The sequence below is a fragment of the Halomonas sp. MES3-P3E genome, from assembly GCF_002836035.1.
GTDB lineage: Bacteria > Pseudomonadota > Gammaproteobacteria > Pseudomonadales > Halomonadaceae > Vreelandella > Vreelandella arctica.
On record NZ_PJBT01000001.1, the window covers coordinates 56233 to 113043 of the forward strand.

A 56811-nucleotide genomic window follows, 5' to 3' on the forward strand; every position below is an offset into this window, starting at 1 on the left:
CTCGCGCAGCCAAAAATAAAACGCCAGGTAGCTGTGCGGCGGCGCCAGCTCCATATCGTGGTAGGACTGGGTTAGATCGTCGATAAAGTCCCTTTCCGGCTGGATACCCACGAAGGTCTCACCCAGACGAACGCCCGCGATCATCAATCGCCCCTGGCGGCACTTGGGGTCTTCGTGAGGCGCGCCCCAGCGCGTCCATACGGTTTCCTGCAGCTCGCCGGGCAGGGTTTGAAACCAGGTCAGGTAGTCATCAACGCTGATGCTCTGCCAGCAGGCACGCTGGTCGAGGCTGGCGTGATCGTTAGTCACCGAGCCCTGAAGCAGGCGGATCAATTCATCGCCATTTTCCGGCAGCTCGCTGAGCGGGTAACCCGCCCCTTTCAGGGCGCTTAGAATCTGCAGCGTCGACGCGGGGGTATCCAGCCCGACTCCATTGCCGATCCGGCCATCGCGATTGGGGTAGTTGGCCATGATCAGCGCGACACGCTTCTGCCCGTTGGGGGTCAGCCGCAGCGAACAAATGCGCCGCGCCAGCTCAGCCACAAAGGCGGCCCGCTCCGGGTGGATCACGTGGTGGGTCACTGCCAGCTGGCAGCGCGGGTTGTAGTGGGCTTCAGCTTTAAAGCCCACCGCCCGGGTGATGATGCGCCCGTCCATCTCGGGGAGCACCACCTGCATCGCCACATCGCGGCTATGCAACCCGGCGGCCATGCCCTGCCAGTCTTCTGAGGTGCTGCTGGCAAGTATCGCCTGGAGTACCACGGGTCGGCCTACAAAAAGGTTGTCAGGTAATTCTTCCCCCAGGGCATCTAATCCGTCAGCGTTGCGGTTGACCGCAAAGCTGGTGGTATTGATCACCAGCATGGCGCCGGTCTGCTCAATCAGATGATTGATAAAATCAATGCACGGCCCTTCTTTTAGGGACGCCACGGCCACCGCCAACGGCTCAAGCCCCTGGTCTTTGAGCGCCGCGATCATACCGTCGGGTACGTCGGTATTCGCCCCCTGCAAATGGCTGCGATAAAACAGCAGCAGGCACACCGGCCGCCCGGGCACCTGGCGATCGCGCCACTCGCTGAGACCTGACGCCTGCTGCTCCTGCGGCGCGTAAATCACCGCTGGCGGAATGACCTTGGGCTCCTGCCAGTCGCCCAGGTGTCTATCTACACACTGGCTGTCCATATACTCATTGGCGACAAAACGCAGCAGCTGCTCGGCGTTATCGGTGCCGCCCTCTCGCAGGTAGCGCCACACGCGGTAAGCGTCATCGAAGGCGATGGTGGAATCTTCCAGCAGGGCATCATCCGGGGCATCGCAGCCCGGCACCATTATCAACTGGCGCTCGGGTTTGGCCGCCGCCCAGGCCAGCAGGCGTTCGTGACCGTACTGCCAGTAGGCCTTGCCGCCCAGCAGCGAGACGATGACCAGTTGAGCCTTTTCCAGCACCCGATCTTCGTAGAGATCATAGGCGGCCGGTTTTACCAGGTTCATCCAGTTGGCCAGCCGCACCGAAGGGTACGCCTCGCCCAGACGATCGACCGCCTGGGCCAGCGCCGAGAGATTGCTATCGGCGGCGGAGAGTATTACGACCTCGGCGGGGCTCTGTTGCAGGTCGATGATGCCTTCATCATCGACAAAGCCTCCGGGCTTGACGGCAAATAAGTGCATTAGCTAGCCGTGTGCGCCTGTTCAGGGTTCATTTCAGCAGCGGCAAGTTCGTCTTGCAGCAATTGGCTATCCAGCGATTTGCCAATGATCACCAGTTGGGTCTGGCGCGTCTCGTCCTGGCTCCACAGTCGGTCGAAGTAGCCTTCCAGGCGCTCGCCCACCGCCTGGATGACCCGGCGCATGGGCTTGCCGGGAATCGCTGCAAAGCCTTTGGCGCGGTAGATCTCGTGGCTTTTTAGCAGCTGTTGCAGTTTGTCGGCCAGAACATCGCCATCGACTTCGCCCAGGGTAATCACGCAGGAGTCAAAATTATCGTGGGCGTGATCGTGGTGAGCGCCGACGGCATGGTGCTTGTCGTGGTGATTGGTGATGCTATCGATATTTTTTTCGCTGGCCGCACCAATGCCCATCAGCGCTTCCAGCTGGGTGGTGTCGGTGGTCTGGGTCTGATCGATAAATAGCGTTTTCACCGAGGCACTCACCCGCGCCTGAATCACTGCTTCCACCTTTGTGCGCTCTTCCGGGCTGAGCAGGTCGGCCTTGCTGACCAGCACCAGATCCGCTGCGCTGAGCTGGTCATCGAGTAGCTCGCGCAGGCTGGGGTCGTGATCCAGGCTTTCATCAGCGAGGCGCTGGGCTGCCACCTTATCCACGTCGCTGGCATAGCGCCCGGCGGCCACGGCGGGGCCGTCGATCACGGTAATAATCGCATCCACGGTGCAGTGCTGGCGGACGTCGGGCCAGTTGAACGCCTGCACCAGCGGCTTGGGCAGCGCCAGGCCGCTGGTTTCGATCAGGATGTGGTCGATATCGTCGCGGCGGGCCACCAGCTTTTTCATCACCGGCAGAAACTCTTCTTCCACAGTGCAGCAGATACAGCCGTTGGCCAGTTCATAGATGCTGCCGTCTTCCCCGTCTAGCTGCCCGCCTTCGCTACCCTCTTCACACCCCAGCGCACAGCTGCGCAGCAGGCTGGAATCGATATCCTGTTCGCCGAACTCATTAACAATCACGGCGATCCGCTTTCCGGTGACTTGGCGCAGAATGTTGGCCAGCAGTGTGGTTTTGCCGCTGCCGAGAAAACCGGTCACGACCGTGGCAGGAATCTTATTCAGCTGTACGTTATTGGGCTGCATGGGTAAATGCCTCGCTGTGTTGCGGTTCGCAGTACGCCGGGCTGGCAGAAAAGAGCCTTGCCACAGCGTCAGGATTATTAGGGAAAAACAGATGTAAATAGGTCGCCGTCAGACGCTTTTGACGGTAGATCGCCTCCCCCGGTGCAGGATGCCGCTGGCGTCGCCCGTGGCCAATCGGCTCGGGGGTGCCTTCCGCCATGGAGCGGTGGTGCGCGTGACCGCGAACCGGGCCTTCCGGCAGCTCGGCGGTTTGCATCCCCTGGCAGCCACGGCGCCCGCGCATGGCGCCCTGCCCAGGCAGCAGGCCCAGCATGGTATGGGTAATATCGTCGTAGTCGGTCAGGCTTTCCAGGCAGTACAGCAGGCCGCCACACTCGGCCAGAATGGGCTTGTCGGCGCTATAAAAAGCCTCAATGGCCGAGCGCATGGCGCCGTTATCAGCAAGGGTTTGAGCGTGAAGCTCCGGGTAGCCACCGGGCAGCCAGAGGGCGTCGCATTCCGGCAGGTGGCTATCCGTCAGCGGTGAAAAGAAGTGCAGCGTGGCGCCCATCTGCTCCAGCAGATCAAGGTTGGCCTGATAGACGAAGCTGAAGGCAGCATCGCGGGCCACGCCAATGGTGTGGCCTTTGAGCAACGGCTTAACGGCCGCAAGCTGTTCCTGGGGGGGGGTAAAGATCACGGGTGAAAGTTCGGCGAGCGCGTCCAGCAGCCCGGCGGCTTCCAGCGCTTTGGCACCCGCCTCGAAGCGGGCTTCCAGATCCTCACGAATTTCCGCCGCCTGGACGAGGCCCAGGTGGCGCTCGGGGAGCGACAGCGCGGGGTCGCGGGGCATGGCGGCCAGCAAAGGAATCGTCGCTGGCAGCGCGCCTTCGATCAGTTCGCGGTGGCGCTGCGAGCCGCAGGCATTGGCAATTAGCCCGGCGATATGGATGTCGTCGCGAAAGCCGACTAACCCCGAGACCAGCGCGGCGGCGGTTTGCGCCATGCCTTTTACATCCATGACGATCGCCATGGGAATATCGAACAGGGCCGCCAGATCGGCGCTGGAGGGCTCACCGTCGAACAACCCCATGGCGCCTTCGACTAAAATTAAATCCGCTTCACAGGCGGCGTCATAAAACCGCTGGCTGCAGTAGGCTTCGCCTGCCATCCAGAGATCCAGCTGATCCACCGGCTGGCCGGAGGCCTGGGCCAATATCTGCGGATCCAGGTAGTCCGGGCCGGTCTTGAACACTCGCACCACCTTGCCCTGGTTGCGCAATAGGCGCGCCAGGCCCGCCGTGACGGTGGTTTTGCCCTGGCCTGAGGCCGGAGCTGCGATAAATAGCGCGGGGCAGCGAGCGGTTGGTGTCGTCATCAGTATTCGATCCCCGCCTGGGCTTTAACGCCGCCGCGAAAGGCGTGGCGTTCGTCCTGAACGACGCTGATGGTATCGGCGATTTCCTGCAGCGGCGTGGCCATGGTGCGTCCGGTAATGATGACGTTCTGGTGCGCCGGGCGGCGCTTAAGCGCTTCCACCACCGGTTCGGGGTCGAGATAGCCGTACTTGAACATATAACTCATCTCGTCCAGCACGATCATATGATAGGCGGGATTCTCCAGCAGCCCTTTGGCGACTGCCCAGGCGGCCTCGGCAGCCTCGATATCCCGCTCGCGGTTCTGGGTTTCCCAGGTAAAGCCGTGGCCCATGATGTGCCAGTCAAGCTTGGGATGATCACGAAAGAACAGATACTCGCCGGTTTCGCGGCGGCCTTTGATGAACTGAATCACCGCGCACTGCTGGTCGTGCCCCAGTGAGCGCGCCATGGTGCCGAAGGCGGAGCTGCTTTTGCCCTTGCCGTTGCCTTTGAGCAGAATCAGCACGCCGCGCTCTTCCGTCGCCTTGCTGATTCGTTCATCGACCACGTCTTTTTTACGCTGCATGCGATCTAAATGGCTTGCGTCGCTCATGAGAAGCTTCCAGGTTGATGTGCAGAGACTGTAGGCGCCAAAGATGGTTTGCCAAACGAGGCAGGCCAGTAACGCGCGCCCAACTGCTTGGCGATGCGTGCGCCCTGCCCGCGTTTGACTTTGGACTGTTCGGTATCGATCAGCAGGCAGTCCTCCAGCGGGGCGAGATCGTCAACGGTTTCCCGTGTGCGGCCATCGGTGATCAGATAGGTGCGCACCTTCAGACCGGGCTCCCGGCGCTGCCACTGGCGGATCAGCCGCTTGGCTTCAATAATCGCTTCCCGCAGCGGGGTACCGCCACCGCCTTTGGCACTATCCAGAGTGCTCCGCGCGTTTTTCGGCGCCCGGCGGCGGGAAAGTATCGGCACGACACCGCCGTTGCCAAACCCCAGCACCGCCACCTGCTCCCGCGCGGCGTAGGCTTGGCTAACCAGCGATTCGACCAGCCCCTTTGCCTGGCCCAGCAGGCGCTGACCCAGGGTGGAACCGGAGGTGTCCAGCAGCACCAGGTGCGCTGTCGCCTGCCCAGAGCGGGTCTTGCGCATCTTTAGCTGCTGCCAAGGCCACTGACCGCGATTGGCGATAACGGTCGCAAACCCATCCAGCCGGGAAGTCGTCACTTGGGATCGCCCCTGGCCCAACGCACCACCTTTTCCAGCGCTAGCGTTGGTATCGGTGCGGTTGGCCAGCTTAAAAAGATCTTCGCTATCGGGCAATTTCACCGCTGGTTGGATAATCGCTTCCTGGGCTATGGGAGGCATTGCGCCCCACTGGCCCTGTTCAGCGCTCTGTTGGGATGAACCAGCGGTCGATGCGTTATTGCCCGACGACGAACCGCTCTCGTCTTTCGAAGGTGTTCCATTAGGTGGAGATGATGGCGGGCTCTGCTCAGGCGGTTGGGTACGCCGATGAGCCAACACCCAGGGTTCAACGGTGTCGATATCCTGCTGCTCCACGCTAGCCACACCACGCCAGGCCGCATGGGCCTGGGCGGCGCGGTGCCAGGTAACGTCTGCCCGCAGACCTTCAACGCCCGCGGCTTCACAGCAGTTGGCAATCGTTCGATACACCCAGGTGTCGGTGGTGATCTCTTTGAGCAAGCGCTGCGCTTTAGCAATGCGCCCGACCAGAGCGGCCTGGGCATCCTCAACGCGTTCGAGCGTGCCAGTGGGGTCGCGGTCAAAGGCTTCCCGTTGCTGCACAATGGCAATGCGCTCGTCGATGCTTATGGTTCCAGCCTGTTCAAGGCAGAGGCCAAAGCGGTCAAGCAACTGAGGGCGCAGCTCGCCTTCGTCCGGGTTCATGGTGCCGATCAGGCTAAAGCGCGCCGGGTGGGAGTGGCTAATGCCATCGCGCTCAACAATATTGGTACCGCTGGCGGCCACGTCTAGCAGCAAATCAACCAGGGTATCCGGTAGCAGATTGACTTCATCCACATAGAGCACCCCGCCGTCGGCTTTAGCCAGCAGCCCAGCATGAAAGGTAGCTTCGCCATTGGCCAGTACCTTTTGCAGATCCAGACTGCCAACCAGCCTGTCTTCGCTGGCACCCAGCGGCAGAGTGACAAAAGGAGCACTCTGCCCTTCGCTATCTCTAGGCAAAATGGCGGCTAGAGCACGGGTTAAGGTCGACTTGGCGCTGCCTCTTGGCCCGCTGATCAGCACCCCGCCGATACGCGGGTTAATGGCGTTAAGGAGCAGCGCGGTTTTCAGCGCCTCCTGGCCAACCACTGCCGCAAAGGGAAACTCACTCACCGGCACCTCCCGTGCTGGCCAAGCCCGCTAACCGATCACTAATAGCCAACTGATCTGGGGAGCGTGGTACTTGAATATGATTCATGGTAACTAGCTGAGTGATAATAAAACCATTCATAAAGAAGCGGGAATTTAAAAGGCGTTCAGTATAGAGGAAGGCATGGCGGCGAGGCCAATCTGTTGTAATTAGTTAACTTTGCGAAGGCGTATATCAGCTGACGCTAAGAATGCCGCTGGATTTTTACGCCACATCAAAATATAATGTTATAACATTGCGATTATAGTGGGATCTCATAAGATCCTTAGGCTTTCTGTTGTTCGCTATCTACCTGCAACCTAGAATGGCCGACGTCGGTGTTCCCCCCGGAACTTAATAGAGAATCCGCCGCGGCTTGCCGCGAAACGGAACTGCCCCCGCAACTGTAGGCGGCGAGCGATGCTCTTTGATGCCACTGGACACATTGTCTGGGAAGGCGAGCTAGCTATGACCCGTCAGTCAGGAGAACTGCCGATATATTACTTACCTCGAGCGAAGTGGCTCGGTCAGTATTTTCTGCCCGAATGCTAAGCTCATCATGCACGGGAGTGTACATGATGTTGAGATTGACCACGGCCATCGCCGCGAGTGCTATTGGCCTTGCCCAGGCGGCTTACGCCTCCACTGACTACCCTATTACGCTAACCAATTGCGGCATAGACATCAGTGTGGTGTCAGCACCCGAGCGAACGGTGACGGTAGGCCAGTCAGCCACGGAGATTCTCTATTCGCTGGGGCTCGCGGATCGAATAAATGGCACCTCGGTGTGGTTTAATCCGGTTCTTCCCCAGTTTTCTGATGCCAATGAAGCGATCGAGCGGATCGCCAACGACGACCCAAGCTTCGAGGCAGTGGTCAATAAACGGCCTGATCTGGTGGCGGTGCAGTATGAGTGGCACGTGGGCCCCAACGGCAGTGTCGCCACCCGTGAACAGTTTCATGAGCTGGGCATCAATACTTACATCATGCCCGCCGATTGCGACACCAAAGATAACTCGACCGGTGGCGATGGCACCCGCACCGCCGCCTTCTCGACTGACTCCATCTATAAAGGGATCACCGAGTTAGCCGATATCTACGATGTTCAAGACGCTGGCGAGGCGCTGATAACCGACCTTGCCGCCCGCGAACAGCGCGCCATCGACCTGGCGAGCAGCCTTGATTTACCGGAAGACTTATCGGCAGCATTCTGGTTTTCATCGACAGACCTGGGGGTTAGCCCTTTCGTGGCAGGGCAACTGGGGGCTCCGGGGTATATGATGGAAAAACTCGACATTCGTAATGTCATCGAGTCTGACGAAGAGTGGCCCACGGTGGGCTGGGAGAGCATCGCCAGAGCCGACCCCGATGTACTTGTTATCGCCAACATGGATCGCCGCCGTTTTCCTGCCGACAACATTGAAGCAAAACGCGAGTTTTTACGCAGTGACCCGGTCACCCGGGAGATGAACGCTGTTAAAAATAACCGTATCGTCGAGATGGACGCCCACGCCATGAGCGCCACCATGCGCACTATTTACGGCCTTGAAACACTTGCCGAGTCACTATCCAATATGTCGTTTAACGAATGAGCATAGCGCTAACGAGAGCTTCCTCCGCAGGCTTCGGGCTGCGCTGGCTATGGATAACGCCGCTCGTGCTGGTAACGGCACTGATCGCGGGCACCGCCATCGGTGAGACGCCGATTCCCGTGGATACCATTGTCAAAGTGCTCGCCAATCAGCTAATAGGAACAAGTTACCCGGTAGACCGCATCGACGCGGGCATTATTTGGAACTATCGCCTCAGCCGCGCCGTGGTCGCCGCCTGTTGCGGCACCAGTCTGGCCCTGGCCGGGGTGGTGCTACAAGCACTGTTGCGTAACCCCCTGGCCGATCCTTACTTGATGGGCATTTCCGCCGGGGCTTCTACCGGGGCGGTGGCAGTGGCGGTCGCCGGACTGGGCGCTGGAGCGCTTTCGCTCTCCCTAGGCGCCTTTATCGGCGCCCTGCTCTCCTTTGGTATTGTGGTGATGCTCGCCCATGCGGCCAACAGCGGCGTCGGTGGCGGGCGCGGCGTTCAAGCCGCCGGGGCAATTATTTTGGCGGGCATTGCAGGCTCGCAACTGTTCAATGCGCTGACCGCTTTTATCATTACCAAGTCAGCAAGCGCCGAGCAGGCCCGGGGCATCATGTTCTGGCTGATGGGCAATCTTTCCGGAGTGCGCTGGGCCGATGTGACCTTGGCCGTGCCTGCTGCGCTGTTTGGGCTACTGGTTTGCCTGTGGCACCGACGCTCCCTGGATGCGTTTACCTTCGGTGCCGACAGCGCCGCCTCCATGGGCATCGCGGTGCGTCCAGTGCGTGGAATGCTGATTATCGCCATGGCACTGGTCACGGCAGTGATGGTGTCTATCGTGGGGGCCATCGGATTTGTTGGCTTGGTGATCCCCCATGCCATGCGCTTTATCGTCGGTAGCCGTCATACCCGGCTGGTACCGGCCACCGCCTTGGCGGGAGCGGTATTTTTAATCGGCTCGGATATTCTTTCCCGGGTGCTGGTGCCCGGCCAGGTACTCCCTATCGGGGTGATTACGTCGCTGATCGGCGCGCCTGCCTTTGCGCTAATTCTCGTGCGCGGCAAGAGGTCTTAATGCAGTTATCAGCTGAGCAACTCGCCTGGGCGGTGCATGGCACGCCCCTGCTTATTGACGTTAACCTTACCGTCGAACCCGGCCAAACCTTTGGCTTGGTAGGGCCGAACGGCTCGGGCAAAACCTCGCTACTTCGCCTGTTGGCAGGCTTGAACAAACCTAAAGCAGGACGTGTGCGAATGGGTAGCCAGTCCCTACACACGCTAAAGCAGCGAGCGATTGCTCAATCTATTGCGCTAGTCGAGCAACAGGCCGACACAACCGATAGAATTAGCGTGCGTGACGTAGTGGCGCTTGGCCGGACGCCCTTTCTTACCGCGTTGCGCCCTTGGTCAACTGAAGATGATGCCATCGTGGCTCAGGCACTGGTGGATGTGGATATGGCGCATATGGCAGATCGCCTTTGGCATACCCTGTCAGGCGGTGAGCGCCAGCGCGTGCATATTGCCCGGGCGCTGGCACAGCAGCCTAAAATCCTGCTGCTAGATGAACCCACCAATCATCTGGATATTCGCCACCAGCTTTCGATTCTAGAATTGGTCAGGCAACTACCGATCACGGTGGTTATCTCGCTGCATGATCTTAACCAAGCCATGGAGTGTGACCGCATCGGCGTGATGGATAGCGGCCGCTTGATCGATAGCGGCCTACCCCAAGACGTGCTCACTCCCAACATGCTACAGCAAACCTTTGGGGTGCATGCTCGCATGATTGACGACCCTGCCGATGGCAAGCAGATCATGCTTTTTCGGAGTGCGATTTAAGCTAGCGTCGCTACCAAGCGCTACGACGTGCATTCATCGGAAAAGGTGCCAAACCACACTGTGATCCGTCCCCATACTCCACAGAAGTACGACGACGACAAGCAGCGCCTCCAGCACCAAAACACCGATACCCAGCGTCGTGGTCGACAGAATAAACCCCTGCTTATGACTGATTCCCAGAAAGCTGGGCGTTCCCTTATAGAGCAGATAGGTGCTATAGAGTAGGCCGATCACCATACCCAGCACACAAAACCAGAAAGCCGGATAGAGCGCAAAAACGCCACACAGGAACATCGGTGTCGCAATATACCCCGCGAAAATAAGACAATCGCGGCGACTGGGCCGATTATCTATATTACGAGCCATCCAGTAAATCATACTGCCCACAACACCCACTGCCACTAGCATCAGCGAATAAAAAGCCACGCCCAAAGCAATACCGTTAGCAAGGGAGACTTTATAGGTTTCCGAGCCACCATAAGTCCAGCCTACCTGGGTGGTACCTATCAGGGCACAGACAACTGGAACGGCAGCGAGCAACAGGACATGGTGAGCATAGAGATGACTAACAGACTCATGCTCCTCATTGATCTTGTACCACTCCTGTTCAGGATGATGGAGGAGTCCCCAAACATGATTGACCATAACGACCTCTCATTTTTTTGTAGTTGAACTATTAGGGCCAGACAATGATCGATCGGATCAATAACGCTCCGAATCAAATTTTAGTGTAGAACACAAAATCATTTTCGGAGATGAGGAATGTTCTTTGCTAAGGTGGAGTAGCTCATTCTATTCATTGGTGGAGTTCATATGCGTATTCTGTTCACTGGCGGCAGTGGCAAAGCTGGTCGTCATGCGACCGCTTATCTTCGCGATCAAGGCCATCGCGTAACCAATTTGGACTGGGTGGCGTCTGATGTGCCCGGCATTGCTACCCTGAAAACAGATCTGACCGATGCTGGGCAAGTGTTTAATGCTTGCCAAGCCAACGCGGGATTCGATGAGCTGGAACCCGGCACCGGCGTGCCGCGCTATGATGCGATTGTCCACTTCGCGGCCATACCAGCTATTCTGCATAGGCCGGATAACGAGACCTACCGCATCAATACGCTAAGTACCTACAACATTCTTGATGCTGCCACCAAGCTAGGTATTCCCAAGGTCATCTTCGCTTCTAGCGAGACCACTTACGGTGTCTGTTTCGCTGATGGCGAGCAAAAACCCGACTACTTGCCCGTCGATGAAGAGCACCCCACCGTGCCTCAAGATAGCTACGCCATGAGCAAGGTAGTTAACGAAGTTACGGCACGCTCCTTCCAGGCGCGCTCGGGCATCGATATCTACGGCCTGCGCATCAACAACGTTATCGAGCCCCACGAATACCGTCAGGATTTCCCAGCCTACATGGATGATCCTGCCCTGCGCCGCCGCAATATATTCGCCTACATCGACGCCCGCGACCTGGGCCAGATGGTCGATTGCTGCCTGAAAACGGATGGCCTGGGCTATCAGGTGTTTAACGTGGCGAATAACGAGCTATCAGTGGGCCTGACCAACGCCCAGGTGATAGAGCGCTTCTACTCCGGCGTACCCATCAAGCGCGAAATGGGCGAATTCGAAACCTTCTACTGCATCGAAAAAGCCCGTCGTCTGGTCGGCTTTGAACCACGCCACTCCTGGCGGGAAGAGCTGGCCCAGTAGGCATTAGCCCTTTATCGGCACAAACACCGGTGCCCCATCCACCTCTACCACCGCTAGCCGCTGGCGGTAGAGGCTTTCTAAAGCACTGGGCATCAGCATGCTATCCCGCGGGCCCCAGCACGCCTCTCCATTGGGGTAGAGCAGTAAAATATGGTCGCACCAGCGGGCAGCCAGGTTTAGGTCGTGTAAGCACATGATGACCGCCTGCCCCTGGGCAGCCTGCTCTGCCATCAGCGCCATGACGGCGCTCTGGTGGTGAAGATCAAGATGGTTGGTGGGCTCGTCGGCCAGCCACAGGTTGGGCGCCTGGGTCAGCACGGTGGCAATCGCTACCCGCTGGCGTTCGCCGCCGGAAAGCGTGCTGACTAAACGGTCATGCAGATGCGCCACATCTAATCGCTCAAGCGCAGCTTCGGCACGGGCGTAGTCATCGGCGCCCTCCATCTGCCACGGCGAGAGATAGGGATGACGGCCAATCAGCGCGGTTTCCAGCACGGTTGCGGGAAAGCCATCCTGGCGATCCTGAAACACCAACCCCAATCGCTGAGCAACATGGCGGCGGCGCAGTTGACTAAGCGCTAAATCGTTAAGCTGAACACTGCCTGAACGTGGCGCCTGCAGGCCAGCTAAGGTGTGTAATAGCGTCGTTTTACCCGCCCCGTTAGGCCCTAACACGCCCCACACCTGCCCTGGCTCGATGGTGATATTAAGCGGCGTACCACCTTCACGGCCAGGCACATCGATGATGAGATCGCGGGTAGCCAGTACGCTCATCAGCGGCTCCGGTAGAGCAGAAACAGGAAGGTAGGCACACCCAATAGCGCGGTGATTACTCCTACGGGCAACTGTTCCGGGGCAATCATCGTGCGCGCCAGGGTGTCGGCCAGCACTAATAACGTGCCGCCTGCCAGTGCACAGGCCGGTAGTATCAGCCGCTGATCATTGCCTAACAGCAGACGCAGCATATGCGGCACCACTAAACCGACAAAACCAATGCTACCAGCCGTGGTGACTGCAGCGGCGGTTAGTAAACTAGCGGCAACGTAGATACACCACTCAAGCGGCCGAACCGCAACGCCCAGTGCGGCGGCTTGCTGTGGGCCACGGGCCAGCACATTCAAGCTACGCCCAAGCGGAATCAGCACCACGCAGGTGGCCAGTAACAGCAGTAACGGCGGCCAAGGCGTGCGCGCATAGGAGAGATCGCCCATCAGCCAGTAGAGCATACCCGGCAGGCGTTCGGCAGGGCTCATCGCCAGCATTAGGGTAATCACCGCGCCCCACCCCGCTGCGACCACCACGCCGGTAAGCAGCAGCCGCGAAGGTGTCCAGCCGCCGCTGCCGTGGGCCAAGCCAAAGACTAAAAACGTCGATAGCAGTGCGCCGCCAAATGCCGAACCAGAAATCACCAGCCCGCCTAACCCACCGAGCATGGCAGCCAGTGCACCAATGGAAGCGCCGCCGGAAAGGCCCAGCACGTATGGGTCCGCAAGAGGGTTACGCAGCAGCACCTGCATTAGTGCACCGGCTACCGCCAACAAACCACCTACGGCAAACGCCGATAACGCTCTGGGTAAGCGCAGCTCCATCACCATGGTTCGCGCCAGTGCATCGTCCTGCATTCTGTTGCCCATCAAAACCTGCCAAATTTCAGCCGGTGAAATCTGCGCGCTGCCGACGCCAATGGCGATGATTAGCGAAGCCAGCGCCGCTAGTAATAGCAGGCTAAGCGGGAGACCCAGGCGCGCTAGCATTAGCTGCGCTCACGTTTTTGGCGGGCGATGTCAAGCTTTTCACACAGGAGTTGTGTGCCCTCCATCAGGCGCGGCGTGGGCCGCTGAATCAGTGAAGGCGGCACAAAGAAAAGGTTATCTTCCGCAACCGCTTTCAAGTTGGCGTACTGCTCCCAATGCGTCAGCCAGTGGCGGTTCTCTTCGCCCATGCCACCCGCCACGATCGCTTCAGGGTTGGCTGCCAACACAGCTTCATCGTCGATACGCGGCACAAGGCGCGTTTGCTCGCCAAACACATTCTTACCGCCACAAATCTCAACCACCTGGCCGATAAGGTGCTGGTCGTTAACACTCATTAATGGCTCATCCCACACTTGGTAGAACGTGGCTACCGGCTCGCGGTCTCGATAGCGGTCTTCCAAGGCATTCATGGTAGTACGGAAATTATCGGCCACCGCCTGCCCGGCCGCTTCCGTTCCGGCCAGCCGCGCCAAGCGCTCGATGGCGCTGGCCACGCCGTCCATATCGCGAGGCTCTATATAGAACACCGGCATGCCCAAGGCTTCGAGGGTTTCAAGCTGCTCAGCGGGGTTGCCGGTTACCCAGCCAATCACTAAATCCGGCGCCAGGCCCACCAGCTTTTCTAAATCAATTCGGGTATGGCTGCCCACAGACGCCACTTGCTTGGCTTCCGGCGGATAGTCGCTATACGAGACGACGGCGACTACCTGACCGCCCGCGCCAGCCGCATAGGTCAGCTCGGTTGCGCCAGGCGAGAGCGTGGCAATTCGCTGAGCAGCATTGTGAAGGCAGACTTCTCGGTCACGATCATCCACTGCGCAGCGTGAGTGATCGTTGGCATACGACACAGACGCCATTAGCAACAGCGCGAGGCCCAAGGCCCCGCGCGCTAAATCACTCTTTTTATTGACCAAAGTGAACACTCAAGAATCCTGCTCGGCCAGCGTTGATGTAGTCGCTCGTCGTTTCATACTCTTTATCAAAGGCATTTTCTACCGTAACACGCGCCGTCCAGAGCGGCGCAAACGCCCATCCAGCCCGAAGATTCACTAGGCCATAACCCCCAAGACGCTCTTCATTGTTAGCATCTTCGTAACGGTGATTCTGGGCAACAAATGAACCGCCCAACGACCAGTCGCCCAGGTCACGGTCGATATCAAGGCGCAGACTTTCGCTGGCACGCCGGTGGAGACGGTTACCGGTATCACGATTTTCAGGGTTGGTATAGGTAAATGCCGCTTGAATTGTCCATGAATCCAGATCAATTCCGCTAGCCAGTTCAGCTCCACGGATACGGGCGTTATCGACGTTTTGAGGGGTATCGACAAAATCATCCCCGCTGGTATCGACGTTGATAATCAAGTTATCGAAATCAGATTGATAGAGAGCTAAATCCCAGTACCAGTGCTTGTACTGTGCCCGCACACCCACCTCACCTGTTGCAGAACTCTCCGGCTCAAGCTCGGGATTGCTAAATCCCGGATAGTAAAGATGGTTGAAAGTAGGAGCTTTGAAAGCAGTGCCAAAGCTTGCCCTTAGCATGTGAATACCATCCAATGCGTAGCCTGCCGCCAAGCTACCGGTCAATTCATCGCCATAGGCTTCGTTATCATCAAGGCGAAAACTAGCTTGTAGCGTTAATGGAGAAAAGTCTAATAGCCCTTGGGCAAATACTGCCCGGTTATCCCGCTCTTCTTCAGCATAAGTTCCAAAACCAGTGTCACTGTCTGCGATGCTGTCATTTTGATACTCTGCACCAGCAATGAGCTCGTGAGTACCAGCAGTAAAGGTATTCTCCCATCGTGCAGTTCGCACTTTAGTGTTAAATACTGAATCACCAAAATCATCATAATTATCGCTTTGATCGAGTGATTCGCTAAGCGTTAAACGACTGCGCCAGGTATCGGTAACCGGCAACTCACCGTAAATACCCGCCACCTGCTGGACGAAATCATTCTCTCCGCCATCATATTCGTTGTTACCGCGAGCGCGCAGCGCCAGCACACCCACCTCAGCACCGCTTTCAAAGGTATGCGCAACACGGGCCAGCGCAGAAGTGTTGTCGTAGCCTTTGTCTTCACCACCCCGTCGAATGGGCTGGCCGTCGGTATTGAAATGACTACCGGCAAAGCTGTAACGCGTGCCTCCCTCGCGTCCCGAAACGCCTGCGCTTAACCGCTGGGTATTGAATGAACCACCGCCGACGGAGATTCTCGGTTGCGGGCCCTCTTCGTCACCATCAGGCGTAAAAAGCTGAATAACACCGCCGACCGCATCTGCACCGTAAAGGCTACCCCGTGGGCCGCGAACGATTTCAGCGCGGTCAAACATGCGCGGATCAAGGTATGACCAAGCAGCCCCACCGCTGGTAACGGAACGCAATCTAATACCATCAATTAAGAGAACATTTTGGCTACTACCAGTGCCACGAATAAAGACGCTGCTGTTTTTACCAAAGCTGCCATTACTAGAGACATCAACACCAGGTTGTCCACGCAACAGGTCGGTAATGCTTACTGGGTCTTGGCGGCGAAAAGTGGCCTCATCCAGCACAGTAACGGAAGAGAGGCTTTCGTTGGCGGTGCGGGGCGCTAACGCAGCAGTCACAACGACGGGATCTAGCACGGCTAATTCGGTCGTCGCTTCAGAATATTGGGCCTGGGCAGAAAAGGAGATGGCTAGCGGTAACGCAGCCATACAAAACGCCGCCCGTTTGGCGGAGGTGTGAAAACGGTGGTTCATGTGAGACCCCTTGCTCGTCGTGCTCACCCGCACAACGCAGTTTTTTGACCGAGCGCAGGGCAAAACAAGGGAGTAACGATAGCGTTGCGCTACCGTTCACTGCCCTAAGAACGCCCTCCGCGTCTCGGCATGGTTGGTTCAGTTAGAACCATTACTCTCGGGCCGGTCTCCGGGCTGACGAGCGAAAGGCGTCTCTAGCAAGAGCAGAGCCACGCTTTTCCGAACGACCACCTTCCCGTGCGTAAGCACAGTGGCGTTTTAGCCGTTCTTATCTCGATCACCGTTGCGGGGGCAGCGTTGGAATCGCGCGAGGCGTTCACCAACTTCCCGTTTCACTAGCGGCTTTTCAGCCGCCAGCACCTGAGAGTGGGCGTAAACTAGCAACTTGCCAAAGGGAGGTCAATTGAATTGGAGCGGGGTATCACGCACAGGAAAGCCGCCAGTGGCTACTTGAGCGCCATCACCAACCCATGGCGCACATACCACACCTGTTCAGCTTGGGCGGTGGCGTCTTGGGTGAACCAGCCATTGAGATCACGCAGGCGCCGCTGCCCTGGTTCCATGGGCACAACCCCACGGCCGACGTCGGTGGCGATCATGATTAACGCCGCGTTTAACTCGTCGGCGCGCTGGCAAAGCTGGATCATATCGCGCTGCCACTGCTGGCGCAGGGCATCGTTATCATCACGTTCAAGAGCAGCACCTAGCCACTCAAGCACGCCAGTGATAATCAGCGGCGTATTGGCGACTAGCGCTTGCTGGCTAACGATGAAAGGCTGCGCAGCATCAAGCAGCCACCACTGCGCTTCGGGAAAGCGAGCGATTACGGCGTCGCGTTTGCCAGCGCAGGCACCGCCGATGAAGAGCTGCATTGCCATTCCCCTTTGCCATGTTCGTCTTTTTGATAAATAAGCTGCCAGCGCCTGCCTTGCGCTTGAAGCACGGTACCGTCCCAGAAATGGATCGTCTCAAAGCGGCGACGTAGCTCACGGATCACGCCGCCGTGGGTGACAGCCAAGACTTTTTTGTGGCCATCGGCAAGAGAGTTGGTCGCCAAATCATAAAGCCAGTCATCAAGACGCTCGCGCAGTTGAGCCGCCGATTCGCCCCCAGGAATTTGCAGCTCGCCCACGCTATCAATCCAGGCACGGTAGTGCGGCAAGTCTTTTAGCTCGTCGTAAACCTTGCCTTCGTACTCGCCAAAATCGAGTTCCCGCAGGCGTGGTTCAAGAGTGAGTGGCACGCCAGCCTTTGTGACTTCTGTCCACGCCAGGGTTTGTTGGCAGCGGTTAAGGTCGCTTGAGTAGATAGCATCAAACCGCTCATCCACCAACGCGTCGCGCAGTGCTAGAAGCCCAACTTCAGCGTCAGGAAGCAGCAGCGGAATATCGCGCTGGCCTTGATAACGACGCTCTAAATTCCAAGCGGTGATACCGTGGCGAACTGCCACCAGCTCCACAGTAAGATCAGTAGCCAAAGCTCTCCCCCTTCGATGGTGGCGCCTACCGTATCGCCGTTAATTCCGTTAAACAGTCGCAACATTAGCCAGCGGATTAGTAACACAAAAACAGTGACCGTTAGCACCATCAACACTATCGCGGGCGCTAGCAATGCCATCAGCACGATCGGCACCAATGCAAGCGCCACATCCTGGCCGCTAAGCGACTGCTGCCAGCTCCAGGCCAAGCCCTTCTGTTGTGCGCAGGGAGTCAGCACCAGTAACGCCACGCCTGCCCAGCGCCCTAGCGCGGGGACTGCTAATAGCCACCACCAGGGTGCGTGATAAGCCAGCAATGCCCACAGCATCATAGCCTTCCAGGCAAGCAGAAACACCAGCGCCAACATACCAAAGCTGCCGATTTGCGGGTCTTTCATGATTTCCCAACGACGCGCCAGGGGCTGATTACTACCCAGCGCATCGGCGATATCCATAACGCCGTCTAAATGCAGCCCGCCCGAAATAGCCACCCAAATGCTTAGCAATGTCAGCGCGGTGATCGGCGCGGGAACGTTTTGCATCCCCAGCGCCACTAGCGCTAGCACAGTGCCAATCAACAGCCCCACTAACGGATAGGCGCGTACTGCCCAGCGTCGGGTATCAGGTGTCCAGGGAACGGCTATTGGAATTGGGACGCGAGTAAGGAACTGCAGCGCAAGCAGAAGACCGAACAGGGCATTTCTCAAATCGACAGCTCCTTCATTAACAAAATGCCTTTGCGGACTTCCAATCAATGACGCACCCCGCCACCACTTCTATTACCGAGTCCGCCTCTGCCGCTAGCCAGCGGTGAACGCGCTGAAGAAACGCCAGATAGCGCCAGGTTTCAGCATCCGAGGGCGGCAGCGCTTCGTTGATATCATTGGAGACAATCACTAGATAGAGGCTACGTGCTCGGGCATCGGCAAGTGCGCTTGCTAGCAGCGCCAAGCCCTCCTCTTCGCTCAGCTCACTGGCGTACAGCACCTGGCTGGCCCAGAGCGTTAAGCAATCCAGCAGCACGGCACTACCACTTGGCACCTTAGCCAGCGCTTGATCAATGGCAAGTGGCTCTTCCAGTGTTTTCCACTGAGCGCTCTGCCACTCCTCTTGTCTGGATTGACGATGACGGGCTACGCGCGCGGCCATTTCGGCGTCGTATACGTCTGCGGTGGCTAAGTAGTAACAGGGCGAACTGCCCGCTGCATTCACAACCTGCTGCTCGGCAACATCGCTTTTACCAGAACGCGCACCACCGCTAACGAAGACAATCATTCAGCACCTTTACCAAGCGTCGATTGGCGGGCTCGTCGCGTAGCGCCACTCGCAGCCATTCGCCATTAAGCCCGGCAAAATTATGCGTATGGCGCACCAGTACGCCCCGGCGCAACAGGCGCTCAAACAGCACGTCGCTAGTGATGCCGCTTGCACGCTGTTCGGCCCCCGGGCGGAGCAGGAAAAAGCACGCTTGGCTGGGCACCACTTGTAGCCCCAATTGAGCGAGCGCTTGTGTCATGCGTGGGTGCTCACTGACCAACCACCGCTGAGTGCGTCGGGTAAAGGCATCATCCGCCAGCAGCGGCGCTACCAATTCTGCCGCTAAGTGATTAACGCTCCAGGGCGGTTGATGGGTCTGTGCCGCTTGAACCGTGGCCGCATCTGCTAGTAGGTAGCCCAGCCGGAGCCCCGGCAGGGTATAAAATTTGGTCATAGAATGGAGCAAGATCAGATGCGGATAGCGCGCCAATAACGTTGCCAGCGAAGCCTCTTCTTGATTGTTACCCACCATATTGATAAAGGCTTCATCGACCACCACGCGGCAATTCAGAGCAGCGGTGTGCTCCAGCAAGACCACCATGGTCGAGAAGTCGATTAGCGTTGCAGTAGGATTATTCGGGCGACATAGAAACAGCACATCGGTATCGCTTAACGCAGCTATCAGCGCATCAATATCCAGACTGAAATCCAGTGGGGACAGCGGAATCTCGCTAATCGACAGCCAGTGGGCATGACAGGCGCGGGCATACTCGCCAAAGCTTGGGGTCAGTATAGCGGCTCGCTTACCCGCATGTAACGCAGCGGTCAGAAAGATGGCCTCGGCACCGCCGTTGGTTAACAGCACCTGTTCGGGCTGAAGCTGGTGGTGGGCGGAGATGGCCTGACGAGCAGCGGAATAATCGGGCGCGGGGTAGCGTTCAAGACCTGTCAGTTGTTTTGCTAACCAATCGCGAACCCACGCCGGAGGCCCCAAGGGATTGAGGTTGGCGCTAAAGTCGTCCAGGCGATGATCGGCGGGCAACCCAAAGTGGGCTAATAGTGCCTCGGCCTGGCCACCGTGGCTGGGCCATATTAATTTGCTCATAATAGCCCCTGAAAAATGAATAGTAGCCCCATTATCACGACCACTGACAGCAACATAAATAGCATCCAGGCGCCGTGCATCAAACGGACAGTAGCGCCGATATGAGCAACACTCAGCGTCTCAAGCGGCTCGCCCAGGGTCGCACGGTGGGAAGCCACGCCTTTATAGAAGTTGGTGCCGCCCAACTGTACACCCAGCAGCCTCGCTACCATGGCTTCCGGCCAACCAGCGTTCGGGCTGGGATGGCGAGGCGCATCCCGGCACGTGCCACGTAGCGCACCTTTCCAGCGTAACGTTAAAACAGTAAAAGTGCTCAGCAGCAGGCCAGCGAGCCATAGACACAGCGCGGTTAAGCGTGCGGGTACCCAGTTGGCCACATCGTCCAGCTTCGCGGAGGCAAAACCAAAATCAGCATAACGCTGGTTTTTATAGCCGACCATCGAATCCAGAGTATTTACCGCCTTATACGCCAGCGCTAGCGGTGCCCCGCCAATAAGAGCAAAAAACAGCGGCGCAGTGATGCCGTCCACGGTGTTTTCAGCCACGGTTTCCACAGTGCCCCGGGTGATTTCCGCTTCATCCAAGCGATGGGTGTCGCGGCCCACAATCATGCCCAGCGCTTGGCGTGCGGCGGGCAAATCGCCCTTGGTTAGCGGTTCTACCACCGCGCGGGCCGCATCGCCCAATCCTTTGATCGCCAGTGTCGTAGAGAGCAGCCAGAGTTCGGCGACCAAAGCCAACCCAGGGTGCAACTGCGTTAACACTGCTAGCAGCAGCCAGCTGATACTCCATACGCCACCTACCACGATGAGCGTCAGCAGGAAGCCGCACACTCTACGCTGCTGCGCAGTCCCGCGATTCCAAAGCTGTTCAAAACGACTGATAAACCGCCCGATCAGCACCACCGGGTGTGGCAGTGAGCGCGGATCGCCGATGAGCAAATCAATTATGATCGCTAAGATGATCAGCACAATACCGCCAAAAGTGGCGCCTGGGATCATGGTGATGCCTTATCGCTAACACCGGCATTTGCGAAAGTGGCCATTTCCGCCATCATCGCTGTGGCCGCCTGCAGCAAGGGGTACGCCAGCGCCGCGCCGCTGCCCTCGCCTAGCCGCATGCCCATATCCAGCAGCGGCTTGGCGTCTAGTGCACGTAACGCAACATCGTGCCCCGGCTCTTGGGAACGATGGCCAAAAATCAAATAGCCGCGCACTGCGGGACACATCCGGCAGGCGGTGAGTGCGGCGACGGTGGCGATGAAGCCATCCACAATCGCAGGCAACCGATGCGCTGCTGCAGCTAAATACGCGCCGGTCATGGCGGCGATCTCCAGCCCGCCCAGCTTGGTCAACACCTCTAAGGGTGCCTGTGAATCAGCATTGCGCGCCGCGATGGCACGCTCAATGACGGCCACTTTATGGGTTAGCTGCTGTGGGTCAATGCCCGTGCCAGCGCCCACTAGGCTTGCTACCGGCTCGCCGGTTAACACTGCTAACATGGCGCTGCTGGCGGTGGTGTTGGCAATACCCATCTCCCCGACTATAAGGCACTTTGCCCCCGCCTTTATTGCCCGCTCTACCGCCACCACGCCTGCATTAATGGCCTCTGCTGCCTGCTCAGGCTGCATCGCATCTTCTATCGCCATGTTGGCGGTACCGCGGGATACCTTGGCATTCACCACACCAGCTGCCGTGATATCGCTCGCCACGCCGACATCCACCACTTCAACACGCGCGCCAATCTGCCGGGCAAACACGTTAACCGCCGCGCCGCCCTGGGCAAAGTTAGCCACCATCTGAGCAGTCACCGCTTGCGGAAAGGCTGAAACACCCTCCGCGGCAACGCCATGATCGGCGGCAAACACAATCACGGCCGGCGGTATTACGCTGGGCTTCAGTTCGCCAGTGATAGCGCTAAGCTGAATGGCTAACGCCTCTAGGTCACCTAAGCTGCCTGGCGGCTTGGTTAACGTATCCAAGTAGCGACGCGCTTGCTCACCTGCATGAAAATTAACTGGCTGGATGTCGTCAAGAATCGCGTGCATGCAGGCTCCGGCTTGGTGAGTAGACAAGAAATATTAAACGTAGCGCGCAAAAGGGTAGCAAAAGCCTGAGTGCTATACTTGCTATTTCACTGGTGGCTCTACCAAGCTGTTGGGGTTCTTTGGATTCATCCGCGCATTTGCGGGAAAAATTCGACGCCCCATATTCGGGTAATAAAACTACAATTGTGGTTTTTATTGCCGTAAAGTCTCTTATATCGACACTAAAAAATGTAAAATAACTACATGTGTTACACACCGTCTTTATCATGCAGAGGTCCCTATGCCGAGCTCAACACCTGCCACTCTAAACCCCACCGTTGCTGAGGTTACCCAGCGCATCCGTGAGCGCTCCAAGCACCGGCGTGCTCTCTATGAATCTCATATGGCTGACCAGCATAAGCAAGGCGTACATCGCGGTGAACTTTCCTGTGGGAACCTAGCGCACGGCTTTGCAGGTTGCGACGTGCCTACCGATAAGGGCCGACTGAAGTTAACCAATAGCGCCAACTTGGGCATCATATCGTCCTATAACGATATGCTTTCAGCCCACCGGCCATTTGAAGACTATCCTGCCGCTATTAAAGAAGCCGCACGCGGCATGGGCTCAACCGCTCAGTTTGCCGGGGGTGTGCCCGCCATGTGCGACGGTGTTACCCAAGGGCAACCGGGCATGGAGCTATCGCTTTTCTCCCGTGATGTGATCGCCATGGCAACCGCGGTTGCGCTTTCCCATAATATGTTTGATGCAGCGCTGTATTTAGGTATCTGCGATAAAATCGTGCCAGGTCTCTTTATTGGTGCCGCACGCTTTGGCCATCTACCCGCCATTTTTGTCCCCGGCGGCCCCATGACAACGGGCCTACCTAACGATGAGAAGGCTAGAGTGCGTCAGCTTTATGCAGAAGGCAAAGTAGGTCGCGATGAGCTTTTAGAAGCCGAATCACAGTCGTATCACAGCCCTGGCACCTGCACCTTCTACGGCACTGCCAACTCCAACCAGCTGATGATGGAGATGATGGGGCTACACCTGCCCGGCGCCTCTTTTGTTAACCCAGGTACTCCGCTGCGCGAAGCACTTACTCGTTACGCCACTGAACAAGCGATTCGCAATACCGAGCAAAGCGGCAATTACCGTCCGTTCTACAAGCAGATTGACGAACGTGCGATCGTTAACGCTATCGTAGGGTTGCTGGCCTCCGGCGGGTCTACCAACCATACCCTGCACTTGGTTGCCATGGCGGCTGCGGCGGGCATTACCATTAACTGGGATGACTTCACGGACCTCTCCGCCGTGGTGCCCAGCATGACCCGTATCTACCCCAATGGCCAAGCGGATGTTAACCACTTCCAGGCTGCTGGTGGTATGAGCCTGCTGATTCGTGAGCTACTTGGTGCTGGGCTTATCCATGCGGATATCGCTACCGTCTTTGGCACCGATATGATGGCCTACACTCAGGAGCCTTTCCTTGAAGAGGGCAAGCTCACGTGGAAAGAAGGCCCTACGTCCAGCCATGATTCAGACGTTCTGCGTCCGGTTAGTAATCCCTTCTCGCCCACCGGCGGGCTTACCGTGCTTGACGGCAACCTCGGCCGCGGCGTGATTAAAATCTCGGCAGTAAAACAGGATCATCGCGTCATCGAAGCGCCGGTACAGCTGTTTGATGATCAAAATCAGGTAAAAGCGGCGTTTGAATCCGGCCAGCTTGATCGTGATGTGATTGTGGTGGTGCGCTTTCAGGGGCCCAAAGCCAACGGCATGCCTGAACTACACAAGCTCACTCCGTTCTTGGGTGTGCTTCAAGACCGCGGCTATAAAGTTGCCCTGGTAACGGACGGACGTATGTCTGGGGCGTCGGGTAAGGTTCCGGCCGCTATCCACGTAACACCAGAGGCCGTTGACCGTGGGCCGCTTTCGAAACTTCAGGATGGTGATATCGTTCGCCTGGATGCCGACAGCGGCGAGCTAAACGTATTGATAGACGCCGCAAAATTCAATGCCCGTCCGTGCGCCGAAGCCAATCTGGAACACAACCACTTTGGCATGGGCCGTGAGCTCTTTGGCGGCTTCCGCCACTTGGCCACCAAGGCCGAAGAGGGAGCGGGCGTGTTTGGTGGTTTTGAGGCAGAAGTACTAGCGCGGGAGCTGGAAAAAATCGAGCAGGAGGACCAATGAGCCGACCGGCCCTCATTGGCGACATAGGTGGCACCAATGCACGCCTGGCGTTAGTCACGCCAGGCGAGATCACGCCGCACGATATTGTGAATCTTCCCTGCGCTGACTACCCCGGCGTTATTGAAGCGGTGCAGGATTATTTACAGCGTGTCGGTGCTACCGGCGATAAAGCACCTCAAGAGGCGTGCTTAGCCTTTGCTTGCCCCGTTCACGCTGAGCGGGTCAAGATGACCAATAACCACTGGGAATTTTTAAAAAGCGAGGTTCAGCAAGCGCTGAACCTCGCTGTTTTTAAAGTCATTAACGACTTCACCGCCCAGGCGCTGGGTGTGCCTCATGTCGCTGCCAGTGAATTGGTTGAAGTCCAGCCGGGCAAGTCACAAGCGCACGCCACACGTCTTGTCATCGGGCCTGGCACGGGGCTAGGCGTTGCCGGGGTATTCCCCGGCCAACGCGCCTGGATTCCACTGCCTACTGAAGGCGGCCATGTCACCTTCGCGCCCACGGATGATACCGAGCGAGCGATTGTGGATGTGTTTAAACAGCGTCGTACACGTATCAGTGTAGAGCGGGTCTTATGCGGCCAGGGTTTGTTAGAACTTTATCAAGCCTACTGCACGTTTGAAGGTGCTGAACCACGCTTAGCTAGCCCGGCGGATGTCACAAAAGCCGCTAATGAAGGCGATACCCTCGCCACTGCCGCCCTGCTGCGTTTTCTAAAAATTCTGGGCGATGTATGCGGCGACGCCACGTTGACCATGGGCGCAAGGGGCGGTGTTTATCTGTGTGGGGGCATTCTGCCGCGCCTGCTCGATTGGTTACCCAAAAGTGAACTGCGCGCCGCTTTCGTCAATAAAGGACGCATGGGTGCTTATAATGCCGATATCCCCATTTGGGTGGTTACCGCCCCATGGACAGGCTTATTAGGCGCCGCTGAGGCACTGCATAACGAAGAGGTTTTTTAATAACATTTCTAGCACCTCTAACAACACTCCTAACAACACCAATACGGAACCTGCTATGCCCGCCGCCATTTTTGATGTGCCGTTTTTACTCGGCATGATGCGCCTGCACGAAACACCCGCCATGCACGAACCTGAGGGATTGGCGGACTGGATCGAAGCGCACCTGGAACAGGGCCTTAATTGGTTTGACCATGCGGACATTTACGGCAACGGCCAAGGCGAGACGCTTTTTGGCGCCGCACTGCGGGCGCGCCCTGCCCTGGCTCAGCGGGTCAATGTCGTCACCAAAGCGAGCATCGCCAACGACAACCCTGCACCCGGTTCGGGTAAGGTAAAGCACTACAACGCCAGCCCTGCTTATCTTCATAGTGCCATTGATGCCTCACTTGCGCGTTTGAATGTCGAACGTCTCGACCATTTTCTGATTCACCGCCCTGATCTTCTGATGAATGCGGAAGTGACCGGCCGGGCGCTGGACGATGCCATAGAAGCAGGCAAAATTAGCGCTGCGGGGATTTCCAACCATTTGCCCAGCCAGTGGCGGCGCTTGCAGGGCGCCATGCATCACCGCTTATCAGCTAACCAAATCGAGCTCTCGATTGCCCACACAACGCCGCTGTTTGACGGTAGCTTTGATGACCTCTGTGCCGATGGCCACACGCCCATGGCGTGGTCACCTTTGGCAGGTGGGCAGTTGATGCAAGGCGCCGTTGGCGAATGTTTGGATAAGTGGGCAACAGAGCTTGATAGCACCCCTAGTGCTTTAGCGCTGGCATGGCTGCGCAGTCTTCCTAACTCGCCAGTACCGGTCATTGGCAGCGTTAAACCTGAGCGAATCAACGACATGCTCAAAGGCCCTGCCACGCTACCTCGGGAAGCCTGGTATGAATTGCTAGAAGCCGCCCGCGGCCACTGCGTGGCATAAGGCTATTTGTATAAAACGACGCGGTACAAAACAACTATTACGTTAATTACACTAAGGAGCCACTGATGACGCCAATCATCGCCTTTGGGGAAGCACTGGTGGATATGCTCTCCAGCCGTCTAGGGGCGGCAACGGATGCACAGGAAACCTTTACGCCCTACGCCGGTGGTGCTCCCGCTAATGTGGCGGTCGCCTGCGCTCGTTTAGGCGTACCCAGCCAGTTTCTAGGCATGGTGGGCGACGATACGTTTGGGCACTTCATCGTGCGCGAACTCAACAGTCACGGCGTCGACACCAGCGGCGTGGTATTTACCCGAGAAGCCCGCACAGCGCTGGCGTTTGTTTCCCGGGATGACGTGGGCGAGCGCACTTTTGATTTTTATCGCCCACCCGCGGCTGATCTGCTTTATCGTCTTGAGCACCTACCCCACGGTGTCTTTGAGAACCCCGCTATTTTACACCTGTGTAGCAACAGCCTGACTGACCCTGAGATTGCCGATGTCACCTTGGCAATGGCCACCATGGCCAAACGGGCAGGTTGCCTGGTCAGCGTAGACGCCAACCTGCGTCACAATTTATGGCCCGGTGGCGAAGCGGATGCCAGCTTAGTCACGCAGCTGCTAGACGGCGCTGAGCTGCTCAAGCTCTCCCAGGAAGAGCTCGACTACTTGCGTGCCGACCACCCTGCGGAGTCGTGGCTTTCAGAGCGGCTAGCGGCAGGGGTAAAAGTTATCTTAATCACCGACGGCCCCAACGATGTCGTACTCAAAGGCGTCGGTATCGACCAGCGCATCACACCACCCAAGGTTGAAGCAGTCGATACCACCGCGGGTGGCGACGCTTTCATTGGCGGGCTGCTGGCGGAACTCTCGGCCCACGGCATCAATGAGAACTGGCACAACGATGCCGACTTTCTTCGTCGCGCAGTGGATACCGCCTGCCACTGCGGTGCCCACGCGGTCACTCGGCCAGGTGCCTACGCAGCGCTGCCAACGTATAGGGATATCGAGGCGATCCGGAACACTTAACACTGGCCAGTAAGGTTGGCTTGTTTGATCAGCGAGTTTGGTGACCGCCAGAGCGGTCACCAATGTTAGTTGGGCATGTCAATTACTGTGATTTGAATACTATTGCATCGCTGCGAAGTTTTCAGCTGCGGCTTCTAGCACCGCCCTTGCCGATTCTGCATCGTCAAATCCAAGCCCTTCCATCCCGCCATCAGGCCCTTTGTAATTGGCAAACCATAGATCAATGATCTGACTGACACCTGGGTACTCGCTATCCAACTGCGCCATGCTTTCAATGTGTGCAAAAGGTGAATCCTGGGTGAGAACGGCAATTAGCTTGTCATCTTGCTCGCCGCCATCCAGCATTTTCAGTACACCGATCACGTTCACGTCGACAATTTCACCACGAGGAACGGCTTGACCCAAAACGATCACGTCGAGCGGATCCCCATCACCGCCCAACTCTTTTGGCAGAGCCGTGCCTGGAATAGCGCCATAATTACCGGGATACCCCAGATAACTCACCACGCGCGGCTCACCGTCTTTATATTCCCAATAAACCGCTTTGGGATCATCTTTACTGACTTCCCATTTCGCCGATGTACCCGTTGGTATTTCAACAATAGCCCTTACCGAGCCATCTGCATTGATGGCATCCATAGTCATCAAGTCGTCATCACCTACAATTGTGAACTCATCTGCTGCGTTCATGTTTTGGGCAATGGGCGTAGTGTCAGAAAACGCCAATCCGCCTAGCACCTCAGCCTGAGCAGCAGACGCTAAAGCCGTCATACACGCGACACCTGTGAGTAATAGTTTTTTCCGCATCATGTTCTCCATTGGTTATTGAGATACGTTAGCGAGGAGAAATGACGGAGTAATGACAGTCTGAAGTTGGCATTTCTTACTTTTCAAAATTGGATGCTACGCCACGGCATCCCCACGAGTCGTTAGTCACTGGCCCACATCTGTTGCAAACCGGTGTGGGCTTTTTTGATTGGGTAAGGCGTCACCGGCTATCTAAAGACTCTTATGGCATGACTTGTTTAAATGTCAGACATTTACTAGACTAAGATTCATCCAATAAAAAATAAGAGATAAACATGACGCTGGACGCTCTACCGCCCCACCAGGGGGGCGCTGAACAGTTAGCGCGCCTACTCGCCCAGGCGCTGCTGACAGGCCATTGGCAGCCGGGTGCTACCTTCCCCCGCGAGCTTGATATCAGCAAACACTTTGCGGTGAGCCGCAATCAGGTGCGCAATGCGCTAACCAGCCTCTCCGCGGCAGGGCTACTGGAACGTACGGCGGGTAGGGGCACGCTGGTGCGAGAAATGGGCGACTGGCACCTGCTTGACCCGCTGATGAGCGAGTGGATGACCGGCCTGGTCAATCTTGACCCTCAGCTGGTACGGGCTATTTACGCCTTTCGTTTTTCTGCCGAACCAGTAGTCGCCGGGCTCGCCGCCCAGGCCGCTGAAGCTGAAGACCTCGAACGCTTGGAGCGCGCCTTTGCGGGTATGGAAAACACCGCAGGCAGCGTTGATGCGCGCGATGAGCATGCGGAATACGACGTTGCCTTTCACGATGCCACCTATCGCGCTAGTCACAATTTAGTCTGGCGACAAATGGGGCATTTACTGCGCCCATCTATCATGGCGTTGATTCATGGCTCTCAACACCGTACTGACACCTTGGACGACAGCCTCGCCCGCCATCGTCAAGTACTTGACGCTATTCGCCATCGCGATGCCAGCGCTGCAGAAACCGCCGCCAGAGAAGTGCTGCGCCGCACCGCCATTGACCTTGGCATTGTTAGCTAACATTACTCACTAAATATTTCCTATCCAAAAGGATGACCGGACATGAAAATTACCAAGCTCAAGACCTGGCAAGTTCCTCCGCGCTGGCTGTTTCTCAAAATCGAGACTGACGAAGGCTGCTACGGTTGGGGCGAGCCGGTGATTGAAGGCCGCGCCGCAACCGTTGAAGCCGCCGTGCACGAGCTTTCCGACTACCTAATCGGCCAGGACCCGCACCGAATCGAACACCTCTGGAACATCATGTATCGCGCCGGATTCTACCGCGGTGGCCCTATTCTGATGAGTGCGATTGCCGGTATTGACCAGGCGCTATGGGACCTTAAAGGTCGCGACCTGGGTGTGCCCGTTCACCAGCTGTTAGGCGGTGCCGTGCGCGACAAAATGCGTATGTACGCATGGACCGGCGGCGATCGACCAAGCGACGTGGGCGCTGGCGCCAAAGCGCTGGTCGAAAAAGGCTTTACGGCTTTCAAAATGAACGGCACCCCCGAGATGCAGATCGTCGACTCCCATCGCAAGATTGATGAAGCAGTAGCACGAGTCGCGGAAGCGCGAAACGCCGTGGGCCCGGATGTTGGCATTGGGATCGACTTTCATGGCCGTGTGCATCGGCCAATGGCCAAAGCACTGCTGCGCGAGCTGGAGCCTTTTCACCCGATGTTCGTGGAAGAGCCGGTCGCCCCGGAGCACTTGCCTTGCCTGAAGGATATTGCCGGTGGCCTGGGTTACCCGCTAGCCACCGGGGAACGGCTGCACACCCGCTTTCAGTTCCGCGACCTACTGGCCGACGGCATGATCGACATTATTCAGCCCGACATTTCCCACTGCGGCGGGATCAGCGAGGGGCTAAAGATCAACGCCCTGGCATCGGCCTACGATGTCGCCCTGGCACCCCATTGCCCGCTCGGTCCGTTAACGCTGGCCGCATCGCTACAGCTGGATGCAGTCAGCCACAACGCCTTTATTCAAGAGCAGAGCATGGGCATCCACTACAACCAGGGCAACGACGTTCTCGACTACTTGGTCGATAAATCGCCGCTCGCCATTGAAGACGGTTTCTGCGCCATTCCCCAAGGCCCAGGGCTTGGCGTCGAGATCAACGAAGAGTTCGTTGAGGAGCGCGCCAAAGTGGGGCACCGCTGGCGTAACCCGGTTTGGACGCATGAAGACGGTTCAATTGCGGAGTGGTAAGCCATGGAATCAAGCGCGATGCGTGAAACGACTGAAATAGCATATCAGTTGGCCTGGATTGCCGTGGACTGGGGCTCTAGCAACCTGCGCGCCTGGGGTCTGGATCAACACGACCAGGTAATTGCCCAAGCCAGCAGCGACAAGGGCATGCTATCGCTTAAAGCCGATGAGTATGCAGCCGAGCTGCTACGGTTAGTGGGTGATTGGCTGCCTGCCTCCGGCCAGACGGATGTGATGGTTTGTGGGATGGCGGGCGCCCGTCAGGGCTGGCTGGAAGCCGCCTACCTGCCCGTGCCAACGCGGCTCGATCAACTCAGCCAGGGTGCGGTGACGCCAACGCTTACGGGCAGCCAGCTGCACGTTTATCTGCTGCCTGGTTTAAGCCAAACCCGCAGCGCGACAAAACACTTTGACGTGATGCGCGGCGAAGAGACCCAGCTGGCGGGTCTGGTCGCCGATACGCCTGACTTTTCAGGCCTCGCTTGTCTGCCCGGCACGCACGCCAAATGGGCTACCCTGGAAGCAGGCGCCGTCACCCAGTTCACTACCTATCTGACAGGTGAGCTTTATCAGCTCTTGGCACGCCAATCGGTTTTGCAGCACTCCATCGGCAGTGATGACTTGAATGATGCGGCCTGTCGTGACGCCTTTGTGACAGCGGTCAGCGAAAGCTATGAAGCGCCCGAAACCTTTAGCAGCCGTCTGTTCGGCCTGCGTGCGCAAGATTTACTCGATGGTCGACTACCTATCGGCAAAATGCGAGGGGCCATACTGGCGGCCAGGCTCTCCGGGCTCGCTATCGGCCTTGAACTCGCTGGCGCCTGCCGTGAGCCGTCAAGCCAAGCGCCCATCACGCTAATCGGTAACCAAGCCCTTTGTCAGCGCTATACGTTAGCCCTCAATGCAATCGGTTTTCAGACACGGCATGTGGATGGCGATGAGGCCGTGCTAGCAGGCCTTCGGCTTGCTCATCATGCATTGAAGGCTTAATGCTGCTCACTATTAACGGAGAAATTACCCATGTCGCTGCCACTGATTGGTATTTTGCGCGGTGTAACGCCTGATGAGGCCGTGGATATCGCGGAAGCGGTGCTAGCCGCGGGCATCACCCAAATTGAGGTGCCGCTTAACTCACCCAACCCACTAGATAGCATTCGTCGCTTGGTAGACGCATTTGGCGAGCGTGCAGTGATTGGTGCAGGTACGGTGCTCACGCCAGCTCAAGTACGCGATGTTCACGCCGCTGGGGGACGCTTGATCGTTTCGCCCAACTGTCGGCCAGCGGTGATTGAAGAAACCCACCGGCTGGGTATGGCGAGTTGGCCGGGGATTGTCACGCCCTCTGAAGCCTTTGATGCGCTGGACGCTGGCGCAACCGGGCTTAAACTCTTCCCCGCGGTACAGGTAAGCTTAGAAGGCATGAAAGCGGTACGTGCAGTGCTACCGGCAGGCACACTGCTCTATGCCGTGGGTGGCGTTGGGGTCGATAATTTCGCTGAGTGGCGCGCCGCTGGCGTTGACGGTGCAGGCCTGGGCAGTGCGCTATACAAACCCGGCCAAAGCGCTGCTCAGGTACGGCAACAAGCGCAAGCCCTTGTTGATGCTTGGTCAGCGGGAGAATAATAAGGAGAGCAAACAACAATGAATACAGACATCAGTGTTTCAACGTGGCAGGCCGAGTTAGCGGTTGATAGCCGCTGCACACTGGGGGAAGGCCCGCAGTGGGATGCTATTAATCAGCGCCTTTATTGGTGCGATATTCTCGGAAAGCGATTGCACTGGCTCTCCCCCGCTACCGGGGAAAGCGGCCACTATCAGCTTGATCATATGGTCTCGCTGGCCACGCCGCTTGAAGGCGGCGGGCTGCTGTTAGTCGGTGAAGATCGCTTATGCAGGTTCGATTCCAATAACGGTAGCGTAGAAGCGTTTTGTGATTTCGAGGCCGATAACCCGATCACGCGTAGCAATGATGCCCGTGTCGATTGCCATGGCAGTCTGTGGCTTTCCACCATGGGCAAGAAGGCCGAAAAAGGCGCGGGCAGCCTTTACCGCCTACATCGTGGCGAGCTCACACGGTTACGCTCAGGCTTAACGATTCCTAACGCTATTTGCTTCTCAGCCGATGGCTGTTTTGCTTGGTTTACCGATACGGTGACGGGCGTGGTGATGCGCTGGGCGCTCAATAATGAAGGTTGGCCAGAAGGCGAACCGCAGCCCTGGGCGGACTTCTCCTCTACCCTAGGTAACCCCGACGGCGCGGTAGTCGATGGCGAAGGCTGTCTTTGGCTAGCACTGTGGGGTGCGGGACAAGTTGTGCGCCTGAATCATGACGGAAAAGTGATAGGCCGTGTCAAGCTGCCGGTCAGCCAACCTTCCTGTTCAGCGTTTGCAGGTCCCGACCTAAAAACGCTCTATATCACCACGGCCCAAGAGGGATTTAGCGCTGAGCAGCTAGCCCAAGAGCCAACGGCAGGTTCGCTTTATGTGGTCGAACTCGATATTGCTGGGCTAGCTGAGCCGCCGCTGCGCCTAGAGTAGATTCCCTGTCATTGCAAGCTCACTCACTGTCATTGCAAGCTCACTCACTGTCATTGCGAGCGAAGCGAAGCAATCTCGGGGTATCTGCCACCGGAAGTTGAGATTGCCGCGTCGCTGCGCTCCTCGCAACGACGCGGCCTCGTTCCCGACAATCCCAGCTTAACCAGCAAAGCTTATATACATAACGATCACTAATACGACCAACACGATGCCAGCAGGCACGGCGCCTTTCCAGGGGGTTAGGTCGACGTCGCCGCTGTGCTCCTGAATCCAATCCGTTTCACGCGGGCGAAGCTTGCCGATGATCAGCATCACCGCCACTAGTAACACAAATACCAGCGCCACGAAGTGGAACTCGTGCATGACCTGCGGCAGCAGCGTGAACGGTGGCACAAAGTAACCGGCAGCAATCAATAAGCAACCGCCCACCAGAGCAATCTTGGCAGCCATAGGCGGAACACGCTTGGTCAGCAGGCCTACCAGCACCACCGCCAGAATTGGAATAAAGTAGATCGCGTTCATCTTCTGCAGGTAGCCAAACAGGCTTTCCTGGCCGGCCAGCAGCGGCGCAATGATCATGGTAATGATGGCCATGATCCAGCCAAACACCTTGCCTGATTTAACCACCTGCTCTTCGGTAGCTTCTTTATTCAGCACACCTTTATAGATGCCCAGGCTGAAAATCGTGGTGGTGCTGTTAAGCGCCGAGTTAAACGACGACAGAATCGCACCCACCATCACTGCGGCAAAGAAACCGGTGAGGTAAGGGGGCAGTACGTTAAACACCAAATGGCCGTAGGCTTCATCGGCACGTACGCCCTGGTCAGCATAAAGATGGTAAGCAATGATGCCCGGCAGAACCAGGTACAGCGGCCCCAGCAGCTTGAAGAGACCGGTCAACAGAACGCCCTTCTGCCCTTCAGCAAGGTTTTTGGCCGCAAAAGTACGCTGGATAATCTGCTGGTTAGTGCTCCAGTAGAACAGGTTGATCAGGAATACGCCGGTAAACAGAGTGAAAAAAGGCACCTGCTGATCAGCGCCACCAATCGAATTCAGCTTATCCGGGTCGCTCTCTTTCAGGATGCTCCAACCTTCCATAATACCTGTGCCGCCACTCACGGCCTGCAGGCCGAAGTAGACAATCACAAAACCACCGATCAGCAGCCCGACGCCGTTAAGCGTGTCGGACACCGCTACCGTGCGCAGCCCGCCAAACAGCGCATACACCGAGCCGATAATGCCGACGATCCACACCGTTAACCAGAGCAGCGTCGAGGACGACTCAATGCCGGTTAATCCAGGAAGATCAAGCATTCCCTGCAACCCGATGGCGCCCGAATAGAGGATAATCGGCAGCAGAATCACCGCGTAGGCAATCAAGAAAATGATATTGGTGATTAGCTGTGTGGTTTTATCGAAACGTATTTCGAGTAACTGCGGTAACGTGGCAATGCCACTTTTCAAAAATCGCGGCAGGAAAAATAGCGCCAGCGCTACCAGCGCAATAACCGCTACCACTTCCCAGGCCATTACACTTAAACCATCGGCAAAGGCAGCCCCGTTCAACCCTACCATTTGCTCGGTAGAGAGGTTGGTCATCAATAGTGAGCCAGCAATCAGCGGAAAGGTTAGCGTGCGACCGGCGAGAAAGTAGCCGCTGGTGCTTGAGTGGTCATCGCGGCGCGTAATGCGCCAAGTAATGAAGGCGACAAGTCCTGTAAAGAACAGGAAAGACGCCAGGGTCAACGCGTGCATATTGACTTACCTCATCATCTTTATAAGTGGCACGCACGTTACGGTATGCGCGGATTAAAATGTCAGACATATTATTCAGTCATTTTAGACGAGCTGAATATAGCCCCGTTATACATCTTTGGTCTTAGTCGCTCCTTCAAAGCGCCAAGTGGACACAATCAGCGCATAAAAAAGCCCCGGCTCAGTTCTTAAACATGACGTTTAAAAACATAAACCAGGGCGGCTGCCAGCGCTGCTATCGATACGCAGCGGCAGCTTATTTAATGATGAAAACGCTCGGCTGATTGGCGTGCGAGTTCACGGATACCGTCCCAATCTTCCGCTTCCACCATTGCTTTAGGCGTCAACCATGAACCGCCGACACACATCACATTGGGCAACGATAAATAGTCATCGGCGTTATCAACAGTGATACCGCCAGTGGGACAAAAGCGTGCTTCAGGAATCGGCGCTCCAAACGCTTTGATCGCTTTAGCGCCACCGCTGGATTCCGCAGGGAAGAACTTAAACCGACGGTAGCCGTACTGCCAGCCAGTCATCAACTCAGAAACGGTTGAGACGCCTGGCAGCATAGGTACAGGGCTTTCAACGCCATAGCGATAGAGGGCATCGGTAGCACCGGGAGTTACCACAAAATCAGCGCCGACCTGCTCGGCTTGGCGGTACTGGGCCGGGGTTAATACCGTGCCCACGCCAATGCTGGCACCGGGCAGCGCTTCACGCATGCGTTTAACCGCTTCCAGAGCACAATCGGTACGTAGGGTGACTTCCAGTACGGTTAATCCTCCTTCCACCAGTGCGCGACCCAACGGGACAGCGTCTTCCAAGCGCTCAATAGTGATGACGGGAATCACTTCGGCTTTTAAGCAGATGCTATCAAGCTCGGCGGTACGTGTAGACGGTAACTGTTTATCGATAGTCATGAGTGAGTCTCCAAGCAAATTATTATTGACTAAGGCGGTTAATTCTCAAGGGCGGGCCTAAAGGATTGACCTTAGGGCGCCCAGTAAATCGCCAGGGGGCAGGTTAAAAAGACACGTATCGGCAGTTGACGTACGTCGTCGCCGTTCAATGCCTTGGCCAATACGGCGCGTTTATCGTCGCCGGTAATATGTAGAAAATGACGGCGCGCTTGATGTAAGCGATCCGCTGAGAAGGTAATTCGTGGCTGCGGCTGGCTAGGGGTGCGCACTGCCACCAGCAACTCATCCGTGGAAAGTGCCAGGTCAAGCTCACGGCTATCAGGGAACAGCGAGGCAGTGTGACCATCGCCGCCCATGCCCAGAATTACGACGCTGGCAGGCCACGCCAATGCATCCATTCGCTTAGCGACTTCCTCGACACCTTCTTCCGGTGTCGAGGCATCACAAGTTAACGGTATAAATTGGGCAGCCGTCGCTTCACCCTGCAACAGGTGTTCGCGTACCAGCTTGGCGTTGCTATCGGTGCTTTCCTCTCCGACCCACCGCTCGTCGGCAAGGGTAATGTCAATGCGCTCCCACGGCAGTGGCTTGGCCGACAGCGCCTTAAAAAACGGTACCGGCGTCGAGCCACCTGAGACGACTAACAGAGCGCGCTCTTGATGATTTAAATCTTCTTGCAGGGCTTGAAACACCGCTTCGGCAAGCTGCTCGGCGAGCTGTTGGCGTGCTTGGCTCATATTAATAATCCTCGTACCAGCTGCGGCCGTCTTGGGTAATCATAGCGATGGAGGCGACCGGTCCCCAAGAACCTGCAGGGTAACGACGCGGCGACGTGTCACGTTTTTTCCAGCCGTCAATGAGCTGGTCGCACCAGCGCCATGCGTGTTCGATTTCATCGCGGCGAACGAACAGATACTGCTGCCCTTTCATGACTTCCAGCAATAGTCGTTCGTAGGCATCGGGAATGCGCGATTTCGGGAAGGCACTGTTAAAGTCCAAATGTAGCGGGCCAGGCCGCAGGCGCATGCCTTTATCCAGGCCACTGTCTTTGGTCAACACCTGGAGGGCGATGCCCTCTTCCGGCTGTAAGCGGATAATCAGCTTATTGGAGGCAATATTGCGCTGGTCCGGGTCGAAGATATAGTGCGGCTGCTGGCGGAAGTGAATCACGATCTGCGACAGTTTTTCCGGCATCCGTTTACCGGTGCGCAAATAAAACGGTACGCCCGCCCAACGCCAGTTAGCCACTTCGGTTTTCATCGCGACAAAGGTTTCGGTCTGGCTCTGGGTATTGGCGCCCTCTTCTTCTAGATAGCCGGGTACCGACTGACCGTCGCTGTTGCCCGCGATGTACTGACCGCGCACCACGTCTCGATCTAGCGCTTCGCCCACAAAGGGCTTGAGTGCTTTAAGCACTTTCACCTTCTCGTCACGGATGGCATCGGCATCCAGGTTCGAGGGTGGATCCATGGCGATTAAGCACAGTAGCTGCAGCAGGTGGTTTTGCACCATGTCGCGCAACTGACCCGCTTCATCGAAGTAGCCCCAGCGACCCTCAATGCCCACTTTTTCCGCTACGGTGATCTCCACATGGGAGATGTTGTTCTGATTCCACTGAGTACCGAATAGCGGGTTGGCAAAACGCAGTGCGATCAGGTTCTGTACGGTCTCTTTGCCCAAATAATGGTCGATGCGATAAATCCGCGACTCGGGAAACACCTCGCCAATGGCGTCGTTAATTTCAATTGAGGAGTGCAGATCGGAACCAATCGGTTTTTCAACCACCACGCGGGACTCTTCATCCAGGCTTTTGCTGGCCTGAAGGTGACGACAAATATCACCGTAAATACGCGCGCCAACGGAAAGATACACCACCATCGGGCGGGGTGACCCCTTTCGCCACTGGCGGATTGCGTCGTACCCGTCGACACTGGAAAAATCGAGTTGCAGGTAATCCAGGCGGGCGAGAAAGCGTTCCAAGCTTTGCTTGTCCTGCTCGCCGCTTTTCAGTCGCTTTTGCAGCGCGTCGTTAACCAGTTGCCGAAACGACGCCACATCGTGCTCTTGGCGAGCCAGTCCCATGATGCGCGTGCTTTCAGGCATTAAGCCTTCACGGTCAAGATGGTATAAGGCAGGAAACAGCTTGCGCATGGCAAGATCACCCAGCGCCCCAAACAGCGCTAAATCGATAGCATTATCTGGATCGCCCAGCGGCGCACCTTGGGAAGCATTGGACTGGCTCATCGTTGCTCCTATTTATAGTTAGTCAATCTAATGTAGTTAGATTACCTAAAACCTACCTGAAAGAAGACATTGTACGCAATAATTTGTGTAATTTTACTACAAAAATTGGGATTATCTACCGCCAACAGTTCATAACATTCTCTCTGCGTCGCTAAAGCGCGAAATGGAACCGTGACAGCAGAGCCATTTCACAAATAATTATCCAAACGGCTTGGTTTTTACAGACTTTTTATGGAAGGGCATGTTCTCTTAGCGCATGCTTAAGAATACTAAATGGCGAGTCAGGTATATGACACCTTTTACACCGTTGTTTCATCGCAGTAGGGATGTTTATCGGCACTGGGCCCCTGTCTTTAAAATCATGTCGATTCTCTGGGTAGTACTGGCCCTATTCATGCTGGCTCCCCTGATTATATTGCTTATCGAGCATGACCCCGACGCACCCGCCTTTGGTATCTCTGTGCTGTTCATAGTGGGGGCGGCCGCACTTACCTGGCTACTCACCTTCCGGGCCACGCTTGAGCTGAAGCCCTGGCAGATGTTCATTCTGACCGCTGCCAGCTGGGTCACCATCAGCGGTTTTGCCAGCCTACCGCTCGTACTTGGCGCCCCCCAATTGACGTTTACCAATGCCGTCTTTGAATCGGTTTCGGCGATTACCACCACGGGGTCGACCATCCTGGTCGGCATCGAACACTTTTCCGATGGCCTGAAACTGTGGCGAGGGCTAATGCAGTGGATGGGCGGCATCGGCATTATCGTCATGGGCATCGCAATCTTGCCGTTTCTGAAAGTAGGCGGTATGCGGCTGTTCCATACTGAATCATCCGACTGGTCGGATAAAGTGATGCCGCGTACGGGTGGTATCGCCAAAGCAACCCTTACCATTTATGTGGCTTTGACCCTGGTCGCGATTGGCAGTTACTGGACCGGTGGGATGACGCTGTTGGACGCCACCGTACATGGCATGACATCGCTTTCCACCGGCGGATTTGCCAACTCAGACGCCTCCTTTGGGGCCTATAGCGGGCAACCTTGGCTGCTCTGGATGGCCAGCTTTTTCATGCTCAGCGGCGCGCTTCCCTTTGTGCTGTATATCCGTTTCATACGAGGTTCAAGTAGCGCCTTATGGCAAGACCAGCAGGTACGGGGGCTGTTAAAGCTGCTGCTTACCGCGGTTCTGCTTATTAGCCTCTGGCGGGTTGCTCACGGAGATAACTGGTTTGAGTCGTTGACCCACGTCACCTTTAACGTCGTATCCATAGTAACCACCACCGGCTATGCCTCTGACGATTATACGCTTTGGGGTGCACTCCCGATGATGGCATTTTTCTACCTCACCTTTGTCGGAGGTTGCAGCGGTTCGACCAGCGGTGGGATGAAAATCTTCCGCCTGCAGATTGCCACCTTGATGCTGCGTAATCAGTTGCACTACTTGATCCATGCCAATGGCATATTTACCACTCGCTACAATCAGCAGCCGGTAACCAGCGACATTTCACGCAGCGTAGTCGCCTTTTCGTTCTTTTTCTTCATTACCATCGCCGCACTAGCACTAGGCCTTTCCGCGTTGGGACTTGATTTGGTAACCGCCCTTTCCGGTGCCGCCACGGCGGTTACCAATGTAGGTCCCGGTCTGGGTGACATCATTGGCCCTGCGGGCAACTTCGCCTCCCTGCCCGACGCTGCAAAGTGGCTACTATGTATCGGCATGCTGATGGGACGTCTGGAAATTTTGACGGTCGTCGTACTGCTGACCCCGATGTTCTGGCGCCGCTAGCGAATTACCATGAAGGACGACAACATCATGCCGCTTGGCAAATCAATTAGCAGGTCCGACTCGCACTTCGTTCGCCGGCTGCGCGCTCCCACGCCGTTTGAAATCCTCATCGCCCTGGCGAGTACCGGCGCTGCGCTGCTGATCGCCTGGGGTCTGTACGCTTGGCTGGCACTAGCCAATCTTTCGTTGATCTTTCTTACCGCAGTACTCACCAGCGCTGTTGTGGCTGGGAGCTATGCGGCTTTGCTCAGCGCCCTGCTGGGGTTTCTGACCTTTAACTTCTGCTTTACCGTCCCGCATTTTTCATTTGCGGTCGAAGAGCAGGAGCAGCTACTGACGCTGCTATTCTTCCTATTGGTGGCACTCGTAGTGGGTAAGCTCGCTGGCGATAGCCGACAACGGCTGCTGGAGCTGAGTGAAGCGCGCCTTGCAGAAGAGCAGGAAAGGCTGCGGTCCGCGCTACTCTCATCGGTATCCCACGACTTGCGTACCCCGCTGGCATCAATCATTGGTGCCGCCAGCTCTTTGCGCACCCTGGATGCTCAGTTGACCCAGCAGGATCGCTTCGAGCTGCTGGATGGCGTATTGAGCGAAAGCGAACGGCTAAATCGCTATATACAGAACCTGCTGGACATGACCCGCCTCGGCCATGGCGATATGAAAATCGAGCGTGACTGGGTCGCGTTTGACGATCTGGTCTCATCGGCTCGTAAGCGCCTGGGCAGTATCCTTGATGACCTCCAGATAAAGCAGCACTGGCCTGACGACCTGCCGCTGCTCTATGTGCATCCGGCCCTGATCGAACAGGCCCTGGTCAATGTGCTGGAGAATGCGGCTCGTTTCTCGCCCCCAAATGGCTGCATCACTATCGAAGCCTGCTGCTCCGGCACTGACAGAGCTGGGAAAAGTGGCTCTACTAAGCCCAACACTGATGATACGCCTACCCTGCTATTTTCAGTCACCGACGAGGGCCCCGGAATTCCGCCAGCGCTGAGCGAACGGGTATTCGATATGTTCGTTACTGGCCATGAAGGTGATCGCAGCCGACATGGAAGTGGCCTGGGGCTGGCGATTTGCCGCGGTATGCTGGGCGCCCACGCAGGGCAGATCCACGCCAGTCAAGGGCCCGCAGGGATCGGCACTACGATCACCATGTCACTGCCGCTACCCTCCCCCCGCGAGGAGGCAGACAATGAGCAGTAATCAAGTGCGAGTATTGGTCATCGATGACGAACCGCATATTCGCCACTTCTTGCGCATCAGCCTTGCCTCCCAGGGGTTTCAGGTGATCGAGGCCGCCACTGGTCGTGAAGGACTGGTAAAACTCAGCGCCGGTGCATCTGCACCCAACGCGGACATCGTTCTGTTGGATCTTGGCCTACCCGATATGGATGGTCAGCAGGTACTCGATGCCATCCGCCAGCATTATGAAGTGCCCGTTATCATCGTTTCGGTTCGCGGGCACGAGGCAGAAAAAGTGCGTGCCCTGGATAACGGTGCAAGCGACTACGTTACCAAGCCATTTGGTATCCAAGAGTTGTTGGCCCGTATTCGGGCATTATTAAGACGGCGCGCCAGCCCAAGTGCTCAGCGATTCAAGCATGGCGGACTGGTGGTCGATATCGCCGCCCACCAAGTCAGTTTGCATAACATCGCGGTTCATTTAACGCCTAAGGAGTTTGCCGTTCTGGCCCATCTTATCGCTTGCGCTGGACGCGTCGTGACTCAGACCCAGCTACTTCGTCAGATCTGGGGCCCTACCCACCAGGACGACAGCCACTATTTGCGTATTGTGGTGAGCAAACTGCGCTACAAACTCGGCGACGATCCCCAGTCGCCTACCCTGTTACAAACAGAACCCGGCATTGGTTACCGGCTCTCCCTTGAGCCTGACCGTGAGGACAATAGCCCATGAAGATCATTATTCTCGGCGCCGGCCAGGTCGGCGGCACCTTGGCAGAACACCTCGCCCGTGAGGAGAACGACATCACTGTCGTTGATACCGATGCCAAAAAACTGCGCGACCTGCACACCAAACTCGATATCCGCACCGTGACCGGCGCGGGCTCATACCCCATTGTGCTGCGCCAGGCAGGCTGCGAAGACGCCGATATGTTGATTGCAGTGACCAGCAGCGATGAAATTAACATGATCGCCTGCCAGGTCGCCCACACGCTGTTTCGCACTCCGACCAAGATCGCCCGGGTGCGCGCTACGGCGTATTTAACCCGTAAAGGCCTTTTTGCCCACGAAGCGATTCCCATTGATGTACTCATCAGCCCCGAGCAGGTGGTGACCGACCACGTACGCCGCCTGATCGAGCACCCCGGCGCCCTACAGGTTCTGGAGTTTGCCGGTGGACTGGTACAGCTGGTGGCGGTGAAAGCCTTCTACGGCGGCCCGCTGGTAGGTCAGGATTTAGCCTTTCTTCGCCGCCATATGCCCAACGTGGATACCCGTGTGGCGGCGATCTACCGGCGCAATCGACCGATTATTCCCCGCGGCGATACGGTCATCGAAGCCGACGATGAGGTGTTTTTCCTCGCCGCTCGTCGCGATATCCGTGCGGTCATGAGTGAGCTACGCCGGGTCGAGCGGGATTTTCGTCGGGTGGTGATTGCCGGGGGTGGCAATATCGGCGAACGCTTGGCAGAGCATCTAGAGCATAGCCACCAGGTCAAGATCATCGAGCACAACCTGGAGCGCTGCACCACGCTTTCCGAGCGGCTGGATCGCACCGTGGTGCTCCACGGCAGCGCCACCAGCAAGCGCCTGCTGGAAGAAGAGAACATCGAAGAGTGCGATATCTTCTGCGCGCTGACCAACGACGACGAGGTCAATATCATGTCCTCGCTGCTGGCCAAGCGGTTAGGCGCCAAGAAGGTGCTGACGCTGATTAACAACGCCGCTTATGTGGATTTGGTGCAGGGTGGCGAGATCGATATCGCTATTTCGCCCCAGCAGGCGACTATCGGCAGCCTGCTGACGCACGTGCGACGCGGCGACATCGTCAACGTCCACTCGCTGCGCCGGGGCGCCGCCGAAGCGATTGAAGCCATTGCCCACGGTGACAAGCAGTCGTCTAAAGTGGTCGGCCGCACCATCCGCGAGATCGACCTACCGGAAGGCACCACGATTGGGGCAATTGTGCGCGGCAAAGAGGTCATCATCGCACACGGCGATGTGATGGTTGAGAGCGGCGATCACGTGATTTTGTTCGTGATCGACAAGCGCCGCATTCGCGACGTGGAACGCCTGTTCCAAGTTGGCTTATCGTTCTTTTAAAAACACTTTTAACAGGCGCTTTTAGAGTGGCTAAATCTCGACCGCGCGACCAATAAACTCAATGGGACCGGTGGGCAGACCGGTGGCCGAACCGGTTTCGTCTTCCAGCGTTAGCTCAAACAGTTGGTTATCTTCAAGCGGCGGCAACTGGTCTAAGCGCATCCGAATGGGCTGACCAGGTTCGACTAACCCCAGTGATACCGGAGCCTGCCACTCATCCGCCTTGGTCCAGAACTCTAGCGCCTTCCCTTCAGGCACTTCGAACGTACCCAGCGGGATCAGCTCTATTTCCTGTCGCGATGAGGCCTGGACTACCCAGCCCGCTGACTGAGTTTGCGGCGCGAGCAGAACCACCATGTACTCGGGCGTAGTTGAAATAGTTGGCTCAGTGACTTCATTTGCCAGCATTACGCCCATGACTAACGCCGCCGCCAGGCCAAACCCGGCAGCGCCACGCCAAAGTGGCAAGCTGTGTAGCATGCGCCGAGGCCTTGGAGGCACAACAACAGAACTGGTACGTTTAGCGGACGCTTCTCGTGCCTTTAGGCTGCGCTCAATACGTGGCCATAAATAATCAGAGGGCGATACCGGATCGGTGATAGCGGTATAGGGCAAGAAACGCTCTTCCCAAGCCATCACGGCTTTTTGCAGTTCAGGCTCATTGGGCAAACGAGCTTCCAGCGCTTTGCGCTGCTCTAACGACAGTGTGCCTAGCACGTATTCACCCGCCAAGGCATGGTCATCTTCGCGTTCGTTATCATTAGGGCGGGTCATGCCATACACTCCCGTAAGCGCAGTAAACTGCGTTTTATCCAGGCTTTAACGGTACCGAGGGGCGCCCCAGTATGGGCAGCAATTTCCGCGTGACTGAGGCCATCGACATAGGCGTGAAGTACACAGTTACGCCGCTCGGGCTCCAGTTGCTTTAAACAGCTATCCATCCGCTGGCCGGTCTGCCAATCAAAGGCTTCTTCGGCAACATCAGCGTGCTGGAAATGTTCGTCCTGACCTAATTCGGTGGGTGCGTCGCTATCGAAGGTAATTTCACGGTCACGGTAACGAATAGCATTTAATGCCAAGTGACGCGCGACACTAAATATCCATGCTCGCGCAGACCCTTTGTCAGGGTCAAAACTATCGGCGCGTTGCCAAATATTTAGGCAGGCATCGTGAACAATATCTTCCGCCATGCCACGATCTTTAACGATTCGTAGTACCACACCTAAAAGCCTGGCACCTTCGTGAATATAGAGTTGGTGCAAAGCGTCATGCTCGCCGCGGGCACATTTGGCCAATACAGCAGCATGATCAAATTCTGAAGACACGTCAGTCAAACCCTAGCTCCCTGGTGACGGCACCGACGCCAGTCGTCGTTTTCACAGACAGCATATCCGCTAGGGACTCAACAAACGAGTCCCCAGCGGAATTAGCGCTCCAGTCGACTTATTCAGCCGCCCAGAAGATGTAATCCGCTTGATAGGTAACTACGGCGGTTGCACCGTCATGTTCCATATCACAAGCCACATTGGGCGCAACGCCACCCTGGGTGTTTAAACGCTGAATGTAGCTAACGCCTGTCATTGCGCCTTCCCCTTCAGCGGGGTTGGCTTCAACAAGCTGGAGCGGAATGTTGCCATCGCCATTGGCGGCCGTGGCTAGCTGGGTGCCGGTAATTTTTGAACCATCCAGCGCTTCCCATGTTGCTGGCGGGCCATAGTAGCTTCCTACTTGGCTGCCGTCGCTAGCATTAAGCGTAGCGTGTGGGCCTTTGAATACCCAGCCCATATTGCCGTCGTCGTTGGTTTCACACATATAGGTAATAGCGCCAACGCCAACTGTTTCGAGGGCGATAGTGTTGCCGTCCGGTACTTGGACATCCGCAGGCGTTTCGGCCAAAGCGGCATGACTGAAGGATGCAATCAGAGTGGCGGCCAAGGTAGCGCGCGTTAGATGATGAAGTGTCATTTCAGTCTCCTAAAAGGGTTGTTATCAGCTGCCTACAATGGCGGCTGTATAGGGAATACCCGCGAGAAGACGTTTTGGATGCACTATTTTTAAAAAATAAAAAAACCCTGAGCAAGGGCTCAGGGTAACGAGTAGGAATAGTTAGCAGTGTTCGCTATAGCTTAAGCGGTCTTCTGCATCGCAATGGCGGTGTCCAGCATGCGGTTGGAGAAGCCCCACTCGTTGTCGTACCACGCCATAATCTTAACCAAGCGACCATTTACACGGGTGTGATTGGTATCGAAGGTGGATGAGTTGGCATCGTGATTGAAGTCGATGGAGACCAGCGGCTCGGCATTAACCGCCAGCACCGGCGAATTCGCAGCAGCCTTCTCGACGATGGCATTAATTTCTTCTTTGGTGGTATCGCGGCTGGCGGTGAAAGTAAGATCCACCAGCGACACGTTGATCACCGGCACGCGAACTGCCAAGCCATCGAACTTGCCAGCCAGTTCCGGCAATACTAAACCTACCGCCGCTGCTGCCCCGGTTTTGGTCGGGATCATGGAGTGGGTCGCACTACGAGCGCGGTAAGGGTCAGAGTGGTAAACATCCGACAGGTTCTGGTCGTTGGTGTAAGCGTGCACCGTGGTCATCAGACCGTTCTCGATCCCTACCGCATCGTTCAGCGCTTTTGCTACCGGCGCCAGGCAGTTGGTGGTGCAGGAGGCGTTGGAAACCACCGTATGCTCGGCGGTTAGAATATCGTCATTCACGCCGTATACAATGGTGGCATCGGCGTCGGGGCTGGGCGCGGAAATAAGCACCCGCTTGGCGCCAGCAGTAATGTGCTTGGCAGCCGCCTCACGCTTGGTAAACAGCCCTGTGCACTCCATCACCAGGTCGATATTCATCGACGACCACGGCAACTGTGCTGGGTCACGCTCGGAGGAGATCGCGATACGATCACCATCCACCGTGATGCTCTCGTTGTCATGCTCTACCTTGAAAGGGAAGTGGCCATGCACGGTGTCGTGACGCAACAGGTGGGAGTTCAGCGAAGGATCGCCCAAATCGTTGATAGCGACAACCTGTACACGGTCGCGGTAGCTGTTCTCGTAAAGGGCGCGCAGTACATTGCGGCCGATACGGCCAAACCCGTTAATCGCAACTCTTATTGTCATGATATAGCTCCTCAATTAACCAATGGTAGCAAGTGTCGCATTTAGTAAAAAAATTACTAAAAATACGTATTTAAGCGTCATGAGGCTGAAAATTCGTATAACAACGGCCCCAAAAGGCTTGTAAATATCCAATATGTAGTAAAATTACTATATAAACGCTACCGTAGTCCAACATTAAAAGCTGGTCTTAGAAAGCCAATACAAGTAAAGGGTTCCGCCATGAGTGATGCACAACCGCCCCGCCAAGCTATCCGCACTCTACAAGCACGCAAACGCATTGCACTGATTGCCCACGACGGTAAGAAGGTCGAAATGCTGGAGTGGGCGACCCGCTGGCAAAGCGTGCTCAGCCAGCATGAGCTGATCGGCACCGGCACCACCGCCGGGCGCTTGAAAACCGCGCTGGGACTCGACGTTGAAGGGTTGATGAGCGGGCCGTTGGGCGGCGACCAACAAATTGGTGCACGCATCGCCGAACAGCGCCTTGATGTACTGATTTTCTTTTGGGACCCCTTCTCGCCGCAGCCTCACGACCCCGACGTCAAGGCGCTGCTGCGCTTGGCCGCCCTGTGGAATGTGCCTGTTGCCTGCAATGCGGCCACCGCAGACTTCCTGCTTTCATCGCCCTATCTGGGCGAAAGCTACGATATGTCGATTCCGGATGCCAACGCTTGGGCCCAGGCCAGAACGGTCTAAGCAGCAAGCATCAGAACGCCCTGTTCAGCGGGTGTGCAGGTGGCGGGCAACTACCTGCAGCCCGCACTCGTAGTGGCCGTCCAAGGCGGCCAACGCGCAGTTCAGCGTCAACGCAGCAATCCGGTCATAATCCTGCAACGCTGAATTGACCGGCTGGGGGAGAAAATCCAGCAGCCGGTGATCGCCAAAGGTGGCCAAACGGATATTGTCTGGCAAGCCGCCACGCTCCAAGAACACATCAAAGACCCCTTCCAGCAGCGTGTACGACGCCGTTACCAGTGCATCGGCGCCGCCCTCCTCATCCAACAGCCGGGCTGCAAGGCGCGCCCCTTCGCTACGCTCATAGCTCACTCCACTCAAGATCAGCGGCACAACCTCCGTGCCACTCAATGCCGCCTGGAAACCGCCCCGCCGTTCGCGGCTGATCGACAGGTTCGGCATTGCCTCCAGCCACGCCACACGTTTGGTCGCCCCACCGATTACCGAGCGTGTCAACGCCTCGGCCGCTTCGCAGTCATTGCTCACCACGCTGGAAAACAGTGCGGGATTCAGGCCACGATCCATGCCCACCACACACCAGCCCTCGTCTACCAGATCGGCGTAGAAGGTGTCGTCGCTGGGCAGACAACTGGCGGTGATCAACACCTCACAGCGCTGGGCACGCAGCGCCAGGGCGAGTGCTCGCTCGCTCTCTGCACAGTCATCCGAACTGACAATCAGCAACTGATAGCCCTGCTCCCGCGCACCACGCTCCAGGCGTTTCGCCAGCCGGGCATAACTGATGTTCTCCAGGTCCGGCACGATAAGGCCCAGCAGACGGCTAGCCCCACGACGCAGAGCGGCCGCCTGCGGGTCTATGTGGTAACGGTGCTGACGTACTACTGCCATCACTTTCTCAATCGTTGCCACGCTAATACGGCGCTGCTCGGCCTGGCCATTAATCACGTAGCTAGCGGTCGTGCGCGAGACGCCGGCTAGCCGGGCAATATCGGCGAGTGTCATTCGGGTTCCCCTTGGTGTGACCGGGCAGTTTATCAGCAAGTAAGCGCCTACCAGACCAAAGTCTAAAAGCACGAACCTTGCGTCACGAAGTGAATCGATTCAGCATAGCACTAACACTAGATTCATTGGCAAGGATGAATCACCGCTGAAGGGTCGATTCATCCCACTGGCATCAATGCCATTACCATGATCATTTAACGACGATCACTTATGTACACGCCCTGCACTCGGCCCAAAGTACTCACCGGAAGTACTTCGCAGCAACAGAGCGCGTTTACAGGAGAATGCTATGTTGACACTCGGCCCCGATGACATCCTGCTAGGCCGCCACGCGGATAGCTGGCAAACCGCGCTGGACAGTGCCGCTGAAGCGCTGGTAGACGCCGGACTGGTTGAGGCCGAGTACCGTGACGGCCTGCACGCCCGCGAAGCCCAGTCATCGACGTTCCTGGGCAATGCCATCGCGATCCCCCATGGCACGCCAGAAAGCCGCCAACATGTGAAGCAGACCGGCGTCCGCGTGCTGCAGTTTCCCCAAGGAATCGAGTGGCACGACGGTCAACAGGTGCATGTGCTGGTGACCATCGCGGCCCAGAACGATGAGCACTTGGATATTTTGCGCCAGCTCACTCACGTGCTGGATCGTGAAGGGGTTGCCGAACAGTTAGCCAGCGCCAGTTCCGCTGCCGATGTGGCGCGCCTGCTGTCCAAACCAACGCTTGAGCCACGCTTGGATGCTGATACGCTCTGTGTCAACTTTCCCGCTCGCGCCCCCCAAGAGCTCGCCCTGGCCTCCGCCGCCCGCCTGCGTCAAAGTGGCTGCGTCGATAACGCCTTCATTACCGCTGTCGCCGCCGCTCAACCCACCTGGTTAGGCAAGGGGTTGTGGCTGGCCAGCAGCTCGCAAGGGGTTAATCAGCCCGCGCTTGGGGTCGCCACGCCAGCGTCGCATACCTTGGAAAGCGCTGGCCACCCGGTCCATGCGCTGTTCTGCTTAGCTGCCCACGGTGATGCCCACCGTCCGCTGTTAGAGCAATTAATGGCACTGCTGGATAGCGGCGCCAGCGACTCGCTGCTCACATGCAACAGCACTCAACTGCTTTCCCTGCTGGCGGGCGAGACCGCTAGCACGCAAACCCGTCGCGTGCGGGTGCTTAACCCTCATGGCCTGCACGCCCGCCCCGCCAAGCAGTTGGTGCAAGTCGCCCGCGCCCAGGCAATGTCGATCAATGTGCGGCTGGAAGAAGGCAGCGCCACGCTGGTCTCGGCGGCCAGCTTGACCAAGGTGATCGGCCTGGGCGCTCGCCGCGGCCAATGGCTGGTGCTGTCCGCCGAAGGTGATAACGCGCGTCAAGCGCTCGAGAGCGTGGCGGAAACGATTGAGGCTGGCTTGGGCGAGAAAGTGACGTCCCTTGACGGCGGCTTTGACACCGCGCCCGAAGCCAGCACGACTCAACCGGCCGTCGAGCCACTGGCTGCCGACACGCCCCATACCGGCGTGGCCGCTTCTCCGGGCTTGGCCATTGCCCCGGTGTTTGTTATCCGCCCCATGCTGTTCGACTACCCCGAGCACGCCGATGACGCGGAGCAACAGCTCATCCGCTTGAATCACGCCATTAAAGAGGGCGCGGCCCAACTGGAGGCGCTGGTTCGCAATGCCCAGGGCGGCGAAGTCGCCGATATTCTCTCGATGCACGAAGAGATGCTCGTCGACCCGGAACTTCACCACGCGGCCTCGGATGCCATTCGCGAAGGACGCTCAGCGGAAGCGGGCTGGTGGGAAGCGATTGAAACCGCTGCCCACGCCCAGGAAATGCTGGCCGACCGCCTGCTGGCCGAACGCGCCGCCGACCTCCGCGACGTGGGCCGCCGCGTACTTGGCGTGCTCTGCGATGTGACGCTTCCTGAACCGCCTGACCACCCCTATATTCTGGTCATGGACGACATCGGCCCTTCCGATGTGGCGCGCCTGGATACCTCCCGTGTGCGTGGCCTGCTCACTGTACGCGGTGGTGCGACAGCCCACAGTGCCATTCTGGCCCGCGCACTGGGTATTCCTGCCGTCGTTGGCGCGGGGCAAGCGGTGATGGCGCTCAACAACGCCAGCATGATGATTTTGGATGGTGATCGTGGCCGGGTAACATCGCAACCTTCCGAAGAGCGGTTACAGCGTGCCGAGCAGCAGTTGCTCGACCACCAGCAGCGCGAAGCAGCTGCCTGGAAAACCCGCTTTGAGGTTGGTCAAACTCGCGATGGCCACCGTGTCGAAGTCGCCGCCAACCTGGGCAATACCGCCCACGCTGCCGATGCAGTAGAGCGCGGCGCCGAGGGTGTTGGCCTGCTGCGTACTGAATTTCTGTTCATGGCCCACGCCAGCGCCCCGGATTTGACTACCCAGATTGGAGAGTACCGCCAAGCGGTGGAAGCGTTGGGCGGCCGCCCGCTGGTGGCACGTACCTTGGATGTGGGCGGTGACAAGCCGCTGCCTTACTGGCCGGTTCCCCAGGAAGATAACCCCTTCCTGGGGCTGCGCGGCATTCGCCTGGCACTGACCCAGCCCGACGTGCTCGAGACCCAACTGCGCGCGCTGTTGATGGCCAGCAAAGATCACCCTTTGCGCATCATGCTACCGATGATCAAGGACATTGCCGAGTTTCGTGCGGTCAAGGTGATCTATGATCGCCTGCTGCAAGAGATCCCCGCCTCCCAGCGCGCTACCGATGTGCAGCTCGGGGTGATGATTGAAGTACCTTCCAGCGCGCTGCTGGCACCCAGCCTTGCCGCCGAGGTGGACTTCTTCTCGGTGGGCACCAATGATTTGACCCAGTACACCCTGGCGATTGACCGCGGTCATCCGGAGCTTTCTGCCCAGGCCGATGGCCTACACCCGGCGGTGCTGCGTCTAATCCAGATGACCGTGGCCGCAGCGCATAGCCAAGGCAAGTGGGTCGGTGTGTGTGGTGAGCTGGCCTCGGATGCCGTGGCTATTCCCGTATTAGTTGGCCTGGGCGTGGATGAACTCTCGGTCAGCGCGCGGCAGATTCCTTTGGTGAAAGCTCGCCTGCGCGAGTTTGATTTTGCAGACGCCCAGGCCATCGCTCAGCTAGCGCTTTCACAAGCGACCAGTGACGAAGTGCGTGATGCACTGGAGGCGCGCTAATGGCCCGCGTGCTTTGCATTACGCTCAACCCAGCGCTGGATTTAGCGTTTAACCTTGACGCCTTAGTATTGGGCAGCGTCAACCGCCCTACCAGCGCGCAGCTCGAAGCCGCTGGTAAAGGCGTTAATGTTGCCCGTGTATTGGCAGAGCTTGGTCATAGCGTCACGGTCAGCGGCTTTTTAGGCAGCGAGAACGACGCGCCCTTCGCCCTGGCTTTCAAACAGCTGGGGCTGGCCGATGCCTTCGTGCGGGTGCCTGGCAGCACGCGTATCAATGCCAAACTGGCTGAACAGGGTGGCCGCGTTACCGATATCAACGGTCCCGGCATGCCGATTGACGCCACACATTTACAAACGCTAATCGACACGTTGGACGCCGAACTGAGCAGCGCGATGCCACCCCAGGCAGTGGTTGTCGCTGGCAGCCTGCCCCCAGGGCTGTCATTGGATGGTTTTCGCCAGCTACTGGAGCACTTGAACGCCAGTGGTGCGCCGCTATGGGTGGATACCAGCGGCCCGGCTCTTAACGCCGCCATCGACGCCCACCCGGCGGGCATCAAGCCCAATGAAAATGAACTCGCCGACTGGGCAGGGGACACTCTCGACACGACGCCAGCACGCTTGGCGGCCGCCAAGCGGCTACATCAAAGCGGCATCGCCCATGCGCTTGTTTCAGCGGGTACCGAAGGCGTGCTGTGGGTGAACGCCCAAGGTGCCTGGCACGCCACGCCCCCCAAGGTGACGGCAACCAACACGGTGTGCGCTGGCGATACCTTTGTCGCGGGCATGCTCCACGGCTTACTTAATCAACACGACCCGGAACGAACGCTGCGCTTTGCTACCGCACTCTCTGCCGAGGCCGTACGCCATGTCGGTGTCGGCAACGCCAACGCTGCGGATTTCGACTCACTCCAACAACACACCCGGATACGGCGTCTTGATGACTCCATCACCGAGGGAGCTACGCTATGAACATAATTCTGATTACCGCCTGCCCCAGCGGCATGGCTACCACCTTCCTCGCTGCCAAGCGCCTGGAGCAGGCTGCCCAGCGCCAAGGCTGGTCGGTACACGTTGAAATGCATGGCGAAATCGCGCCACTGCAGGCTGCTACTGCTGATCAGATTGCTAACGCCGATTTGATTGTGGTCGCCGCCGATCACGTGCCCGCCCCGGAACGCTTCGAAGGCAAGCGCCTGTTCCAGGCACCGATTGCCAGCGCGCTCCCCGACCCTAGCGGTTTTCTGGCCCAGGCCAAGCGTGAAGCGCCGATTTACAGCGCGCCTGCCGCGCCTGCAACTTCCGTTTCTAACGCTTCAAGCAGCGCGGGTTGCAAGAAAATTGTCGCGGTCACCGCCTGCCCTACCGGCGTCGCCCACACCTTTATGGCCGCCGAAGCGCTCTCGGGAGCAGGTAAAGCCATGGGCCACGCCATTCGCGTGGAAACTCAAGGCTCGGTGGGCGCACAAGACAAATTAACGGAAGAAGAGATCGCTCAGGCCGATGTGGTGCTACTAGCTTGCGATATCGACGTTGATCCGTCGCGGTTTGCAGGCAAGCGCATCTACCGCACGTCTACCGGCAACGCGCTGAAAAAGCCGCGCCCCACCATTGAAGCCGCGCTGGAAAACGCGGCACTGGAAAATAGCGGTTCGGCCAATACCGCTAGCGACACTAAGAGCGTCAAAGAGAAAGGCGTTTATAAGCACCTGCTCACCGGCGTTTCCTTTATGCTGCCGATGGTCGTGGCGGGGGGCCTGCTGATTGCGCTCTCTTTTGTGTTTGGCATTGAAGCGTTTGAGCAGGAAGGCACCTTGGCCGCCGCGCTGATGCAAATCGGTGGTGGCACCGCCTTTGCGCTGATGATTCCGGTACTGGCAGGTTATATCGCTTACTCTATTGCCGACCGCCCCGGCATCGCACCGGGTATGATTGGCGGCATGCTGGCGTCCAATATCGGCTCCGGCTTTATCGGCGGTATTTTGGCCGGTTTCCTGGCGGGCTATGTGGCGCTGGCGGTCACTCGTTACGTCAAACTGCCCTCCAGCGTTGAATCCCTGAAGCCGATTCTGATCATTCCGCTGGTCGCCAGTTTGGTTACCGGCCTGACCATGATCTACGTGATTGGTGAGCCGGTCGCGGCACTGCTGAATGCGCTGACCAGTTTCCTCGAATCCATGGGCTCCACCAATGCGGTACTGCTGGGTATTCTGCTGGGCGCAATGATGTGCTTTGACCTGGGTGGCCCGGTCAACAAAGCCGCGTATACCTTTGGCGTGGGCCTGCTCGCCTCGGAAACTTACGGCCCCATGGCGGCGATTATGGCAGCGGGGATGGTGCCTGCCATTGGTATGGGGATTGCCAGTTTTGTCGCGCGCAACAAGTTCTCAGCACCGGAGCGCGAAGCGGGTAAAGCCTCATTCGTGCTGGGCCTCTGCTTTATCAGTGAAGGCGCGATCCCCTTCGCGGCGAAAGATCCGCTGCGGGTCATTCCGGCCTGTATCGCGGGCGGGGCACTCACCGGCGCGCTCTCGATGCTGGTGGGTGCGAAGCTAATGGCGCCCCATGGCGGTATCTTCGTACTGCTGATCCCCAACGCCATTACCCCGGCGCTGCTCTACCTGGGCGCTATTATAGCGGGCTCACTGGTTACCGGGTTAGGCTATGCGTTTATCAAACGCGGCGCGGCTCAAGTAGCGGTTGCTACCTAACGGCTGACCCTACCCTGTGTGGGCAGGCACAATTGCCTGCCCACACAAATACGTAGCTTTACGCAGTTAATGCAAGTCTAGTCATAAATACCCTCTACTCCTCGCCGCTTTTTATGTAGTATTTTTACATAACGCCACGTTTAGTTTGCCATTCGGTTCTGGTTACTACATTCACTTAATAACAAACGGATCGCCCTATGTTTCAGCTCACTCGTAGTGTCACCTGGCAGGCGCTTGACCGCCTACGCGACAAAACCGCTAACGACCGCATTCGTGACTACTTCACCAATGATCCTCAGCGCTTTGAGAAAATGAGCCTTCGGGTGGGCGGTCTGTTTCTTGATTACTCCAAGCACCATGTTTCCGATGAAGTGCTTACCAAGTTGATTGAACTAGCCGACCACTCGGCACTGGTACAGCGCCGGGCACAGATGTTCTCCGGGGATATTATCAACGTTACGGAAAACCGCCCGGTACTGCATACGGCTCTGCGTCACTTAGGCGATGAGCCGGTGTATGTGGACGGCGAAGACGTTATGCCCGAGATCACCCGGACACGTGAGCAGATCAAGCTGTTCTCTGAAGCGGTGCGCAATGGCGAGTGGAAAGGCTACAGCGGCAAACGTATTAAAGATGTGGTCAATATCGGTATTGGCGGCTCGGATCTCGGCCCTAATATGGCGGTGCGCGCACTGCTCAAATACCGCCATCCGGAACTGCACTTTCACTTCGTTTCCAACGTAGACGGCACCCATATCCAGAAGGTGCTTTCGCGCCTCGACCCGGCGACTACGTTGTTTATCGTCTCTACCAAGACCTTTTCTACACAGGAGACGCTGCTAAACGCCAAAACCGCACGGCGCTGGTTCCTAGAGAACGCTGGCGAAGACGCCGACGTGGGTGCGCACTTTATTGCCGCCTCCACCAACCGCAAAGCGGCGATGGAGTTCGGCATTCGCGAAGAGAACGTGTTCGAGTTCTGGGCCTGGGTGGGCGGCCGCTACTCCATGTGGTCCTCCATCGGCCTGCCTATTGCGCTTTCGGTCGGTTTCGAAGGCTTTATCGAGCTGCTCGAAGGCGCTCATGAGATGGATAACCATTTCATCAACGCGCCCTTCTCGCAAAACATGCCCGTACTAATGGCGCTGATTGGTATTTGGTACATCAACTTTATTGGTGCCGAAACCCAGGCCATCGTGCCCTACGATCAAGCGCTGAATCAGTTGCCCTCTTTCCTGCAGCAGCTTGATATGGAGTCTAACGGTAAGTCGGTGGATATTTTTGGCCACCCGGTGAACTACAAAACCGGCCCGATTGTGTGGGGCCAAACTGGCTCCAACGGCCAGCACGCTTTCTTCCAGCTACTGCACCAGGGCACCCGCTACGTACCGATTGATTTTATTGCCTCGCTCAAGCCCGAGCCGGGAGTCGAAGACCACCACTTCGCTCTATTGACCAATATGCTCGCCCAGGCCAACGCCTTTATGGAAGGCAGCCAGGGGGACAGCAAAGAGCTAAGCCAGCACGACCCCTACAGCTGCCCCGGCAACCGCCCTTCCAGCACGCTACTGCTGGACGAGCTAACGCCGAAAAACCTGGGCGCGCTGATTGCGCTTTATGAGCACAAAGTGTTCGTCCAAGGCGTTATCTGGAACATCAACTCGTTTGACCAGTGGGGCGTACAGCTCGGCAAACGCATCGCGGGTGAAATCAGCGAACGCATCGACGCCCACGCCGCCGACTTCGACGCCTCCACTCAAGGCCTGCTGGAACTGGTTCGTGCTCACTTCCCTAATGGCGGCAGCGAAAAGGAAACCGGCCCGACTGCCAGTACCGATAAAAAGCCCGCGAGGAAGAAGCGCTAGGCTAGTTTGGTAACCGGGTAAAAAAACGCCTTGGCTTGAGAAAGCCAAGGCGTTTCGCAACCCTGAAACCTTCGGTTCGTAATAACTGACGGTTTCCAGCAACTCGGTTTCCGGCGTCTAAGCATACTTCTTAAGACTCATTCGGAATCAGCTCCAATAGATCAGTGACACCAATATCGATACCGGCCTGGGAGAACAAAGTACTTACCTGCCCACGGTGGTGGGTTTGGTGATTGAAGAAGTGAACAATCAGGCTTGAGTAGCACCTGCTTGATTCCACTCCCTTAGTGTTTTGGTAATTCAACACGGTATTGAGGTCGTCGTCAGTCAGCGCGGCTATCCAGTTGATAATCACGCTATCTAGCCATTGGCGATGCGCCCTCAGGCCTTCCAAATCGTCAAACATGTTTTGATCAAGGCGCTCTGGAATGGGCAAAGGAATCATTACCGCAAGCGTTGTAGCTGAGGAAGTATGGGTTGCAAACCGCTTAAGCCAGAGAGTGTCGGCAACCACGATGTGGTTTAAGGTGCCAAAAATAGAGCCAAAGAACGCACCTCTATCGTTGCTTAGCTCTTCGGCACTCATCTGGCTAGCGGCGCCGTATACCTTGGCGTTCATCCACTGATTGTAAGTGGCCAATTGCTCGAAGTGTTGTTGAAGTTTCATGGATTAAAAGACCTTTCCTTGTCAAAAGCAGCATCCCTACAGAACGCGTTAAATATGGGCAGATAACCCCGCTACCGCCCGCCTGCTACATCAATAAATGACCCCGTCACGTAAGAGGCTTCGTCCGACAGCAACCAGGCGATGGTATTCGCAACTTCTTCCGCGGTACCGCCACGCCGCATGGGAATCTGTGGTGCTAAGCGATCGACTCGCCCAGGCTCGCCACCATCGGCATGCATATCAGTGTAGATAAATCCGGGACGAACGGCGTTAACACGAATCCCTGAGGCAGCCACTTCAAGAGACAACCCCTTGGTTAGGGTATCCATGGCCCCTTTCGATGCAGCGTAGTCAACATACTCAAAGGGCGAGCCTGTTTTTGAGGCAAGTGATGAAACATTGACGATGGCACCACCTGCTTGGAAGCGCCTGACGGCTTCCCTGGAACAGAGAAAGCAGCTGACCACGTTGCTATTGAGTACTTGGTTAAAGCGCTCAAGCTCGATATCCACCAGCTTGGATTGAGTAAGCAAAATCCCTGCATTGTTGACCAAGTGGGTAACACCGCCAAAGTGCGCCTCGGCGGCATCAAACAGGCGGACAACGTCTGCTTCTTTGCTGACATCCGCTTGATGGGCAAACGCCTGGCCCCCATCCCGTACAATGGAATCGACCACCTTATTCGCACGGTCTTTGTTCGCCAGATAGTTGACACACACCGCATAGCCTTTGGAGCCAAGCAGGATTGCTGTTGCTGCCCCAATACCTCGGCTTCCGCCTGTCACAATAACAACGTTCATAGTGCTTCCTCGCTTTTTAGCTACCTAACCCACCTAGCACATTACCCCCCGTACTAGTGGCTTGGGTAGCTCCATCATGCTCCCTAGCGAATTAACTCATTTACTTGCTATTGATTTCTTTAAACCCGGCAACTACTGTATATATAA

General features: G+C 57.1%; 51 protein-coding genes and 2 riboswitches (1 of these 53 only partly in view). Of the genes, 22 read left to right on the plus strand and 29 right to left on the minus strand.

Translation table 11 applies throughout. The features are described from left to right. The 5 genes in view from cobN to CXF87_RS00300 are tightly spaced (each overlapping or abutting the next) and all read right to left on the minus strand, a layout consistent with a single transcriptional unit that may run on beyond the window. Window positions 1–1668: the beginning of a cobaltochelatase subunit CobN gene (cobN, locus tag CXF87_RS00280; RefSeq protein WP_101144996.1), read on the minus strand. 2169 nt of this gene lie to the left of the window's left edge; the window shows 1668 of its 3837 coding nt (coding positions 1–1668); the start codon lies at window positions 1666–1668; its stop codon lies beyond the left edge, outside the window. After that, window positions 1668–2804: a cobalamin biosynthesis protein CobW gene (gene cobW / locus CXF87_RS00285; RefSeq protein ID WP_101144997.1), complete on the minus strand. Its 1137-nt coding sequence runs from the start codon at window positions 2802–2804 to the stop codon at window positions 1668–1670. The genes cobN and cobW overlap by 1 nt, the downstream gene beginning before the upstream one ends. Continuing rightward, on the minus strand, window positions 2791–4161 hold the full coding sequence (locus tag CXF87_RS00290; protein WP_101144998.1) for a cobyrinate a,c-diamide synthase: 1371 nt from the start codon (window positions 4159–4161) through the stop codon (window positions 2791–2793). Before CXF87_RS00290 ends, cobW begins: the two co-directional genes overlap by 14 nt. Beyond that, the gene (gene cobO, locus CXF87_RS00295; protein ID WP_101144999.1) at window positions 4161–4754 is read right to left on the minus strand and encodes a cob(I)yrinic acid a,c-diamide adenosyltransferase; all 594 of its coding nucleotides are present in this window, start codon (window positions 4752–4754) and stop codon (window positions 4161–4163) included. Before cobO ends, CXF87_RS00290 begins: the two co-directional genes overlap by 1 nt. Then, window positions 4751–6508, minus strand: a complete 1758-nt coding sequence (locus tag CXF87_RS00300; RefSeq protein ID WP_101145000.1) for an AAA family ATPase — start codon at window positions 6506–6508, stop codon at window positions 4751–4753. The genes cobO and CXF87_RS00300 overlap by 4 nt, the downstream gene beginning before the upstream one ends. Window positions 6509–6843: 335 nt before the next feature. After that, window positions 6844–7035, plus strand: a riboswitch (cobalamin riboswitch). Window positions 7036–7099: 64 nt separating this feature from the next. Between CXF87_RS00300 and CXF87_RS00305 the strand changes: the two genes are divergently transcribed. Genes CXF87_RS00305 through CXF87_RS00315 form a run of 3 tightly spaced genes read left to right on the plus strand, consistent with a single transcriptional unit; the run spans window position 7100 to window position 9941 of the window. Then, window positions 7100–8116, plus strand: coding sequence for an ABC transporter substrate-binding protein (locus CXF87_RS00305; RefSeq protein WP_101145001.1), 1017 nt, complete (start codon window positions 7100–7102; stop codon window positions 8114–8116). After that, window positions 8113–9177: a FecCD family ABC transporter permease gene (locus CXF87_RS00310; RefSeq protein WP_101145002.1), complete on the plus strand. Its 1065-nt coding sequence runs from the start codon at window positions 8113–8115 to the stop codon at window positions 9175–9177. Before CXF87_RS00305 ends, CXF87_RS00310 begins: the two co-directional genes overlap by 4 nt. Continuing rightward, a complete protein-coding gene (locus CXF87_RS00315; protein ID WP_101145003.1) occupies window positions 9177–9941 on the plus strand; it encodes an ABC transporter ATP-binding protein in 765 nt (254 codons plus the stop codon). Before CXF87_RS00310 ends, CXF87_RS00315 begins: the two co-directional genes overlap by 1 nt. A 33-nt stretch (window positions 9942–9974) precedes the next feature. Here the strand turns inward: CXF87_RS00315 and CXF87_RS00320 are convergent, their stop codons facing one another. Continuing rightward, window positions 9975–10586: a Yip1 family protein gene (locus tag CXF87_RS00320; RefSeq protein ID WP_101145004.1), complete on the minus strand. Its 612-nt coding sequence runs from the start codon at window positions 10584–10586 to the stop codon at window positions 9975–9977. 168 nt (window positions 10587–10754) lie between these two features. On the opposite strand from CXF87_RS00320, the gene CXF87_RS00325 reads away from it, so the two are divergent. Then, window positions 10755–11645: an NAD-dependent epimerase/dehydratase family protein gene (locus CXF87_RS00325; protein WP_101145005.1), complete on the plus strand. Its 891-nt coding sequence runs from the start codon at window positions 10755–10757 to the stop codon at window positions 11643–11645. Between the two features lie 3 nt (window positions 11646–11648). Here CXF87_RS00325 and CXF87_RS00330 read toward each other — a convergent pair whose 3' ends face one another. From CXF87_RS00330 to cobT, 11 genes are all read right to left on the minus strand, one after another. Further along, window positions 11649–12419: an ABC transporter ATP-binding protein gene (locus CXF87_RS00330; protein WP_101145006.1), complete on the minus strand. Its 771-nt coding sequence runs from the start codon at window positions 12417–12419 to the stop codon at window positions 11649–11651. Continuing rightward, window positions 12419–13399, minus strand: coding sequence for a FecCD family ABC transporter permease (locus tag CXF87_RS00335; RefSeq protein ID WP_101145007.1), 981 nt, complete (start codon window positions 13397–13399; stop codon window positions 12419–12421). The genes CXF87_RS00330 and CXF87_RS00335 overlap by 1 nt, the downstream gene beginning before the upstream one ends. Further along, window positions 13399–14322, minus strand: coding sequence for a cobalamin-binding protein (locus tag CXF87_RS00340; RefSeq protein WP_198555966.1), 924 nt, complete (start codon window positions 14320–14322; stop codon window positions 13399–13401). Before CXF87_RS00340 ends, CXF87_RS00335 begins: the two co-directional genes overlap by 1 nt. Beyond that, window positions 14303–16141, minus strand: a complete 1839-nt coding sequence (locus CXF87_RS00345; protein ID WP_101145008.1) for a TonB-dependent receptor domain-containing protein — start codon at window positions 16139–16141, stop codon at window positions 14303–14305. The genes CXF87_RS00340 and CXF87_RS00345 overlap by 20 nt, the downstream gene beginning before the upstream one ends. Window positions 16142–16284: 143 nt before the next feature. Further along, a riboswitch (cobalamin riboswitch) is annotated at window positions 16285–16520 on the minus strand. Window positions 16521–16587: 67 nt separating this feature from the next. Beyond that, complete coding sequence (locus CXF87_RS00350; protein WP_101145009.1) at window positions 16588–17013, minus strand: bifunctional adenosylcobinamide kinase/adenosylcobinamide-phosphate guanylyltransferase; 426 nt, start codon at window positions 17011–17013, stop codon at window positions 16588–16590. Next, window positions 16965–17618 (minus strand): histidine phosphatase family protein, encoded by a 654-nt coding sequence (locus CXF87_RS00355; protein WP_101145010.1) that lies wholly within the window; start codon window positions 17616–17618, stop codon window positions 16965–16967. The genes CXF87_RS00350 and CXF87_RS00355 overlap by 49 nt, the downstream gene beginning before the upstream one ends. Beyond that, window positions 17555–18325, minus strand: a complete 771-nt coding sequence (gene cobS, locus CXF87_RS00360; RefSeq protein ID WP_101145011.1) for an adenosylcobinamide-GDP ribazoletransferase — start codon at window positions 18323–18325, stop codon at window positions 17555–17557. Before cobS ends, CXF87_RS00355 begins: the two co-directional genes overlap by 64 nt. 16 nt (window positions 18326–18341) lie before the next feature. Continuing rightward, entirely contained in the window at window positions 18342–18893 is a 552-nt protein-coding gene (locus CXF87_RS00365) for a bifunctional adenosylcobinamide kinase/adenosylcobinamide-phosphate guanylyltransferase (protein WP_101145012.1), read from the minus strand. Then, entirely contained in the window at window positions 18877–19980 is a 1104-nt protein-coding gene (gene cobD, locus CXF87_RS00370; protein WP_101145013.1) for a threonine-phosphate decarboxylase CobD, read from the minus strand. Before cobD ends, CXF87_RS00365 begins: the two co-directional genes overlap by 17 nt. Then, window positions 19977–20981 carry an adenosylcobinamide-phosphate synthase CbiB gene (gene cbiB, locus CXF87_RS00375; protein WP_101145014.1) on the minus strand — a complete coding sequence of 335 codons (1005 nt, stop codon included), beginning with the start codon at window positions 20979–20981 and terminating at the stop codon, window positions 19977–19979. The genes cobD and cbiB overlap by 4 nt, the downstream gene beginning before the upstream one ends. Continuing rightward, the gene (gene cobT, locus CXF87_RS00380) at window positions 20978–22027 is read right to left on the minus strand and encodes a nicotinate-nucleotide--dimethylbenzimidazole phosphoribosyltransferase (RefSeq protein ID WP_101145015.1); all 1050 of its coding nucleotides are present in this window, start codon (window positions 22025–22027) and stop codon (window positions 20978–20980) included. Before cobT ends, cbiB begins: the two co-directional genes overlap by 4 nt. A 280-nt stretch (window positions 22028–22307) precedes the next feature. On the opposite strand from cobT, the gene edd reads away from it, so the two are divergent. From edd to CXF87_RS00400, 4 genes are all read left to right on the plus strand, one after another. After that, window positions 22308–24200, plus strand: a complete 1893-nt coding sequence (gene edd, locus CXF87_RS00385) for a phosphogluconate dehydratase (protein WP_101145016.1) — start codon at window positions 22308–22310, stop codon at window positions 24198–24200. Next, entirely contained in the window at window positions 24197–25165 is a 969-nt protein-coding gene (gene glk / locus CXF87_RS00390; RefSeq protein ID WP_101145017.1) for a glucokinase, read from the plus strand. Before edd ends, glk begins: the two co-directional genes overlap by 4 nt. A gap of 55 nt (window positions 25166–25220) precedes the next feature. Continuing rightward, a complete protein-coding gene (locus CXF87_RS00395; RefSeq protein WP_101145018.1) occupies window positions 25221–26090 on the plus strand; it encodes an aldo/keto reductase in 870 nt (289 codons plus the stop codon). Between the two features lie 65 nt (window positions 26091–26155). Further along, window positions 26156–27118 carry a carbohydrate kinase family protein gene (locus tag CXF87_RS00400; protein ID WP_101145019.1) on the plus strand — a complete coding sequence of 321 codons (963 nt, stop codon included), beginning with the start codon at window positions 26156–26158 and terminating at the stop codon, window positions 27116–27118. A 99-nt stretch (window positions 27119–27217) separates the two neighbouring features. On the opposite strand, the gene CXF87_RS00405 is transcribed toward CXF87_RS00400, so the two are convergent. Then, complete coding sequence (locus tag CXF87_RS00405; RefSeq protein WP_232774458.1) at window positions 27218–27889, minus strand: inorganic diphosphatase; 672 nt, start codon at window positions 27887–27889, stop codon at window positions 27218–27220. 311 nt (window positions 27890–28200) lie between these two features. On the opposite strand from CXF87_RS00405, the gene CXF87_RS00410 reads away from it, so the two are divergent. The 5 genes from CXF87_RS00410 to CXF87_RS00430 are packed head-to-tail and all read left to right on the plus strand — an operon-like array spanning window position 28201 to window position 32649. Continuing rightward, window positions 28201–28920: a FadR/GntR family transcriptional regulator gene (locus CXF87_RS00410; protein WP_008956973.1), complete on the plus strand. Its 720-nt coding sequence runs from the start codon at window positions 28201–28203 to the stop codon at window positions 28918–28920. 42 nt (window positions 28921–28962) lie between these two features. Continuing rightward, window positions 28963–30111 (plus strand): galactonate dehydratase, encoded by a 1149-nt coding sequence (dgoD, locus tag CXF87_RS00415; RefSeq protein ID WP_101145021.1) that lies wholly within the window; start codon window positions 28963–28965, stop codon window positions 30109–30111. A gap of 3 nt (window positions 30112–30114) precedes the next feature. Beyond that, window positions 30115–31101: a 2-dehydro-3-deoxygalactonokinase gene (locus CXF87_RS00420; RefSeq protein ID WP_101145022.1), complete on the plus strand. Its 987-nt coding sequence runs from the start codon at window positions 30115–30117 to the stop codon at window positions 31099–31101. A 30-nt stretch (window positions 31102–31131) separates the two neighbouring features. After that, window positions 31132–31734: a 2-dehydro-3-deoxy-6-phosphogalactonate aldolase gene (locus CXF87_RS00425; RefSeq protein ID WP_101145023.1), complete on the plus strand. Its 603-nt coding sequence runs from the start codon at window positions 31132–31134 to the stop codon at window positions 31732–31734. An 18-nt stretch (window positions 31735–31752) separates the two neighbouring features. Next, entirely contained in the window at window positions 31753–32649 is an 897-nt protein-coding gene (locus CXF87_RS00430; protein WP_101145024.1) for an SMP-30/gluconolactonase/LRE family protein, read from the plus strand. A gap of 159 nt (window positions 32650–32808) precedes the next feature. On the opposite strand, the gene CXF87_RS00435 is transcribed toward CXF87_RS00430, so the two are convergent. From CXF87_RS00435 to zwf, 4 genes are all read right to left on the minus strand, one after another. Next, a complete protein-coding gene (locus CXF87_RS00435) occupies window positions 32809–34404 on the minus strand; it encodes a solute:sodium symporter family transporter (RefSeq protein WP_008956978.1) in 1596 nt (531 codons plus the stop codon). A gap of 260 nt (window positions 34405–34664) precedes the next feature. Beyond that, window positions 34665–35327 carry a bifunctional 4-hydroxy-2-oxoglutarate aldolase/2-dehydro-3-deoxy-phosphogluconate aldolase gene (locus CXF87_RS00440; protein ID WP_008956979.1) on the minus strand — a complete coding sequence of 221 codons (663 nt, stop codon included), beginning with the start codon at window positions 35325–35327 and terminating at the stop codon, window positions 34665–34667. A gap of 71 nt (window positions 35328–35398) precedes the next feature. After that, window positions 35399–36064 carry a 6-phosphogluconolactonase gene (gene pgl / locus CXF87_RS00445; RefSeq protein WP_101145025.1) on the minus strand — a complete coding sequence of 222 codons (666 nt, stop codon included), beginning with the start codon at window positions 36062–36064 and terminating at the stop codon, window positions 35399–35401. A gap of 1 nt (window position 36065) precedes the next feature. Continuing rightward, window positions 36066–37571 carry a glucose-6-phosphate dehydrogenase gene (zwf, locus tag CXF87_RS00450; protein ID WP_101145026.1) on the minus strand — a complete coding sequence of 502 codons (1506 nt, stop codon included), beginning with the start codon at window positions 37569–37571 and terminating at the stop codon, window positions 36066–36068. Between the two features lie 289 nt (window positions 37572–37860). On the opposite strand from zwf, the gene CXF87_RS00455 reads away from it, so the two are divergent. Genes CXF87_RS00455 through trkA form a run of 4 tightly spaced genes read left to right on the plus strand, consistent with a single transcriptional unit; the run spans window position 37861 to window position 42636 of the window. Further along, window positions 37861–39351, plus strand: coding sequence for a TrkH family potassium uptake protein (locus tag CXF87_RS00455; protein ID WP_008956982.1), 1491 nt, complete (start codon window positions 37861–37863; stop codon window positions 39349–39351). Window positions 39352–39360: 9 nt separating this feature from the next. Next, complete coding sequence (locus CXF87_RS00460; RefSeq protein ID WP_232774468.1) at window positions 39361–40554, plus strand: sensor histidine kinase; 1194 nt, start codon at window positions 39361–39363, stop codon at window positions 40552–40554. Next, entirely contained in the window at window positions 40544–41266 is a 723-nt protein-coding gene (locus tag CXF87_RS00465; protein ID WP_101145028.1) for a response regulator, read from the plus strand. The genes CXF87_RS00460 and CXF87_RS00465 overlap by 11 nt, the downstream gene beginning before the upstream one ends. After that, a complete protein-coding gene (gene trkA, locus CXF87_RS00470) occupies window positions 41263–42636 on the plus strand; it encodes a Trk system potassium transporter TrkA (protein ID WP_008956985.1) in 1374 nt (457 codons plus the stop codon). The genes CXF87_RS00465 and trkA overlap by 4 nt, the downstream gene beginning before the upstream one ends. A gap of 30 nt (window positions 42637–42666) precedes the next feature. Here trkA and CXF87_RS00475 read toward each other — a convergent pair whose 3' ends face one another. From CXF87_RS00475 to gap, 4 genes are all read right to left on the minus strand, one after another. Continuing rightward, entirely contained in the window at window positions 42667–43410 is a 744-nt protein-coding gene (locus CXF87_RS00475; protein WP_008956986.1) for an anti-sigma factor, read from the minus strand. After that, window positions 43407–43961 (minus strand): sigma-70 family RNA polymerase sigma factor, encoded by a 555-nt coding sequence (locus CXF87_RS00480; RefSeq protein ID WP_232774470.1) that lies wholly within the window; start codon window positions 43959–43961, stop codon window positions 43407–43409. Before CXF87_RS00480 ends, CXF87_RS00475 begins: the two co-directional genes overlap by 4 nt. Window positions 43962–44079: 118 nt before the next feature. Continuing rightward, window positions 44080–44601 (minus strand): DUF3455 domain-containing protein, encoded by a 522-nt coding sequence (locus CXF87_RS00485; RefSeq protein ID WP_101145030.1) that lies wholly within the window; start codon window positions 44599–44601, stop codon window positions 44080–44082. A 161-nt stretch (window positions 44602–44762) separates the two neighbouring features. Next, a complete protein-coding gene (gene gap, locus CXF87_RS00490; protein ID WP_008956989.1) occupies window positions 44763–45764 on the minus strand; it encodes a type I glyceraldehyde-3-phosphate dehydrogenase in 1002 nt (333 codons plus the stop codon). 219 nt (window positions 45765–45983) lie between these two features. On the opposite strand from gap, the gene CXF87_RS00495 reads away from it, so the two are divergent. Beyond that, window positions 45984–46460, plus strand: a complete 477-nt coding sequence (locus tag CXF87_RS00495) for a methylglyoxal synthase (RefSeq protein ID WP_008956990.1) — start codon at window positions 45984–45986, stop codon at window positions 46458–46460. A 24-nt stretch (window positions 46461–46484) separates the two neighbouring features. Here the strand turns inward: CXF87_RS00495 and cra are convergent, their stop codons facing one another. After that, window positions 46485–47462 (minus strand): catabolite repressor/activator, encoded by a 978-nt coding sequence (gene cra / locus CXF87_RS00500; RefSeq protein ID WP_101145031.1) that lies wholly within the window; start codon window positions 47460–47462, stop codon window positions 46485–46487. Window positions 47463–47751: 289 nt separating this feature from the next. Between cra and ptsP the strand changes: the two genes are divergently transcribed. The 4 genes from ptsP (at window position 47752) to pgi (ending at window position 55197) form a co-directional block, all read left to right on the plus strand. After that, window positions 47752–50622, plus strand: coding sequence for a phosphoenolpyruvate--protein phosphotransferase (gene ptsP, locus CXF87_RS00505; RefSeq protein WP_101145032.1), 2871 nt, complete (start codon window positions 47752–47754; stop codon window positions 50620–50622). Further along, on the plus strand, window positions 50622–51593 hold the full coding sequence (pfkB, locus tag CXF87_RS00510) for a 1-phosphofructokinase (protein WP_101145033.1): 972 nt from the start codon (window positions 50622–50624) through the stop codon (window positions 51591–51593). The genes ptsP and pfkB overlap by 1 nt, the downstream gene beginning before the upstream one ends. Further along, window positions 51590–53332: a PTS fructose-like transporter subunit IIB gene (locus CXF87_RS00515; RefSeq protein ID WP_101145034.1), complete on the plus strand. Its 1743-nt coding sequence runs from the start codon at window positions 51590–51592 to the stop codon at window positions 53330–53332. Before pfkB ends, CXF87_RS00515 begins: the two co-directional genes overlap by 4 nt. Before the next feature lie 197 nt (window positions 53333–53529). Continuing rightward, entirely contained in the window at window positions 53530–55197 is a 1668-nt protein-coding gene (gene pgi / locus CXF87_RS00520; RefSeq protein WP_101145035.1) for a glucose-6-phosphate isomerase, read from the plus strand. 130 nt (window positions 55198–55327) lie between these two features. Here pgi and CXF87_RS00525 read toward each other — a convergent pair whose 3' ends face one another. Both CXF87_RS00525 and CXF87_RS00530 read right to left on the minus strand, forming a co-directional pair. After that, window positions 55328–55864, minus strand: coding sequence for a DinB family protein (locus CXF87_RS00525; RefSeq protein WP_008956996.1), 537 nt, complete (start codon window positions 55862–55864; stop codon window positions 55328–55330). Between the two features lie 71 nt (window positions 55865–55935). Then, entirely contained in the window at window positions 55936–56664 is a 729-nt protein-coding gene (locus tag CXF87_RS00530; RefSeq protein ID WP_101145036.1) for an SDR family oxidoreductase, read from the minus strand. Between the last annotated feature and the right edge of the window lie 147 nt (window positions 56665–56811).

Coding starts and splice junctions, on each gene's coding strand:
- cobW (WP_101144997.1), bottom strand. CDS start 2,804: ATGCAGCCCAATAACGTACAGCTGAATAAGATTCCTGCCACGGTCGTG.
- CXF87_RS00290 (WP_101144998.1), bottom strand. CDS start 4,161: ATGACGACACCAACCGCTCGCTGCCCCGCGCTATTTATCGCAGCTCCG.
- cobO (WP_101144999.1), bottom strand. CDS start 4,754: ATGAGCGACGCAAGCCATTTAGATCGCATGCAGCGTAAAAAAGACGTG.
- CXF87_RS00305 (WP_101145001.1), top strand. CDS start 7,100: ATGATGTTGAGATTGACCACGGCCATCGCCGCGAGTGCTATTGGCCTT.
- CXF87_RS00310 (WP_101145002.1), top strand. CDS start 8,113: ATGAGCATAGCGCTAACGAGAGCTTCCTCCGCAGGCTTCGGGCTGCGC.
- CXF87_RS00315 (WP_101145003.1), top strand. CDS start 9,177: ATGCAGTTATCAGCTGAGCAACTCGCCTGGGCGGTGCATGGCACGCCC.
- CXF87_RS00320 (WP_101145004.1), bottom strand. CDS start 10,586: ATGGTCAATCATGTTTGGGGACTCCTCCATCATCCTGAACAGGAGTGG.
- CXF87_RS00325 (WP_101145005.1), top strand. CDS start 10,755: ATGCGTATTCTGTTCACTGGCGGCAGTGGCAAAGCTGGTCGTCATGCG.
- CXF87_RS00330 (WP_101145006.1), bottom strand. CDS start 12,419: ATGAGCGTACTGGCTACCCGCGATCTCATCATCGATGTGCCTGGCCGT.
- CXF87_RS00335 (WP_101145007.1), bottom strand. CDS start 13,399: ATGCTAGCGCGCCTGGGTCTCCCGCTTAGCCTGCTATTACTAGCGGCG.
- CXF87_RS00345 (WP_101145008.1), bottom strand. CDS start 16,141: ATGAACCACCGTTTTCACACCTCCGCCAAACGGGCGGCGTTTTGTATG.
- CXF87_RS00350 (WP_101145009.1), bottom strand. CDS start 17,013: ATGCAGCTCTTCATCGGCGGTGCCTGCGCTGGCAAACGCGACGCCGTA.
- CXF87_RS00365 (WP_101145012.1), bottom strand. CDS start 18,893: ATGATTGTCTTCGTTAGCGGTGGTGCGCGTTCTGGTAAAAGCGATGTT.
- cobD (WP_101145013.1), bottom strand. CDS start 19,980: ATGAGCAAATTAATATGGCCCAGCCACGGTGGCCAGGCCGAGGCACTA.
- cbiB (WP_101145014.1), bottom strand. CDS start 20,981: ATGATCCCAGGCGCCACTTTTGGCGGTATTGTGCTGATCATCTTAGCG.
- cobT (WP_101145015.1), bottom strand. CDS start 22,027: ATGCACGCGATTCTTGACGACATCCAGCCAGTTAATTTTCATGCAGGT.
- edd (WP_101145016.1), top strand. CDS start 22,308: ATGCCGAGCTCAACACCTGCCACTCTAAACCCCACCGTTGCTGAGGTT.
- glk (WP_101145017.1), top strand. CDS start 24,197: ATGAGCCGACCGGCCCTCATTGGCGACATAGGTGGCACCAATGCACGC.
- CXF87_RS00395 (WP_101145018.1), top strand. CDS start 25,221: ATGCCCGCCGCCATTTTTGATGTGCCGTTTTTACTCGGCATGATGCGC.
- CXF87_RS00400 (WP_101145019.1), top strand. CDS start 26,156: ATGACGCCAATCATCGCCTTTGGGGAAGCACTGGTGGATATGCTCTCC.
- CXF87_RS00405 (WP_232774458.1), bottom strand. CDS start 27,889: ATGACGGCTTTAGCGTCTGCTGCTCAGGCTGAGGTGCTAGGCGGATTG.
- CXF87_RS00410 (WP_008956973.1), top strand. CDS start 28,201: ATGACGCTGGACGCTCTACCGCCCCACCAGGGGGGCGCTGAACAGTTA.
- dgoD (WP_101145021.1), top strand. CDS start 28,963: ATGAAAATTACCAAGCTCAAGACCTGGCAAGTTCCTCCGCGCTGGCTG.
- CXF87_RS00420 (WP_101145022.1), top strand. CDS start 30,115: ATGGAATCAAGCGCGATGCGTGAAACGACTGAAATAGCATATCAGTTG.
- CXF87_RS00425 (WP_101145023.1), top strand. CDS start 31,132: ATGTCGCTGCCACTGATTGGTATTTTGCGCGGTGTAACGCCTGATGAG.
- CXF87_RS00430 (WP_101145024.1), top strand. CDS start 31,753: ATGAATACAGACATCAGTGTTTCAACGTGGCAGGCCGAGTTAGCGGTT.
- CXF87_RS00435 (WP_008956978.1), bottom strand. CDS start 34,404: ATGCACGCGTTGACCCTGGCGTCTTTCCTGTTCTTTACAGGACTTGTC.
- CXF87_RS00440 (WP_008956979.1), bottom strand. CDS start 35,327: ATGACTATCGATAAACAGTTACCGTCTACACGTACCGCCGAGCTTGAT.
- pgl (WP_101145025.1), bottom strand. CDS start 36,064: ATGAGCCAAGCACGCCAACAGCTCGCCGAGCAGCTTGCCGAAGCGGTG.
- zwf (WP_101145026.1), bottom strand. CDS start 37,571: ATGAGCCAGTCCAATGCTTCCCAAGGTGCGCCGCTGGGCGATCCAGAT.
- CXF87_RS00455 (WP_008956982.1), top strand. CDS start 37,861: ATGACACCTTTTACACCGTTGTTTCATCGCAGTAGGGATGTTTATCGG.
- CXF87_RS00460 (WP_232774468.1), top strand. CDS start 39,361: ATGAAGGACGACAACATCATGCCGCTTGGCAAATCAATTAGCAGGTCC.
- CXF87_RS00465 (WP_101145028.1), top strand. CDS start 40,544: ATGAGCAGTAATCAAGTGCGAGTATTGGTCATCGATGACGAACCGCAT.
- trkA (WP_008956985.1), top strand. CDS start 41,263: ATGAAGATCATTATTCTCGGCGCCGGCCAGGTCGGCGGCACCTTGGCA.
- CXF87_RS00475 (WP_008956986.1), bottom strand. CDS start 43,410: ATGACCCGCCCTAATGATAACGAACGCGAAGATGACCATGCCTTGGCG.
- CXF87_RS00485 (WP_101145030.1), bottom strand. CDS start 44,601: ATGACACTTCATCATCTAACGCGCGCTACCTTGGCCGCCACTCTGATT.
- gap (WP_008956989.1), bottom strand. CDS start 45,764: ATGACAATAAGAGTTGCGATTAACGGGTTTGGCCGTATCGGCCGCAAT.
- CXF87_RS00495 (WP_008956990.1), top strand. CDS start 45,984: ATGAGTGATGCACAACCGCCCCGCCAAGCTATCCGCACTCTACAAGCA.
- cra (WP_101145031.1), bottom strand. CDS start 47,462: ATGACACTCGCCGATATTGCCCGGCTAGCCGGCGTCTCGCGCACGACC.
- ptsP (WP_101145032.1), top strand. CDS start 47,752: ATGTTGACACTCGGCCCCGATGACATCCTGCTAGGCCGCCACGCGGAT.
- pfkB (WP_101145033.1), top strand. CDS start 50,622: ATGGCCCGCGTGCTTTGCATTACGCTCAACCCAGCGCTGGATTTAGCG.
- CXF87_RS00515 (WP_101145034.1), top strand. CDS start 51,590: ATGAACATAATTCTGATTACCGCCTGCCCCAGCGGCATGGCTACCACC.
- pgi (WP_101145035.1), top strand. CDS start 53,530: ATGTTTCAGCTCACTCGTAGTGTCACCTGGCAGGCGCTTGACCGCCTA.
- CXF87_RS00525 (WP_008956996.1), bottom strand. CDS start 55,864: ATGAAACTTCAACAACACTTCGAGCAATTGGCCACTTACAATCAGTGG.
- CXF87_RS00530 (WP_101145036.1), bottom strand. CDS start 56,664: ATGAACGTTGTTATTGTGACAGGCGGAAGCCGAGGTATTGGGGCAGCA.